Below are 49,853 nucleotides of genomic sequence, written 5' to 3' on the forward strand. Positions count from 1 at the left end.
GATTTATAAATTGTGTCAGCCTTGCTAAACTTCACGGCAAGCGGTCTCCGTTTTCGGTTATTGGTTTTGGTTTGCACCTCCAATTTTACCGGAAATGGCAGGCCGCTTTCTTGTCTTTGGGTAAATTTTCATGAAAAAATCAGCTTATTTTGCCTGTCGCAAGAGTTCACCGTCGGTGAAGTTCTCCGACAGCGCTTAAACTGCGTTAAACCCCTATATTTATAGTGTTATTGGTGCTAAATGCCGGAAATTTATGCAACATTGGGGTGGAGTATTGATGAATTTAGATGAATTGATTGTGCGGGAAGCAAGAGTTTACGACTATCATTCTCTCGCGGCATTGGAACAAAAAGTGATTAACGCTGAGCGTCCGTATAATGCGTCTCTGAAAAAAAAGACGCCTACTACTACGACATCGAAAAGCTGATTTCTGATCGTGATAGTAGGTTGGTCGTTGGAGAAGTTTCTGGTGACATTATCGCTACAGGGTACGTTCAGGTCCGTCACTCAAAGCCTGCCTTGAACCACGACAACCATGGATATTTAGGTTTCATGTATGTGGCAGAGGAGTACAGAGGGCTCGGGTTAAACAAGGTCATCTTGGAAGATCTGGTCAGTTGGGGCCAGCAACGAGGAGTCACCGACTTCTATCTTGACGTGTATGCGGAGAATAGTTCCGCTGTTCGAGCATATGAGAAGTTTGGCTTTCGAGGTTCTCTGCTAGAAATGAAGTTGAACCTGGAGAGTTGATTCAAAGCATAACCAAGCCAGGCACGGCGACGTCCACTACATTGCGGCGGCACCTCCATTCCGTAGCCGCGCGTGCTGAGCGGCGTTAGGTAATAGCTATGAGTCAGTATCGCTTCTATAGAGACGGGCTGGAATTTACGGTCACCAAAGACCTGAGTCCGTATTGTCACGGAAAAGTAGTCCAGTCGCTGAGCACCTACAGCTTTACCTTTGTAGACGCGGTAGGTAATGAATGCTCCATGGTGGCTAAAGGACTATTTTTCTGGCGAAGTATCAAATTCTATATAAATGGAACATTTACAGAAAGCTACGCCCTCTATGAGTCGAAAACTAGCCGAGTTCGGCTCGATAGCAGGATGTTCGTGAGGGTCCGCGATGAATATGTGCATCACGTTGACCTGTTACGAGAGCATGGGGAACACGGTATCTGTCTATGCTCATGGAAAGGAACCCCTCCTTCTTTTGAGCGGCAGGTTATCTGTTTGGTGGTGTTGCGGTTTATTAGTAGTATGCAAAAGTCTTACTCGAGTGCCATACCAGGTACTTAACGAGTTGCTACAGCAGATCAAAAAAAGCTGCGCTTTTTTCACCCGCTGAGCAAGACGTTGTTGCACTGGGCGAAGCCCGGCGTATCTTGCGGGGTGAAAGTCCCCGTCGGGTAAGGGTTAGCCACCCGCCCGTATCGAGTGTTGATCTCATTGCGGAGCAGGTAACTGCGAACAATAGATGAGGTAAGCGTACACAGAGAATCCAGTAGGCCGTAGGGGAAACCGCGTTCCCTGAAGTGCTGGCACAGCTTCGAAAGCTCGTTGTGGTCGCTGAGAGTTTTAACGTGCTCGAAAGCCACAGGAAGCATCTGCTAATGGCAAAGATGTGGAAGACCACCGGAGTCATCAGGCCGTGGCATGCGGGAAGAGTACGTCGAGGAACTCAGGAAGCCCCAAAGGCTCCTGGTACGAGGTGAAGTGACGATACTGTCAGTGTTGGGGCGCGGAAGGGTGAGGAGCCGGGAAACGGTGTGGGCTCGGATGAAGTCATGGAATATGGAGCGACCAGGTAGGCCTGCGAAGGCCGTATGCCGAGGGGTGTCTTATGGGGCATAGTAGTCGAAGGTCCGGAAAGCCGATCACATGGCAAAGGACCCCACGGGAGTACGTAGCCCCTAAAGGAAACTCATGCCGGACACTTCGGACTGGATCAACATGAGTTAACCTCACTGGGGGGAGTAGCCATTGGGCCTTGTAATGGGTAGCTGTGAAGGTCCGCGCGGAAACGAGTACAACCGAGGAACCGGATGCGGGAAAACCGCACGTCTCAGGTGCTCTATTTTAGAATTGGCTATCGCTCAGATAGCACATTTATATATGTTACTATGTGACATATATGTCAGCGTACTGAAATCGTAGTATTTATCACCGTACGCAGCATTGATCGCCAGGTAATGAAAACAGCCCCACTAATAACAGGGCAGGGCTAGAACAATCTTCTGAGGGATCACAAGCAAAAACAGTGTTTGGAAAAAAGACTGGGGGTTTGATAGAGACCCATTATAACTAGAATGCGCTGGAATCTGTCTATTGCTTTGTACGCCTTCCAAGCCAGCAATCGTTAAAGTTTTATTGCGGAGTCATGGAATTGAATAGTGGAGAATTGAAAGATTTGACAATTCAAAGTATGCAAACTCGATGCTTTAATTTTATTGGCCTATTTTTGATTTTATTGGTACAGACACCACTTGTAGAAGCGGATTGGTTTGAGAAAGCGAAAGAGGATGTGAAAACTCTAACGAAAAATGTTAAAGATTCTATACAGGGAAATGAAAATGAGACGACCAATGAAGTCTCAAAGCCTGGGCAAGCACTCGCAATAAAATCATATTTGTATCCAACAGAATGGAAGAAACATGTGATGGTGGAACCTGTGTTTGGTTCTGAGATCCATGTGGTTGAAACAGGTGTGAGCAATAAGGAAGTCGTATTGCTTATTCATGGGTTAGGGAAATTTGGTTCCAAAGATTGGCTCAAAGTCATTCCCGCATTAGAGAGTAACTATCACGTGATCGCCTTTGATTTGCCTGGTTTTGGTAACTCTGGTCGCCCTACTGGTCGCTATTCGCCTACGAATTATGCTGAGGTAGCCGCATGGTTGGTGGATAATTACATTCAAAAACAGGTTACCGTTGTTGGCCATTCAATGGGTGGTGCTGTCGCATTGCGCTATGCAGCCAAATATCCTGAGCAGGTTAATAAGTTGGTGCTGGTTGATGCAGCAGGTATTTTGGAGAGAACAGCATTTTTAAAGCATGTCGGAAAGATTCCACTGGATACCAATACTGACTCTATTGCGCTACAAAAGCTAAGTACACAGATAATTGATTTCGGTGGCAGCGTCGTGGAGTTGTCCACGTTAACACCTGATCCAACGCCGCTACTAAACAGAAGTGAAAAAATTTGGAACATAGCATTTTCCAATAATCCTAGCGGAAATGCAGCCTTGGCGTTAATCGTTGAGGATTTCAGCGTAGCCATTGAGTCGTTACCGATAAAGACCTATATCATTTGGGGGGAGAACGATCCGGTTGCCCCTTTGAGAACAGGGCTCTTGTTGAAGGGGCGTATGCAACATGCGGAGTTACAAGTTATCGAAGACGCAGCCCATGTTCCTATGAACACCCATCCTGAAGCATTCAATCGATTGTTAGTGTCGGCTTTGACTGATAGCTGGCCGGTGGAATCGAACGTGGTTGACACAAACAGTGTTGTTGGAAATTTAGTGTGTGAGAATGAGGTGGGCGAAACTTACACCGGGCGATACCAGTCTATCGACATTAGAAACTGTTCCGGTGTTAAACTCGAGAACATCACAGCAGTAGAACTACGAGTAACTGATTCTGTGATTGAAATTTTAAATACTAGCATTTCTTCAAGCGAAGTGGCGGTTGAGGCGAAAGAATCTGTTCTGAACGTTACCAATACTACATTCGCGGGGCGTACTGCGTTAAAAGCATCTGGCAGCAGGCTTGATTTAGCGGGTGTTACACTTACCGGAGTAAATAGGGCTGTGAAGGTTGAAGCTAGTTCTCGATTTATTTTCTCAGTGAGCGATATCCAGAGCAGCATTTATACTGGTAATGTTCATGGCGTGTTTACCACTGAGAATGCTTATTTAGACCGCATTATCAAGCGTAATTCAAGGTGACGTTAAATAAAGGACTGAAAAATAGTGGATAAACTGATTGTGGTTATATTGGTGTTGTCTTTAGGTGCCTGTGTAAAGTTAGAGGTAAAACCCCAGGAGCTAGTTAAAGACACGGTAAGTACAACAAAGGACGCCTACGATAATTATAAATTAAAAAAGAAGGGCTATGTAGAGCGGAATTTTGAACATAGTGTTCAATTAGAAGTTGATAAAGATGAGACCGATGCTGCATTGAAGTGCTTAGATATCGTGAGAAAGTTAGCCCAGGAATCGTCAGACAAGAAAATAAAAATAATTTCACAATCGACAAAAGTTAGCGGGGAGAATGGCAACCGTAGAATGCAGTGCAAGATAAAAGCATTTATATAAATCGTGCCGAGATAAATCCGAATTCTTGGGAGAAATTTTCATATAGTAGGTGGGGAACCTTTTGTCCGCGGGACCCACTGTAGGGAAGTGAAAACCGGAGAAGATGGCTTGATCGTGGAACCAGGAGAGAGACGTTAAGCTCGCAAGTTCTGTCACTGTGAATGTCATATAGACGAACATAACGTTTGTCGCGCGGCTTGGAGCACAGTTAGCGATGGGCGTTGCTGCAGGAACACAAACATCTTTTAACAGGGAACGTGCTGAAGAACCGGATGACTTAAAGGTCAAGTCCGGATCTGTGGGGGCGTCGCCCGAGGGGGCGGCTCCTACCCGGAAGAGGGATAGTTTACTTTATGCACATTTTGCGGTTCGCTGCGCTCACACTCTCGCAAAAATTTGCATAAAGTAAGCTGCCCCTGCACTCAGCGTTCAAGGTATGCGGCACATTAGCATCGGCTCCCAATAGTGCCGACCGAATATCTATGGTACTTTACTGCGAGCTCTGTGGGGGAAGTTCCCACCTATCTTATCGATGGTGGCCTTCGCGACAGGAAGGAAATTCCATTAGTAAAGAAGGGCGCCGGCAATATCGTACCGGTGTCCATGTACAACAAAACGATGAACAGCTCCTCGCGGATAGTTCATACGGTATGCCCTAAGCTCCTGGTAAGCATATTTTTCGTGCGGCGAGGACTGTTATCTCAACGTTATTGCGACTTGTTCTCCGAGAGATAAAGCGGCGGTTGTGGTGAAAAGATATAGTGCAGCTAGCTGGCAGCCCGGCATTAATCTTAGAGTAAAGTCGTAGTCTGTAGGCTTCGTTCCTGCTACTTCCGCTTAACTCTTCAGGGAGCGACAACCTCAAGCCGGTATTGTGGTTGCCTCTCAGAAAATTTGTCGGTAAGGAAGCGTCGGCTTCCTTATCACCAGGGACAGGCGGTGGCCCTTTACGAGAGCGAAACTATGTCGCTTCAAGCTCCCCGTTAGGGTAGACAATACTTAGAAACTGAGGTGAATTTTACTTTTTTACCAGGAGGTCACGAGAACCATCATGTCTCTTTCACTGAATGAACTAGCCTTGGCGGTGAAAAACGGTGAGGACAGAGCCCTCGCCGCAATTGAAGATCTGAACGACCCCTGTGTGGTGGTCGCTCCCGGCAAAACCCTGTTTGATCTGGCCATAGAGTGTGACAACCGCCTGGTAATCGACCGGCTGTCCCAAAACAAGCAGGCCCTCGCCTTTGCCGCGCCGATAGAGGATGACTTTCAAGCCGGCATCAATTTTCATGTCAGTGAGGACGGGGTGGAATACCCTATCGACACCATTGAGGGTTATCTCACCAAAACGTTCGGCCCCCAACTCAACTTCGCCCGAACGCCCTTGCTGAGCGCCTGCCGGCTCGGCAACCGCTATGCCATGGAAGTGCTGTTAAAAACCGGCGCCAAACCGGCCGATAAAGACCGGCTCAAACTCACTGCGCCCGAGCTGTGTTTTTACGCGCGCGGCGTAGATGGCGTGCGCGAGTTTCTGCAAGCCTTTGAAGCCTCCGGGCAAAAGCCCTTTGCCGCCAATGCCAACCTGGTGCGCGAGCTGTTGGCCTACCCGGATTTGCTGGAGCAGCTTAAAGTCTGCGCAAAACTGGGTGCGCCGGTGCAGAAGCTGTTGTTTTGTTACGACTGCGCCCGGCTGGATGTGGACGCGGTGCGCCGCACCCTGGCTGGCAAGTTCGATATCAACAAAGCCATCACCCGTTTTCTGAACCCGGTGCAGGAGGCGTGCACCTCCCACCTTTTCTGGAATGATCGCCTGCCCGGTCACGGTTATTATGCCTATCATCTGACCAAGTACATCGGCCCGGCCGGTTCCCACTCGATTCATGTGGATAATGATCTGATCGCTCCGGATGGCTCCAATCTGGACAAGCTTATGCGCGAGGCGGAGCAAAAGCGCAGAGCGCTGGAGGAAGAGGGCAAACGCCTGACCCTGTCCAACGAAGACGCGGCCGATCAATTGCAAAAGCGCTGTGCCATCATCGACGCGCTGATGGACGCCGGGCTGGATGTGGAGAAGGCCGAGGACAAATTGGACGAGGATTTTTTTGACGAGCTCAAGGGCATGGGTCTGCGCGAACTGGTCACCCATATGAAGCAGTTCGGCTTTGACGGAGCCCGGCCCGTTCAAAAGGCCGCCCCATCCAGTATCCAGACTTTCTGGGAGCTGCCGGTCGAGTCGCTGCTGGAAGCCGAGGTTGTGGACGAAGGTCCGCAGTGGTACCTGGAGCTGGTCCACTCCAACGTCTATGGGCCGGTGGACGGCGTGACCGTCGAAGTGCGCTTTGGCGATGAGGACGGCAATACCGGGCAGTGGCAGGCGCTCGATTGCTGGGCGCAGACGCTTGATCGCGATGGGCAGATTATCCCCCGGGCCAAGGTGCCCAACCCGATTGTGGAGGAAATGCCTTGGCAGGCCCGCTACCGCACCGAGCCTTGCTCCAGGCCGCTACCGGCGAGCATCTCGGTACGACTGAGCGGGCCGGAACATCTGGCGAATGTGGCGCTGGGGGACTGGGTGCTGGAGGACGAAGTCGCTCAGGATTAGCGTGCCGGCTAGTCAGAATAAAGCGACCACCAACCGTGGATGCTATGCCTATAGATCAGTTCATTGAGGAGAATGCTGATCCGGTCTGGCTCCATCAGAACGAGCTGTGGGAGCTGATGCCGATTGAAGTCGCTCATTTGGTCTGAACTAATCCACCTCAGCGCAGCAATCTGCGCTCCCTCCACCAAGCGAACCCCAGCAACAGTATCAGCGCCAGCGCAATCCAGTGTCGCGGCAGCGGATTGCGCGGGGCCTCTTTATCCGCGGCCGGGCCCAGGCGGGCGCTGGCCATCTGCCGGGTGTCGGTGCGCGCTATGGCCCGCTGCCATTGCGGCCAGGCCTCTCGGGGGAATACGTAGAAATCGAATTCGCCGTTACCGCCGTCGATGCGATGCCAGCCGGGCTGTTTGGGCCACCAGGAATAGCAGGCGCCGCCGCCATCGGCGGGAAGGGCCACGTTGGTTAGTGGATTCCCTGTTCCTTCGTTGTCCAATGCGACCAATTTCGGCGTCGCCCCGGAAAAAGCCGCGCTGCAAAGGGTCACTCGCTGCTGCTCGCGCGGTATTTGGCTCCGCAATTTTACCGGCGTGTGGTCGCCGCGGTGGGCCAGCTGGTGGTCGAACAGGGTTTTCCACAGGTGGGCGTAGTCGGCGACGAAGCCGGCGGTGATCCAGCGGTGACTGCGGTCGAAGAGCACAAAGCCCAGCGATTGGTCGGGGTTGCTGCGCGCCCAGTAAATCGGCTGGGCACCGAGTTGGATATCGCCGGGGTGTCTTCGCTGCGGTTGGTAGCCGGTGAGCGCCAGCAGAGGCATTTCCCCGCCGCCTGCCGCCTCGGCCATATTTGCGGGGGCGAGGGGCATACCCTGCGCGCGAGCGTAATCCAGGAAGTCGCGGGGACTGTCGGTGCCCGCAAGCCACAGCAGGGATTTCTTTTCGGCCAGGGCCGGCAGCCCTTGCCGCTGCGCGAGGCTCAGTTGCGGCCACAGGTGGCTGTCCAGAATCAGCAGGTCGAAGGGGCCATCGGGGTCGAGCAGCTGTGGGGTGCTTGCGTCCAGTCCGTTGAAGTATTCCCGGCGGACGATTCCCGGTGCCAGTTGGGTGACGACCCGGGCGGGCGTGCCGGATTGGCGCAGCCAGCGCGACAGGGCAGCGGTCTCAAACCCCGGGCGTGCCAGCCATAGCAAAACTCCCGGCGCCTTCGGCGCGTGCACCTGTATCGGTAGCGGCTCGCGGCGCACAGTGGTGCCGCCGTCGGTTTCGGTCTCGATACGCAGTTGATAGAGCCAGCGACCGGTAAGCTTAGGTGTGTCGCTGAGTATCGCTTCGCCGCTTTCTGCGGACAGCATGGCGCTCTCCGTTTCACCGCCAAACGGATCTTCAAGAATCAGGCGGCTCGCAATTCCGCTGCCGTGAGCGATGCGCAGCTGCAAAGGTTCGCCCAGCGACAGCTGTTGCGGCCAGTCCACCTGCCAGTCGGGAGCGTCGCTCTCTGTTTCCACTCGCAGTCGCGTCGGCGGCAGGTCGCGCAGTGCGTCCCGGCTTTGCGGCAGTTCGATAGGCAGGGCGGCGGTTTTCGCCGGCGGCAGTAGCGCGGGGGGATTCACCAGCACCCAGACAAGTCCCCAGATGGCGACCTGCAGCACCGCTCCACTTGTTTTTCGGCGGGCGATCAGCAGTAAGGAAGTTCCCAGGGCGCCGATGCAGACGGCGGCAATCCAGAAATTCATTCGCGCCCCCTGCTCTGTTCTCGTAACCAACTGTCAAAACTGTCTGCGGCTGCGCGTTCCCGCGGTAGCGACGGCTGCGCCTGCGGCGCCGGCAGCAGCTGGTACAGCAGCGCGGAAAGCTGTCGGCGGCAATCGGTGCAATCCTCTTGCTGTCGGTACAGGCGCAGGCTCTTCGACAATTCCACCCGCAATTGCGGTTGCTCGCGCAGCTGCGGCAGCGACAGCAGTTCCTTCACCGCGCCGTCATCCAGTGCGTCGTCCGCGCGCACCCGCTGCAGCAGTTTCAACAACTGTTCGCGCTCGTCGTCGCTGCGCGCGGCGTTTACGCGTGGTGGCTTTACGTCGTCCCGTTCTCCGCTGAGACGCCGGCTCTCGTCCAGGGCCGGCGGTTCGAAACCCACACGCTGCAGATAGATGCGCGAGGCCTGCTGCACCTGCTTGATGTTCCGCAGGGCAGTGTGCTGGTGGGGCAGGGAGGCGTGGGGTTCGATCACCGACAGCTCCCGCCAGGAACTCCACATGGCATTCAGCGCGCTGCGCAGCAGTTCCTTGGTCTGCGGATCGAACAGGGTTGCGTGTTCCGAAGTGTCGTGACTGTGGCCCGCAGCAGCGATCACACCGCTGGCGTCGCCGAACTGTTGTGGCGGGGCTTCGTGGTCGTGTCCGTGATTTCCATGATCTTCATGGTCTTCGTGATCGTCGTGTTCGTGTTCCTCCCCGTGCGCGTCTACGCTTTCGCCATGCGCTTCGTGGTCGTGTCCGGATTCGTCATCGTGTTCCAGCGCCGAGTCCTCCTCGCCGAGGAAACGGCCGTAGCGCATGCGCAGCAGGTTCTGCTCATAGGCCAGGGATTCCGAGCGTTTGCGGAAATCCCTCTCGCTGAGTTGCTCCCGTTCCGCCAGCAGCGCCTCGGTATCGATGATCAGCTGGCGCTGGCTGCGGAAATAGTCCGGTAGAACCTTGATTGCCATTCCCTCGGCATCGCTGAGCCCGAAAATCTCCTCCTGCGGCCAGCGGATAATAAAGTGCTGGCTCTTCTGCATGTTCGGCTCGGGTTCGCGGTTGTCGCGCGCCTGCAGGAACCAGTAGAGTTCGTCGCCGGGCTCGACCTGGTAGCGCTCTATCGGCACGTTGAAGCGATAACGCTTTGCGCCTTCCGCAGTGTCGGTCGGCTCCAGCTTTATTTTGTCATTCCGGAAGCGGACATTTTCGCCGTCGCCGCTTGCAAGGGTGATCAACAGATCGGTTTTCGTCACCTGAAAGTCGTCCGCCACCTCGACATCGACCTGCAGCAGCGGCGATGCCTCGCTGTAGGCATTGATCGTCGTCACGTTGTCCCGCGGCAGGCTGAAGGAGAATTCCGGTGCGCGATCGGCTTCGATCTCGATATTGTGAATCTGCGGCAGCAGTATTTCTTCCTCTCCGCTGTGCACGGACAGCTGGTAGAAATCCGTTTCCGCCAGCGTCCGCGTCAGCTGCCAGTGGCGGCTGGGCAGCGTTTCCGTAGTGGAAAAAGAAAAATTCTCGCGCGCAGCGAGCATCATCAGCGCGTTGGCGGGTGCATTCAGTGTGACCCGCCAGCTGATACGCGACTGCTCCGGTGCCTTCACCTGCAGCGACTGGGTCAGCGCGGGCAGGCCGGTGTAAGTGGGCGGTTGAATTTCGGTGACGGCCTCTGCCACTTCGATTGACGCTGCTGCAACAGCGGCCTGTGCGCCAGGCGCCTGGCCGGGCGCGTCGGATTGCGGCAGCGTATTGGCGATGACAAACACCAGCAGGCCGAGGCAGACGCCGATGGCATTGGCTACTGCGCTGCGGTGCCAGGGAGGCCTGAAATTCTTCAGTGCACCGCTGTCCAGCAACTGCTGCAGTGCGGCGGCCGTGCGTTGCCGCTGCACTTGCGCCAGTGGCCCGAGTGTATCCGGTGGATTGTTCAGTAGCTGGCTGCTGTCCTGCAGCGGCGCAAAGTGGCCGTCCAGCTTGCGGCAGATTTCGGTCGTTGAGAGGCGCCAGTTTCGATCCAGCAGCTGGGCCAGCGCGATCGCGGCGAGGCACGCGAAGAGAATCCAGCCCGACCACTGCAATTGCACAATGCCGATTGCACTGATCCCGGCAACGGCCGTTGCGAGCCAGCAATAGGGCCACAGACTGCCGCCGCGCCAGCGGCGGGCCGCACACCGCAATAATGGATGGGCGTGATCAGTCATGGCCGTCACTCCCCACCGCGGGTCGTGCAAGTGCGACTGTGCGCTCCAGCGCGAGCAGCAGCACAAACGCCAACAACAGCCATTGCTCTATCGGCATAAGGCGGAATCGATGCACTTCGGCATCCGCTATCGCAATGCCCGGCGGTGCATCGATGGACCAGAGCCCGCGGCCGCGCGCCTGCAGCGCCCAGTCCTGGGCGAACCACTGTTGCCACAGTTTTTCCGGGAGTTCCGGACGGTGGAAAAAATCCGCGTTGTGCCAGTCGCGCCCGTAGCGGAGCCAGCTGCCGCGGCCTAATGCGGCGGCTTGAAGCGGTTCGTCACCGGCGATTTCGACAAATTGTATTCCACCCGCTGGCTGCACGCGCTGGTCGGTGATTAGCAGGCCGCCATCGCGGATAAATTGCTGCAGCGCTGCGGGCAGCTCGCCGGCTGTGTCGTAGAGCAGCCAGTCCTGCTCGCTTGCGCTTGCCAGGCCGGCAGCGGCGAGCTTTTGCAGCTCCAGTTGCGGCGCGACGGTGTTCTGCAATTGCTGCAGCACCGCTTCAAGCCAGGTCGGACTTTGGCCCAGCAGCGTCAGCCTGGGCAGGGGTGAGGACTCTTCTTTACTCCCGTTCTCCAGTGCGTGCCACCGCCAGTGCGGACTGACCGCCAGGGCGCCGTGACCGCTCGGATTTTGCGCGTGGCGCAACAGGATATGGGCGCGGCGGAATTCTCCGGCATCGGCGAGACTGGAAAGCGTGCGCCAGAGATCCGGCGCCTGCGGCCGCGATTCACTGATGGGCAAGGGATCTGGCAGGAGCCACAGAACGGAGGCGAAGCGGGGGTTTTCCCCCAGGAATGTTTCCAGCTCGGCGCGTTCGATGCGCGGGTCCACCAGCAGCATCTTTTCGGATGCCTGGTTGTCCCTTTGCAACAGGGGCCCCGCGAGCAAAATTGCCAGAAGCGCGAGCAGCAGCATCCTCAACAGCAGCAGCCATTTTTCCCGCAACAGCAATCGTTTTTTGTGCTGGCGTTCCCTCTGCAACCAGTGCACGGCGGCGAAAGTGATTTCCCGTGTTGCATTGCGTCGCAACAGGTGAATCAGCAGCGGAATCGCCAGCGCGGCGAGCAGCCAGAGCCATTGGGAGGACTGCCAGAACATTTCAGCCGATCCTCGAATGCGCGCCGACAAAATGGCGCAGGGACTGCTCCAGCGGCCGCTCTATGGCGACGCTGGTGAGTGGACACTCCCAGTTGGCGAAGCGCGCGGCCAGCGCCTTTTGCGCGGCATTGAATGCGTGCAAATAATCGGCGCGCTGCCGGCGGGCGCTGACTTCGGTGATGGACGGCGATTCCGGATCACGGATTTTCAGTTCGCCGTCGAAGGGAAATGTCTCTTCTGCTTCTATCAATAGTTGCAGCGGCAGGCAGGGGCGCCCGGCGGCCTGCAGGCGGTTGGCGAAGGCGCTGATCTCGGTATTACGTTCGAAGAAATCGCTGACCAGCACCACCTGGCAGGGCTGCTCGAAGTGTTTCCAGAGAGGGGCCAGCTGCTTTTCTCCCGGCCAGTGGCCAACCGCCTGTAGCCGTTCCAGTTCCAGCGCGGCGCGCCGGTGGTGCTCCTCGCCCTGGCCTTCGGGAATAAAGCGCGTGCCGCCGTCGTTCAGCGCCAGCAGGGAGAAGCGGTCGCCCTGGCGGTGCAGCAGCCAGCACAGGGTGGCGATCCAGCATTTTGCGTATCGCAGTTTGTTCAGTTGCGGATGGGTGAAGCTGGGTTGTGCCATGGAGGCGCTGGTATCGAGCGCGATGCATACGTGCATCTGGCTCTCCCGTTCCGCCTCGCGCACAAAGTAGCGGTCCGAGCGCGCAAACAGTTTCCAGTCGATATGGCGGATGGAATCGCCGGGCTCGTAGCTGCGATATTGCTGGAACTCGATGCCGGCGCCGCGCCGCTGGCTGTGTTGCATTCCCAGCAGCATGCCCTCGGCGATATGCCGCGACAGCCAGGCGAGGTCGCGGGTGCTGGCCAGCGTCAGCGGGTCCGTCAATTTCACGGGATCAATCTCACGGTATCAGTCCCGCCCGGGTTCCGGCACGCTGTCGAGCAGTTCGTCCAGCAGTTGCGGAACCGTGATGCCTTCCGCCTGGGCGTGGAAGCTGAGCAGGATGCGGTGGCGCAGTACCGGCAGCAGCAGCGCCTGAATATCCGCGCGGGTGACCGCGAGGCGCTGTTGCAGAAACGCGCGTGCCTTGGCGGCCAGGATCAGCGCCTGGCCGGCCCGCGGCCCGGCGCCCCATTTGATCCATTGCGGTAATTTCGAATTGGTGCCCTCGCTGGTGCGGGTGGCGCGCACCAGGCGAGCGGCATAGTGATAGAGATCGTCGCTGATATGGATCTCGCGCACCAGCCGCTGCATTTCCAGCAGTTCGGCGGCGTCCAGGCAGGGCGCGGGTTTTTTTGTGGCACCGCCGGTGGTCGCGCGCAGGATTTCGATCTCGTCCCGCTCCGCCGGGTAGTCGATATGGATATTCAGCAGGAAGCGGTCCAGCTGTGCCTCCGGCAGCGGGTAGGTGCCGGCCTGTTCGATCGGGTTCTGGGTCGCCAGCACGAAGTAGGGTTCCGGCAGCGCTGTGGTTTCGCCGGCCACAGTCACCGCGTATTCCTGCATGGATTCCAGCAGTGCCGCCTGGGTTTTCGGCGGTGTGCGGTTGATTTCGTCCGCGAGCAGGATATTGGTGAAAATGGGACCGCGCTGGAATTTGAAGAAGCGTTTGCCAGTGGAGTGGTCCTCTTCGAGAATTTCGCTGCCGAGAATGTCTCCGGGCATCAGGTCCGGTGTGAACTGCACGCGCTTGAACGCCAGTTCGGTGCAATCCGCCAGGGTTTTTACCAGCAGCGTCTTGCCCAGCCCGGGCACGCCCTCGAGCAGCGCGTGGCCGCGGGCCAGCAGGCAGATCAGCAGTTGGTCCACCACTTCCCGTTGGCCGATGATGACCCTGTTGATCTCGCTTCTGAGTTTCTCCAGCGCGGTCAGGCGCTGCTCTATGGTTTCTTCGATAGTACTGTCAATGGTATTGGGCATGGGATTCAGCTTGTCAGTGCGTAGATAACGATATTCACGGCGAATTTGGTGTTGTCGGTGGCGAGCCAGCGCTTGTTGCGGTAATCGTAGTCCCACTCGCAGCCGAAGTCCTTGTTGCTGTAGAGCACCGCGATGCGCCCGTCGACGAGGATGGCTTTCAGGTAGTCGTGCACCAGGTCGTCGCCCCAGCCGTTCAGCTCGAAACTGGTCACCGGCAGTTCGTCGAACTGGAAGAAGCAGTGGTAGAGGTCGTGGTCGTGCGGCAGTTTCTGCAGGCAGTCCTCGCCGAACAGCTCCGCCATCTGCGCCTCGAAGGACTTGGCGAAGAGGCCGTCGATATCGTGATTGCAGTCATCCACGAACACGAAGCCGCCGCGATTGACGTAGTCGCGGAAATTGCGCGCCTCTGCGGTGGTGAATTCCACCAGCTTGTGGCCGGACAGGTAGCAGAAAGGCGCCAGCAGCATTTCCGGGTCCGCAAGCGGCACTATGTGCTCTGTGGGGTCGACTTTCAGGTTGGTGTATTCCACCAGGGAATTCAGCAGGTTTGAGGGCATGCGCTGGTCCACGTCCCAGTCGCCGGACTCGTACATCAGGCGGGTGAAGTGGAAGTCGTAGTGTTGCTCCGGCTGTGCGCGCGCGCCGATCGGCAGCAGGGCACCGCTGGTCAGCAACAGGTTTTGCAGGAAGTGTCTGCGGGTTAATGGCATGGTTTTACAGCATCGACAAATTTGTAGGATGGGCATAGCGATGTGCCCATCATTGGGGGTTGATGGGCACGCTGCGCTTTGCCCATCCTACGATATTACCCTGTAGGAGCCTGCAAGCAGGCTCCTACAAAAACGGTGCCAAAAAATCAGCCGAGTTTGCGTTTGGTATTGATTACGTTTACACCATCAAACCGCGCGGTCGAGCTGCCGTGAGACACGGCGCTGACTTGGCTCGGCTGGCCCTTGCCGTCGAAGAAGGAGCCGCCCAGGCGGTAGTCGCGTTTGTCGCAGATCTGCGAACAGGAATTCCAGAATTCCTGGGTGTTCGACTGATAGGCGACGTCCTCGACCATGCCGGTGATCTTGCCGTTCTCGATCTCGTAAAACAGCTGGCCGCCGAACTGGAAGTTGTAGCGCTGCTGATCAATGGAGAAGGAGCCGTCGCCGATAATGTAGATGCCTTTTTCCACATCCTTGATCATCTCGTCGACACTGAGTTTTTCCTCGCCCGGCTGCAGCGACACGTTGGGCATGCGCTGGAACTGCACGCTGGACCAGCTGTCGGCGTAGCAGCAGCCCTGGGACTCCTTTTGCCCGAGCATATGCACCTGGTCGCGGATCGCCTGGTAGTTCACCAGAATACCATCCTTGATCAGGTCCCAGCGTTTGGTCTTCACACCATCGTCGTCGTAGCCGACCGCACCGAGGGAGCCGGGCTGTACCTTGTCGGCAAACAGGTTGACCCTATCGCTGCCGTACTGGAATTTTCCGTCGCGCCATTTATCGATGGTGGCGAAGGAGGTGCCGGCGTAGTTGGCCTCGTAGCCCAATACGCGGTCCAGCTCCAGCGGGTGGCCGACGGATTCGTGAATGGTGAGCCACAGGTGGCTCGGGTCCAGCACCAGGTCGTACTTGCCGGGTTTGACGGACTTGGCCTTGAGCTTTTCCTGGGCCTGCTGCGCGGCCAGGCGCGCATCCTCGACCATATCGTAGGAATCGCGATACAACACCGTCTGCGACTGTACCTTGTCTTCGCCGCGACCGTCGAGATATTCGAAACCGCGGCCCACCGGCTGGCCCAGGCCCTGGCGAGTGCGGAAGCCGCCGTCCTCCTTGTCCACCGCGGTGACCCTGAACGGTGCCCACAGGCGGTGCACGTCCTGGTCGACATAGGAGCCGTCGGTGGAGGCGAAATACTTCTGCTCGTTGACCAGGTACAGCATGGAATTGATGAAGCTGGCACCGGCGTCCAGTGCGGATTTATTCACTTCCATCAGCAGGTCGACTTTCTCCGCCAGCGGGATTTCCATGGCGTTCTTTTGTAGCGGGGTTTTCCAGCTGACTTCACCGTAGCCCTTCTGCTTGGCCAGCTGCACCGGCTCCTTCTGGTATTTGGCGTTGGCCTTGGCGGTGGCGACAGCCTGTGCGGTGGCGCGGGCGATGCCGTCCGTGGTCATATCGTTGGTGGCGGCGAAGCCCCAGGTGCCGTTGGCGATTACGCGCACGCCCATACCGATGGACTCGGTATTGACCACGTTCTGCACTTTCATTTCGCGGGTAATCACATACTGGTTCAGGTAGCGGCCGATGCGCACGTCGGCGTAGCTGGCGCCCAGTTTGGTGGCGGTGTTCAGCGCCGCATCCGCCAGTTCTTTCTTGACGGCGACGTCCATCCCGCTGTGGACCAGCTTGCTTTCCGCCACTAGGTTGCCGGACAGCGGCAGCATGGAAAAGCCCAGGCCGGCGCCGCTCAGCTGGAGAAATTTTCTTCTGTCCATTTCTGAATCCTCGATTCGCTGTGGCCGTTACACGGCGTCGGAAAGGCTGCTGAAAGTGAAGTCGCGCACTTTCAGTGCGGGGATCATCGCCGATCCACCGAACATGCCCACGCGCTCGGCGCGGCCCATGTCCTCGATGTTGTTCAGCATGATCACCGGGCTCTCATTGAAGCGGAAATTCTTGATGGGGTATTTGATCTTGCCGTTTTCGATATAGAAGGTGCCGTCGCGGGTCAGGCCGGTGAGCAGCAGGGATTGGGGGTCCACCATGCGGATATACCAGGTGCGGGTCACCAGCACGCCGCGGCGGGTGTTTTTGATCAGTTCCGCGGTGGACTTGTCGCCGCCGATCATGATCAGGTTGTTCGGCTGCGGAATCGCCTTTTCCTTTTCCTTGGATTGACTGGCCCAGTATCGGCTGCGCGGAAGGTTTTTCACCACGCCCTCCCTGATCCAGTCGACGCGTTCCTGGGCCATGAAATCGTCCTCCGCCCAGGGCATCGCCGGCACATCCGGGTCCGCCGGGTCCGAGTAGATGTGCACGCGCTTGTCGAACATCTTCTCGCCGATGCGGTTGCCGCCGCCCTTTTTGCTCATAAAGCTGCGGCCCTCGTCAGCGCTGCGCGCGTCGTAGTTCCACATCATAAAGCCGACCAGCCCGGATACCGCGCTGGGCTCCAGGATCACCGTGTATTTGCCCGGTTCCAGTGCGCGCGCTTCCTGGGACTGCACCGCCTTGTCGATGGCGATATTGGAGATGGCGGCGGTGTTCATGGCGGAGAAATCGGTAACGTCGCTCTGCGCCCAGCCGGAACCCAGGCCGTTTTCAGTGCGCATGGTCACGGTGAAATTCGCCGAGGTGGAAACGTGGTAGCCGAACAGGCCCTTGGTGTTGGCCACGGCGGCGAAGGAGCGCGCGTCCTCCAGGTAGCCGGCGGCGATCACCTTTCTCTCCCTGGCCGCCATGATGGAGTCGGCCGCCGCCTTGGCGCGCTGGTCCGGAGCGATGTCCGCGGTGGATTTGGCGAAGCCGTTTACACTCGGGTATTTCTGCTCGCCCAGCAGCGGCATGGCCTCCGGGTTGTCCGGCGACAGCCTGGCCAGCTCCTCGGCGCGGCGCATGACTTTTTCCAGCGCCGCATCGCTGAATTCGTTGATGGTGGCCATGCCGGACTTCCTGCCGAAACGCGCCTCCACCGCCAGTTCGATATCGTTGACGATACCGCTGGTGGACACACTGTTGCGCGCGTAGCGGATATTGCCGGTCTCGGCGCCGGTGAGCTGGGCGCTGGCCGCTTCGGCTTTGCTGTATTTCAGCACCTTGTCGAGAATCTGTTTCGCTTCACTTCTGGATAAAATTGCCATTTCTTTTTCTCCATTGAACTTATTGTTCTCTACTTGCCTGTCGGGTTAGTCGTAGGATGGGCAAAGGAGCGCAGCGACGTGCCAATCACTGCGGTATTGATGGGCACGCTTCGCTTTGCCCATCCTACATCGGCCCCGAGGGCTAGCTGATATTGCGCTTGGTGTTGATAACGTTGATCTTGTCGAAACGGCTGGTGGAACAGCCGTGGGACACGGCGCTCACCTGGCTCGGCTGGCCCTTGCCATCGAAGAAGGTGCCGCCCAGGCGGTAGTCGCTGCTGTCGCAGATGGCGGTGCAGGAATTCCAGAACTCCTGGGTGTTCGACTGGTAGGCGACGTCCTCCACCTGGCCGACGATCTCGCCATCTTTTATCTCGTAGAACAGCTGGCCGCCGAACTGGAAGTTGTAGCGCTGCTGGTCGATGGAGTAGGAGCCGCGGCCGAGGATGTAGATGCCTTTCTCCACGTCGCGGATCATGTCCTTGGCCGAGTATTTTTCTTTGCCGGGCGTCAGGGACACGTTGGGCATGCGCTGGAACTGCACACTGGACCAGCTGTCCGCATAGCAGCAGCCGTGGGATTCCTTCTGGTCGATCATATGGACCTGGTCGCGGGTGGCCTGGTAGTTCACCAGGATGCCGTCCTTCACCAGGTCCCAGCGTTTGGTCTTTACGCCCTCGTCGTCGTAGCCGACCGCGCCCAGTGAACCCGGTTGCACCTTGTCGGCGAACAGGTTGACCTTGTCGCTGCCGTACTGGAATTTGCCACTGCGCCACTTGTCCAGGGTGGCGAAGGAAGTGCCGGCGTAGTTGGCCTCGTAGCCGAGTACACGGTCCAGTTCCAGCGGATGGCCGACGGATTCGTGGATGGTGAGCATCAGGTGGGAGGGCTCCAGCACCAGGTCGTACTTGCCCGGTTGGATCGATTTGGCGGACAGCTTGGCTCTCGCCTGCTCCGCGGCGAGGCGCGCGTCCTCGGCCATATCGTAGGAGTTTGTGTACAGGGTGGTCTGGCCGTGGATCTTGTCCTCCGTGCGGCCGTCCAGGTACTCGTAGCCGCGGCCGACCGGATCGCTGAGGCCGTTGCGCGTTTTGAAGACACCGGTCTTCTTGTCCACTACGGTCACTTCCATCGGCGCCCACAGGCGATGCACGTCCTGGTCGATATAGGAGCCGTCGCTGGAGGCGAAATACTTCTGCTCGTTGACCAGGTACAGGGACGATTTGATAAAGCTGGCCCCGGCCTCGAGCGCGCCGTTGTTCACTTCCATCAGGAAGTCGACCTTCTCGCCGATGGGTACCTCAATGGCGTTTTTCTGGATCGGTGTCTGCCAGGAGACCTCGCCGACGCCTTTCACCGGCGCCAGCTGCACCGGCTCCGTCTGGTATTTGGCATTGGCCTTGGCCACGGCCACCGCCTGGCGCGCCGCGCGGGCGATGCCGTCCGGGGTCAGGTCGTTGGTGGCGGAGAAGCCCCAGGTGCCCCCCGCGATTACGCGGATGCCGGCGCCGAAGGATTCGGTGTTGACGATATTCTCGACATTGGTCTCGCGGGTCAGCACGAACTGGTTCAGGTAGCGGCCGATGCGGACATCGGTGTAGCTGGCCCCGGCCTTGCGGGCGGTATTGAGCACGACGTCGGCGAGGGCTTTCTTCTGCCGCACATCCAGGCCGTTGCCGGCCAGCTGCTCCGCGGAGACCGGAATGCCGCAGACCGGCAGCAGGATGCCGCCAGCACCGACACCGGCGAGTTTGAGGAATTTTCTTCTTTGCATGGCACCTCCTTGATGTTCCCGATCGGGCCCTGGGGAGGGGCTGTGCGAGCGCGGAATCGGGACTGCTGTTTATTGTTATTGCCGGCCGCGGGCAAAATTATCCGGCAGGAATATGCGAGATTCGCACCAGTGTAAAGTGGCTGGTCGTTGAGGCGACAGGGTTTGGGGGCGAGTCGAAGTCACAGGGGCCGGGGCCGGACCGGACACTGCGCTGTAGCGCCATGGATGACAGCTCGGCTTTCAATGCTCGCTCTATTCGCCAGCAGGGCTGGCTTCCACCCCCCGGGGTTAGATTTCCGCGCGCCGGCGCACCTCGTCAAAAGTGGTTTCGATCAACAGCTCCCCGTCGCGAAACACCGGCCGCAGCAGGTTCTCGCGGTCGCCCAGTTCCTCCAGTCGGATGGTCTCCATTTCGTCCCCATTTCCACACACCAGAGCCAGGCGCCCGCGCTTGGATTTCTTCTCCGGCCCGGTTACCGGATTCTTGTACACGTCGTGCCAGTGGCCGTCGATGCGGATGGCGCTGGCCTTCATCGCAAAGCTGAGGATGTCCCGGTGCAACTTCTGCAGCAGTTCGCCGCCCATGCCGAAGGTGACGTTGTCGGCGCTCTGCTTGCGCTCCTTCATCGCCTGCAGAATCTTGGGAATGGAACGCCGGGAGATACCATCGCCCTGGATGACGCGGACAAAGTCCGGCAGTATCCGGTAGCCCTTGCTGTTCACCCGGCAGCCGAAGATACGCATCAGCCGCTCCAGGCTTTCGGTGACGATCTTTACTGGCTCGCCGGAATTCGGCCGGATTACCACGGTGCCGCCGTTGTCGATCACCCGCTGCTTGAGCACACCGCCCCAGATATTCTCGATCGCGTTCCAGATGTCGTAGCTGTCGCTGACCACCGCCAGCAGTTTGTCCGGCCCGGCAAACTGGTCGAGCATATTGGCGTAGGCGTCCGCCTCCCGCTCCCTGCCCCAGGCGGTCATGGTGCTGTGCTCGGCGGCGGGGATCGAGTAGCCGGCCATATCCGCGCGGTAGTATTTTCGCGCCGCCACCAGCCCGGACACCGTATCCGTGCCGCGGAAATTCACCAGGTGCGCCATGCCGCCGAGCATTGCCGTCTCCAAGCTGCTGGCGCCGCGGGCGCCGAAGTCGTGCAGCTTGAACGGCAGGTCATCCAGGGAATCCGCGGTCTCCTCCAGGTAGGAGGCGATGACCTTTTTGATCTCACGGCTCTGGGTGGCCACGGTCACCGGGTACCAGATGGCGCGCACCAGGGCGGTCTCGATATAGGTGGTGAGCCAGAAGCAGGCGGGGCAGGTGTTCGCCACCTGCAGCATCACATTGTGCAGCGGCACCGCCGTACCCTCGGGTACCGCGGATATCTCCAGCGGCAGCAGGCCGCCGTGCTCCTCGACGATGTGCTCCCAGCCGGCGCGGTGGCAGGGCAGGCCGTGGGCGTGCAGCATGGCCTCCGCCTCGTCGATATCCGCGGCGGAAACCGGTTGCTGCAGGTACTGCCTGATAAATGCCTGCAGTCCGAAAAACACCGCCTCGGGAAATTCGCCGCCGCGGCACTCCATGTAACTGCTCACATACTCGGAACCCGGCGGGTACTGCAGGTAGTGGCTGGCCTTGTAGCTGTCGACGTTGAGGATCAGGTTGTGTTCGGTCATCATCGGATTGTAGTTCCGCCGCCGCTCAACTTTTGCTCAAGCAGTGTCGCGGAGCCAAGAAAGGCGCGCGGCTTTGCCTTCATCTCCCCCGCCCGTTTGGCGTGTATTTCTTCATAAAAAGAATTTCATCAATTATTTATTGACCCTGTGCATACGGGTGTGTACTTTTGTATACATCACGATGAAAGGGAATTGCCATGCTCAATAAGAGCCAATCCATATCGGCGCGCCTGTCAGCGGAAGATTACGCCTACCTGATGTCCATTGACCGCAACGGCGCTGTTACCCAGAGCGAAAAGGTGCGCGAGCTGATCGCCATGGCGCGGGAATCCGTGGGCATGCAGAGCTTTGCCCGCGCCTACATCACCTCAGCCGAAGCCGTACTGCCGATCAAGGCCCGCTGCGCCGACGAGCACAAAAGAAGCCTGCCGGTGGAAGCGCTGCTGGAGCTGCTCGCCGAGAGTGCGGCTGGCGTGCAGGCCTGCGTGGATGAAGAGGAATTGACCCCCGCTCTGGAGCGGAAAACCCTGCCGGCGATAGAGGCCTTCCTGGAGAAAATTTTGCTGGTGGCGGCGCAGGAAAATCCGCGCGTCGCCAACCCGGATTCCGCACTGCGAATTAAAAAACAGATCGATAATCTACTGGAAAAGTAATTCAATCAATCAACCGGAAGGAGATAACAATGAAAGAAGGATTGGTAAAGCGCATTTCGCGCATTATTTCCGCCTCGGCCAACGCCCTGGTGGACTCGGTGGAAAACGCAACCCCGCAGCTGGTCATGGAGCAGGCGATCCGCGAGATCGACGACGCCATCGCGGAAGTGCGCGACCAGCTGGGCAAGGCGGAGGCGGCCAAATACCTGAGCAGCAAAACCCTCAACGATGAAAACAGCCGTCACGTTGAACTCAGCGGACAGATTGAAATAGCCGTGCGTGAAGACCGCGACGATCTGGCGGAAGTGGCAATCGCCAAACAGATGGATATCGAGGCGCAGATTCCCGTACTGGAAAAGGCGGTCAGCGAAGCAGACCAGGAAATCGCCGAACTGAACGCCTGTATCGGCGCGCTCCAGGGCAAGAAGCGCGAGATGCGCGAACAGCTGCGCGAATACGCCAAGGCTACGGATCATATCGCCAACGGTGCCACCGGTCAGGAGCAGGGCGGCAGCCGCGCCACCTCGGACAAGGTGGACCAGGCCACCGATGCCTTCAACCGGGTTATGGAGCGCGCCGGTGTCCCCGTCTCCGAATCCAGCGCCGATGCCGGTAAGCTGGCCGAACTGGAGGAGCTGTCGCGCAATAACCGTATTAAAGAGAGGTTGGCCAAGCTCAAGTCCCAGGCGGAGGTCTGATGACATTCCTGCTTCAAGACGGCAACCTGCTGTTTACCGGCGCCCTGGTGCTGATGCTGATGATCGCCGTGCTCGAGGGGGTCATGACCCTGATCGGTGTCGGCATTTCCGACCTGCTCGACAACCTGCTGCCGGATACGGATATCGATCTGGATGCGCCGGACACAGAGGCCGGCGGTGTCCTCACCAAGCTGCTCGGCTGGTTGCGCTTCGGCGAGGTGCCGGCGCTGATATTGCTGGTGGCTTTCCTGGTGGGCTTCGGCATTACCGGCCTGGTGATCCAGCTGTTTGTAGACGCGCTGCTGGGTTTCGTGCTGCCGGCCTGGCTGCTGGCGGTGCCGGTATTCCTGCTGGCGCTGCCGCAGGTGCGCTTCGTCGGCAATCTGCTGCGCCGTTTCGCGGTCGGCGACGAGACCGAAGCGGTGGGGCGCAAATCCTTTATTGGCCGCGTGGCGGTCATCACTATCGGCGAGGCCGCCGCCGGCTCACCGGCAGAGGCGCGCTTCAGCGACGAGTTCGGCACCACCCATTATGTGATGGTGGAGCCGGACGGAGACGAAACCTTCAAACAGGGGGAGAAGGTGCTTTTGGTGGAGGAGTCCGGAGCCAACTTCCGTGTGATCAGACCCACCAACAAACACCTGACGGAACCTTTAACCCGGTAGTCAGGCAGGCCATCCTTGACCTGTTTGACTGTCGCCCGCGAAAGGCTGGCGGTTGGCCGCCCCACGCAGATACGCGGATCTGCTGGCATTTCGCGGGCTCGCGCTGGCCCGCGGCCAGCGGCGGCACATCCCTGTGCCGCATTACTAAGGATCTAAAAAATGGAGATAACAGAAGTGATTGATAACTTTTCCACCGTGATGTTCATGGCCGGTGCCGTACTGGTGGCCCTGATCGTCATCGGCATGATATTCGCGCGCCTTTATACCCGCGCCTCCAAGGAGCGCTCCTTCGTGCGCACTGGCATGGGCGGGCAAAAGGTGATTATGAACGGCGGGGCCCTGGTGCTGCCGGTGCTGCACGAAATTATTCCGGTCAATATGAATACCCTGCGCCTTGCGGTATCGCGCAAGGAGCACCAGGCGCTGATCACCAAGGACCGGATGCGCGTGGATGTGCTCGCGGAATTCTACCTGCGGGTCAAGCCGGATAACGACGCCATCGCCAACGCCGCGCAGACTTTGGGGGTGCGCACCCTGGACCCGGAAGCGCTGAAGGACATGATCGAGGGCAAGTTCGTCGACGCCCTGCGCTCGGTGGCCGCGGAAATGCAAATGGCCGAACTACACGAAAAACGCAGCGATTTTGTGCAGAAAGTGCAGCAGGTGGTATCCGAGGATCTGCTCAAGAACGGTCTGGAACTGGAGTCCGTATCCCTGACCGGCCTGGACCAGACCCACAAGGAATTCTTCAATCAGGACAATGTGTTCGATGCCGAGGGTCTGGCCAGCATGACCCGTTCCATCGAAGCGCGCCGCAAGGAAGTGAACGATGTAGAACAGGACACCATGGTGCAGATCGAGCAGAAAAATCTCGAGACGGAGCGCCAGAAGCTGGAGATCGACCGGGAAAAGCGCTACGCCTACCTGGAACAGCAGCGCGAGCTGGAAAACCGCGAAGCGGCACAGAAGTCCGATATCGCCAAGGAGCAGGCGGCGCAGGAGCGGGCCGCGCGCCAGGCCGCGATCGAAGCGGAGCGCGAAGTCGATCAGTCGCGCATCAGCGCGGAACAGGCCACCAAGCTGCTGGAAATCGAGAAAGAAAAACGCCTGCAGGAACAGGAAATCGAACGCGAGCGCTTCCTGGAAGAGCAGCGTATCTCCAAGCAGAAGTCCGTGGAGATCGCCGAGCAGGAACGCGCCATCGCCGTGGCCGAGAAATCCAAGGAACAGTCCGTAGCCGACCAGCAGGCCAACGTGGCCCTGGCGGAAGCGGTGAAGGCCGAGGAGCAGGTGCGCACCGCCAAGGATGTGGAAGTCGCCGAGCGCGACAAGCGCATTGAGATTATCGAGGCGCAGAAAGAGGCCGAGCGCCAGGCCACCGCCATCACCGTGGCCGCGGAAGCGGAAAAAGCCGCGGCGGACGACAAGGCCGAGGCCCTTCGCCTGCAGGCCTCAGCCGAGGCGGAAGCCATTCGCATCAAGGTCGAGGCGGACCGCGAGAAGTACGCGGTGGACGCCGAGGGCCAGCGCCTGATGAACGAGGCCTTCAACAGCCTGAATGAGGCGCAGGTTGCACTGAAGAAAGTGCTCAGCCTGCACGAAAACCTGCCGCATATCATTCGCGAGAGCGTCAAGCCGCTGGAGAGCATCGAGGGTATGAAGATCATCTCCGTGGAAGGCCTGAACGGCATCGAAGGCCGCGCCAGTGGCGGAGTTCTCGACAGGGACGGCGAAGCGAAAGGCCAGAGCCTGCCGGAAGCCCTGGTCGGCAGCGCCCTCAAGCACCGCGCCATGGCGCCGCTGGTGGATTCCTTGCTGAAGGAGGCCGGTGTTGGCGATTTCACCAAGGTGCCGGAAACCGAAAACTAATCGACGATTCGCTTCGTTACGCAGGGGGGAATGGTAGGGATTCTACCGTCGGGTTCTCCCCTGTGCAGGTTCGGGATGTAGTGCAGTTGAAAAGCCATCATGGAGGAAATACTGTGAAAAAAATACTTTTTGCCTTTGCAATACTGGTTGCGTCGGTCGCTGTCAAAGCCGACGAATCCGGCGCTGTGACGCAGGTAGTCGCTTGGCTGGAAGGCGTGGATGCCGGACACTACGGTGAGAGCTGGAATCAGACATCGCAGTTGTTTCAGCAGCAGATCCCGCAGGATAAGTGGCAGGAAATGCTGGACCAAGTGAGAAAGCCGCTCGGCCCCAAACTGAAGCGCGAAGTCGACAGCGTCAGCCGCCACAAAACCCTGCCGGGTGCGCCGGATGGAGACTACGTGGTGGTGACTTTTGCCACCAGTTTCGAAAACAAGGCGCAGGCGACGGAAACCGTCACCGTCGAAAAAGTGGCAAGCGAGTGGCGCACGCTGGGCTATTTCATTAAATAAGCCACTGGGGCTTCCTGTCCCCGGCGCCGGGACAGGAGTCGAATTCAAATAGGCGACACGGCACTATTCTGCCGTTGTCCCCTTATGCAAACCTTTCCCTTCGATATTAACCCGGCAACCAGATAGGGTGTCGGGTTAATAGCACCGGGCGGCGATCCTGCCCGCCAACCGCGAATGCAATACCCAAAGGCAATTTCGATGCCTGTGTAGCGATCATGGTGATGGCGAAGCCGGCGTTCTTCGGCTTTTATAAAACCATGGAGTACAAGGACTACTACAAAATCCTCGGCCTCGAGCGCGACGCCAGCCAGGATGAGATCAAGCGCGCCTACCGCAAGCTGGCGCGCAAATATCATCCGGACGTGAGCGCGGAGACGGGGGCCGAGGACCGCTTCAAGGAGGTCAGCGAGGCCTACGAGGTGCTCAAGGACCCGGAGAAGCGCGCCGCCTACGACCAGTTGGGCGGCGGCTGGCAGGCGGGGCAGGAGTTCCGCCCGCCGCCGGACTGGGATCAGGGCTTCGAGTTTCACGGCGGCGGCTATACCGAGGCGGACCCGGACGCATTCAGCGACTTCTTCGAGAGCCTGTTCGGCCGCGGCGGATTTTCCCCGGGATTCGGGGGCGGCTTCCGGCGCGCTTGGTCCCAAAACAGGCGCACCCGGGGCGAGAACACCTACGCCAGGATCGCCATCGACCTGGAGGACAGCTACCACGGCGCCACCCGCCAGATCACCCTGAAGCACTCCGAGCTGGGCCCGGACGGCCGCCCGCAGCTGCGCGAGCGCACCCTCAATGTGAAGATTCCCAAGGGCGTCACCGAGGGCCAGCAGATACGTCTGGCGGGTCAGGGAGAACCGGGGTCCGGCGGTGGCGGCACCGGGGATCTGTACCTGGAAATCCACTTCAATCCCCACCCGTTCTATTCGGTGGAGGGCAAGACGGTGTACCTGGACCTGCCGGTGACCCCCTGGGAGGCGGCACTGGGGGCGAAGGTGCGGGTGCCCACGCCGGAGGGCGCGGTCAATCTCACCGTGCCCGCCAACAGCGCCACCGGCGGCAAGCTGCGGCTCAGGGGCCGCGGCATACCGGCCGCGGAGCCCGGGGACTTCTACGTGGTGCTGAAGGTGGTCCCGCCGCCGGCCAACACCGAGGCGGAGAGGGAGGCCTACCGCCGTTTCGGCGACGCCTTCGACTTCAATCCGCGCAGCGGCATGGGAGGCTGACGCAATGAAAACCCAACTCGCGGAGGAGATCAGCGGCGCCCTGCTCGACGAGCGCTACGAGCTCACCCTCAGCGAACTCTGTCGCGCCTGCGAACTGCCGGCGGAGGAGGTTCTCGCGCTGGTGGAGGAGGGAGTTATCGAACCCCTGGGCCAGGGGCGGACTCAGTGGCGTTTCAGCGGTATCTGCGTGCGGCGGGTGCGCAAGGTCTACACCCTTGAGAGAGACCTGGGCATCAACCTCGCCGGCGCGGCCCTGGCGGTGGAACTGCTGGAGGAGATCGAGCGGCTGCAGGCGCAGCTGCGGCGCTTCGGGGAACAACCGTAGGAGCGGTCGTTGGCCGCGATTGATACCGGCCGGTTGGCACAGGACTTGACGCGGGCCGGTTCGGAACCAGGGCTTCGATCGCGGCCAACGGCCGCTCCTACAGAATCCGTTTCTATTTCCGGGATTGGAGATGGGGCCCGATCACCTCGATCTTTTCCACCCACAGCGCACCGCTGTAACCTTCCGGCACGAAGTCCAGGTCCTCCGGTTTGTACACGCCGTGCATCGGCTTTGGCACATCGGAAAAATCCATCGCCATCACCAAGCTGCCGGCTTTTTCCATGCGCCGGGAAAGGCGGTTGGGCCAGCCCCAGGCGGCCCACTGCCAGGTGTCGGGCACAATCACCACGGAATTGTGGCAGTCCTGCGGCACATAGCCGCTCCAGCCCAGCAGCAGATATCGGATCGCGCAGCGCTTGACGCCCGGCTTGCTGAACAGCAGGGCATCCGGCCGCAACTGGCGCAGCCGCGCTATGGGTTTCTCGCCGCCGTAGGCCATCAGGCGCGGGCCGATTTCCAGCTCGCGATCGCGCAGATAGGCATCGAGCTTGTCCCCATCTCTGGGGCTATTGCTCTTGATATTGATCAGGAAATCCCGACCGGGAAATCTGCGGTACACCTCCTCCAGTGTCGGTATCAGCCCCACGCCCTGGCCGCGAAACGGGAATGTCTCGCCGCCATCGAAGGTGTAGCCGTAGCCGATATCCAGGGTTTTTAGGTAAGCCATCGACTGCTTGTGGGTGACGCCTTTGCCATCGGTGCGGCAGTCCACCGTCCAGTCGTGGAAGACGGCGATTTCGCCGTCGGTGGTGGGGTGAATATCGATCTCCACGATATCCGCGCCGTGTGCAAAGGCCGCTTCAATGGAGGCGAGGGTGTTTTCCTGGTAGTCGTGCTCTGGCGGGTAGATGCGAGTCGCCGTGCAGTCGTCGCGGCCCAGGTTCTCGCGATTGTAGGTCTGGTGCACGCCGCGGTGGGCGATCAGCGTCGGCTCACCCTGCGGTTTCGGCGCCAGCCAGGAGGCGTTTAGCAGATAGATCAAGCCGGTAAGCAGAAAAACTGTGGCGCTGACTTTGGCCGCGCGTGAATTGCGTTTCATCCGAAGGCCCTCCAGAAAATCTTCTCGATATTAAAGGAGAGGGCCGCGGCAATCCCGGTGTGAATAAGGTGAATTGTGGCGAAATGTGGCGAAATGTGGCGCTAAGCGATGGTGCGCGTAATCGTCATCACCAGATAAGCGTTGTAAACGATATAGGCCAGCAGCAGCGCGCCGCCCTCCCAGCGGTTGATCCGTCCCTGGCCGCGGAGGCCGTAGCCGAAAACGAACAGCGCCACCGTCAGCCCCACCACCATCGGCCAGTCCCGGGTCAGGACTTCCGGCGGTACGTTGGACATGGGCGCGATAGCGCCGGCGATGCCCACCACCGCCAGCAGGTTGAACATATTCGAACCCACCACGTTGCCGACGGCGATATCGTGCTCGCCCTTGCGCGCGGCGATCACCGTGGCCGCCAGCTCCGGCAGCGAGGTGCCCAGGGCGACGATGGTGAGACCGATAATCAGGTCGCTGACCCCCAGCGCCTCGGCAATGGTCACCGCGCCCCACACCAGGATGCGCGAGCTGACGATCAGCAGCGCCAGGCCCGCCGCCAGCCAGAAGAGCGCGCGCGGCAGCGTCATTGTGTGGGCTTCCAGCTCACTCTCCATTTCCTCGCCGAGGTCGTCCCCCTCGCCGCGCAGGGCGGAGAAAATGGACCAGCCGACCAGGCAGAAGAAGCCCAGCAGCAGCACCAGCGCCTCCCAGCGCTCCAGGCTGTCGTTCCACAGGAAAGCGCCAGTCAGGCAACTGATCGCCAGCAGCAACGGCAGCTCCTTGCGCACGATTTTGGAGTGCACCGTCAGCGGTATCAGCAGCGCGGTGAACCCCAGGATCAGCCCGGTGTTGGCGATATTGGAGCCGTAGGCATTGCCCAGCGCCAGGCCCGGGCTGCCGTCCAGGGCCGCCATCGCCGACACCACCATCTCCGGCGCCGAAGTGCCGAAACCGACGATCACCATGCCGATCAGCAGAGGCGGCATTCCCGCGTGGCGGGCGGTGGCCGCGGCGCCGTCCACGAAGCGGTCGGCGCTCCAGATCAACAGGGCGAAACCGGCGGCGATGGCGAGGGCGGCGAGGATCATGGGGCGTCCTGTTATCAGAGAGCTCGGGGTGGGGCGGCTCCGCAACGCGGGCCCGGCAAACGGGGGCCGATTGTAACGGCTCAGCGGAATTCAGAAAGGGCGTATTCGCGATTCAGGGCAAATCTGCAGTTCGCCGTTGCGTAAGCGGCGACATCCCAGCCCTCTTGACTGTAGTTGCAGTTGTAACTAAATTGGTTGCACCTGAAACCAATGAGTCTGCTGCCGCGCCCCGACGGCGGTGCAATGAGAGAAAATAAGGGAGGGCCGAATGTCCGATTTGTTTGAAAACCCGATGGGCCTCGACGGATTTGAATTCGTGGAGTTTACCGCTCCCGAGAAGGGCATTCTCGAGACCGTATTCGAGGCCATGGGCTTCGAGAAGGTGGCCCGGCACCGGTCCAAAGACGTGGCGCTGTGGCGCCAGGGCGATATCAACTTTATCACCAACTACGAGCCCAACAGCCACGCCTACTACTATGCGCAGGAGCACGGCCCCTCCGCCTGCGGCCTGGCCTTCCGGGTAAAAGACGCCAAGTTCGCCTACGGCGAAGCGCTCAAAAAAGGCGCCCAGCCGGTCGACGTAGCCACCGGCCCCATGGAACTGCGCCTGCCGGCGATCAAGGGCATCGGTGGCGCCACCCTGTACCTGATCGACCGCTACCGGGAAGGCGAGGCCATCTACGATATCGACTTCCAGTGGCTCGAAGGCGTCGACCGCCACCCGCAGGGCTGCGGCTTCCACACCCTGGACCACCTGACCCACAACGTCTACCGCGGCCGCATGGAGTACTGGGCCAACTACTACACCGAGCTGTTCAACTTCCGCGAAATCCGCTACTTCGACATCAAGGGCGAGTACACCGGCCTGCTGTCCAAGGCCATGACCGCGCCGGACGGCAAGATCCGCATCCCCCTGAACGAAGAAGCCGCCGGTGGCGGCGGCCAGATCGAAGAGTTCCTGATGAAATACAACGGCGAGGGCATCCAGCACATCGCCTTCGCCTGTGACGACCTGCTCGCCTGCTGGGACAAGCTCAAGGCCCGCGGCATGGAGTTTATGACCCCGCCGCCGGAGACCTACTACGAAATGCTGGAAGAGCGCCTGCCCGGCCACGGAGAGCCCACTGAGGAACTGAAATCCCGCGGCATCCTGCTGGATGGCACCACCGGGGACGGCCAGCCGCGCCTGCTGCTGCAGATCTTCTCCGCCAACATGCTCGGCCCGGTGTTCTTCGAATTTATCCAGCGCAAGGAGGACGAGGGCTTCGGCGAGGGCAACTTCAAGGCCCTGTTCGAGTCCATCGAGCGCGACCAGCTGCAGCGAGGCGCAATCAAGAAAGAAGAGAAGGCGAGGGCCTGATGGCGATCAAACGCATTCACCACGTGGCCTATCGCTGCAGGGATGCCAGGGAGACGGTGGAGTTCTACCGCGACCTTCTCGGCATGGACTTCCAACTGGCCATCGCCGAAGACAAGGTGCCCTCCACCGGCGAGCCGGACCCCTACATGCACGTGTTTCTCGACGCGGGCATGGGCAATGTGCTGGCCTTCTTCGAGCTGCCCAACTCCCCGGAGATGGGCCGTGACGAAAGCACACCCAAATGGGTGCAGCACATCGCCCTGGAGGTGGAGAGCATGGACGAACTGCTGGCGGCCAGGGACAAACTGGAAGCCGCCGGCATCGACGTGCTCGGCCCGACGGATCACACCATTTTCAAATCGATCTATTTCTTCGACCCCAACGGCCACCGCATCGAGCTGGCCGCCAACACCGCCAGGCCGGGGATGCACAAAGAGCTGAAGCGGGTGGCGGAAGATATGCTCGAGGAGTGGTCCAGAACCAAAAAAGCACCCAGACACGCCGCGTGGATGCACGGCGAGGAAGAATTTGTACCGACTGAAGGGGAGGCACAGTGAAGTTAGCCAGTCTTAAATCCGGCCGCGACGGCCAGCTCGTGGTGGTCAGCAACGACCTGACCCGCATGGCGTCCGCCGCCGATATCGCGCCCACACTGCAAAGCGCGCTGGACAACTGGTCCGCGGCGTCCGCAGACCTGGAAGCGCTGCACGGGAAGCTCGACAGCGGCGAAATCCGGGGCGAAGCCTTCGACCAGGCCCGCTGCCACTCGCCCCTGCCGCGGGCCTACCACTGGGCCGACGGCAGCGCCTACGTCAACCACGTCGAACTGGTGCGCAAGGCCCGGGGCGCGGAAATGCCGGAGAGCTTCTGGACCGATCCGCTGATGTACCAGGGCGGCTCCGACACCTTCCTGGCCCCGCGCGAACCGATCCTGATGCCGCGCAGCGAGGGCTTCGGCATCGACTTCGAAGCGGAAATCGCCGTGATCACCGACGACGTGCCCATGGGCGTCTCCGCCGGAGATGCGCTCGCGCATATCAAACTGGTGATGCTGGTCAACGACGTCTCCCTGCGCGGCCTGATCCCGGACGAACTCGCCAAAGGCTTCGGCTTCTACCAGTCCAAACCCTCCAGCGCCTTCTCCCCGGTATGCGTCACCCCGCAGCAGCTCGGCGACAAATGGCGGGACGGCAAGCTGCACCTGCCGCTAGTCTCCCACCTGAACGGCAAAAAATTCGGCGAGCCCAACGCCGGCGTGGACATGACCTTTCACTTCGGCCAACTGATCGCCCACGCCGCCAGAACCCGCAGGCTCGCCGCCGGCACCATCATCGGCTCCGGCACCGTGTCCAACAAACTGGACGGCGGCCCCGGCAAGCCGGTTGCGGAGGGCGGCGTCGGCTACAGCTGCATCGCCGAGGTCCGCATGATCGAGACGATCGAGAAAGGTGAGCCGACTACGCCTTTCATGCAGTTTGGCGATCAGGTTGCCATCGAGATGCTGGACGAAAAAGGCCGGTCCATTTTCGGGCGCATTGAGCAGACGGTTCAGCAGGCCTAAATTTGTTCTGTGGGGGTTGCCCCACGGGCCAATCAGCGCGGGCATGTTTGTGTAGGTTGGGCTGAGCACAACGACCAATTTGCCGGGAGTGGTCCATATCCCGCGCTACGGAATGAATCGGATCACTTTAGTGATTTCTCGACCGCGGCCTGTTCCAAAAGAAAACTCTTGTTTTAGTCCCAAATTGGGACTAACCTTCACTCCATGAGAATAATCGCCCTATCCACCTTGAAGGCATTTTGGGAAGGCAATCCCGCCTACGCCGATGCGATCGAGCCCACCCTGGCGTGGTATCGGCATACGCTGAAGGCCGACTGGGCCTCCCCGGCCGAGGTCAAACAGGACTTCAGGAATGCTAGCATCCTCAAGGATGGGCGGGTGGTGTTCAACATAGCCGGTAACAAGTATCGGCTGGTGGTGTGGATCAACTATGCCTATCGGGTGGTGTCTATCCGCTTCCTGGGTACCCACGCCCAGTACGATCAAATAGATGTGCAAACCATTTAGTGGTGGAGGTAATAACTATGGACATCAAGCCGATCAAAACTGATGCCGATTACCGCGCGGCATTAAAAGAGATTGAAAGCCTGATGACGGCGGAGCCGGATACCCCGGAGGGTGAACAGCTGGATGTGCTGGTGACCCTGGTGGAAGCTTATGAAACCAAGCACTACCCGCTGGATTTCCCCGATCCGGTGGAGGCCATCAAGTTTGAAATGGAGCAGAAGGGGCTCACCGTCAAAGACCTGGAACCCATGATAGGCAAGAGCAACCGTGTATACGAGATCCTGAACCACAAGCGCGCGCTGACCCTGAAGATGATCTGGAAACTGAATCAGGAGCTGGGCATCCCAGCGGAATCCCTGATTAAACCATCGAAGATCCGCGCCTGAGCACCAACGCCATAGGGTGCGCCGCGCGCACCATCCCGAAACCAATTCAATCCACCGATATTCCTGTGCAGGCATACCCTACGCAACAAACAATAGAAATGCCCGAACAATAAAATGGAGTACAAAACGATGGCATTGCGGCCACTCAATTTTCTGTCCGTTCTCTTTCTATTCATCTGCCTGCTAGCCTCCACCACCTGGGCCGCCACCGCCACTGAACAACTGCAAAGCATCATCGACGACCACTGGCAATACAGCCTCAAAGAAGACCCGATCATGGCGGGCCGCATGGGGGTGCCCGACTACAACGACCGCCTGCCGGCCGTCGCCCCCGAAGACCGCGCACGGCGCCTGAAGAAAGAGAAACAGTTTCTCGCCCGCCTCGAAGCAATCGACGCGGCCCAGCTGAGCGAGCCAGATCGGGTGAATCGGGATCTGCTCACCTGGGTGCTGCGCAATTCCACTGAGTCCAACGAACTCTTCCTGGGGCGCATCCCCCTCAACACCTTCTACAGCTTTTACACATCGGCGCTGGACGCCAGCGACGGCCTGGCCATGAACCGGACGGCTGATTACCAGGATTACATTGCGCGGATTCGGGATTTCGACCGCTACTTCAACGAAAACATAGCCAATATGCGCGAGGGGATCAAAAGCGGTTTCGTACTACCCAAAATCGTCGTCGAGGGCATAGCGCCCACGGTGCGTGCCCAGGTCTACGACGACCCGAAACAAAGCAGTCTCTACGAGCCGTTTGAGAATATGCCCGCGTCCATTCCGCAAAAGGAACAACAGCGGTTGCGCAAAGCCGGCGAGCGGGCGATTAAAGAAACCGCCATCCCCGCCTTCGCCCGCGTGGCGGACTTCCTCGAAGGCGACTACATGCGGGCCGCCACCGAAACCCTCGGCGCGGAGCAACTGCCCGGTGGCAAGGCCTACTACCGCCACACCATCCGCACCTACGTCACCCTGGATATGGACCCGGCGGAAATCCACAAAATCGGCCTCGCCGAAGTGCAGCGCATCCGCGCGGAAATGGATGAATTGATTGAAGCATCCGGCTTCGATGGGGACTTCAAGGCATTCACCAAGTTCCTGCGCACCGACCCGCAGTTCTACGCCAAAACCCCGGAGGAACTGCTCAAAGAGGCCTCCTTTATCGCCAAGCGCATCGACTACCGCCTGCCGGGGTTCTTCGGCAAACTCCCGCGCCTGCCCTACGGCATAGTGCCGGTGCCGGACGAAATCGCCCCCAACTACACCACCGCCTCCTACAACCCTGCGGCCATCGGCGGCGTCCGCGGCGGCGCCTACTGGCTCAACACCCACGCCCTGGACCAGCGCCCTCTGTACGAACTGCCGGCCCTGACCCTGCACGAAGCCGTCCCCGGCCACCACCTGCAGAACGCCCTGTCTCAGGAACTGGAAAACGTCCCCGACTTTCGCCGCAACCTCTACCTCAGCGCCTTCGGCGAGGGCTGGGGCCTTTATTCGGAACGCCTGGGCAAAGAGATGGGCATCTACACCACCCCCTACGAACACTTCGGCCGCCTGAGCTACGAAATGTGGCGCGCCGCCCGGCTGGTGATCGACACCGGCATCCACTCCCAGGGCTGGACCCGCCAGCAGGCCCTGGACTTCCTTGCCGACAACACCTCCCTGTCCAAAGCCAACGTGCGCGCGGAAGTGGACCGCTATATCTCCTGGCCGGGGCAGGCGCTGTCTTACAAGATGGGGGAGATCGAGATCCGCGAGCTGCGGGCCAGGGCCGAGAAGGCGCTGGGGGATCAGTTTGATCTGCGGGAGTTCCACGATGCGGTGCTCGCCAATGGCGCCCTGCCGCTGTCGATACTGGAAGCGCAGATGGAGCGGTTTATCGCTCAATCGAAAAAATAACGAACATCGAGAATTTTTGGGGTCGCCCATATGGCGGCGGCCCCTTTATTTATCGTTCAAGTCTCCCCCGATATTCGCGCACTGCCTCTCCATCTGGCCACATCCTGATGCGTAAGCTCGCTACGAAGCCGAGCGAGCAACGGTTCCCGATACACTGGTTGATATAGATGACTTGGTCGAGTCTGATGGTCGCGCACTACGAGGTCTTCGATCTTGAAGGTCGCTGCTTTGCAGCCTCTGGTTCGCGTCTACTGGCCGTCGGGGTAATATAGATATCGAACACCGGCGCATTTTGATAATCTGGCGGCCACCAATGGGGAGTCTTGAGTCGCTGCGCACCCGCCCTCCGGACCAGGATTGGCCTCGCAAATCAATGAAGTGAAAGACGTGAAAATGAATTCGGGAGACAGGGGATGAGCGAGATTTCCAAGGTTCTGGTGAATGAACAGGATGTCTGCCTGGATGGTGCTGACACCAGCAATGACGAAACCGGCATCACCACCCCGTTCGATAGCAGCAGAATCCGGGTGGAGACAAAAAATACCCAGATGGACACGCTGATCAAGCGTATCAAAAACGATGAAATCGATCTCAAGACGGGCTTTCAGCGTCGCTCGGGTATCTGGAGTAACAAGGCTCAGAGTCGCCTGATCGAGTCCATGCTGATCAACATTCCCCTGCCGGCATTTTATATGGACGCCACGGATGACAGCCGCTGGTTGGTGGTGGATGGCCTGCAGCGCCTGACCACCATCCGCAGGTTTGCCATTGACGAGGAGTTCGCCCTCACCGGCCTGGAATTTCTGAGTGATTACGAAGGCAAGAAGTTCAGCGGCCTGCCCAGGAGCTTCAGGCGCAGAATCGAAGAGACGGATATCATCCTCCATCTGATTCAGCCGGGAACTCCGCTGGACGTGAAGTTCGATATTTTCCGCAGAATCAATACCGGCGGCGAGCCACTGAGCGCCCAGGAAATTCGCCACGCTCTCAACCAGGGCGCCGTTACCCAGTGGCTGGAAACACTTGCCGAATCGGATTATTTCAAAATGGCCACGGACAATGGTGTTGCCTCCAGGAGAATGGACGACCGGGAGTGTGTGCTGCGATTCCTGGCGTTCAACCTGTTTTCCCCGAAGAAATACAGCGCAGACAATTTTGACCAGTTCCTCCACGCCGCCATGAGTGCCGCCAATGAGGCAGAGGGCGGGGTGCTGGAGGAAAATGCAGAGCGATTCAGGCGGGCAATGACAACCGCCACGGAGATATTCGCCAATGACGCCTTCAGAAAGCGTTACCGCGAAAATGAGACCCGTTACCCGATCAACAAAGCCCTATTTGAGACCTGGTCGCTAACACTCGGCGCGCTAAATGAAGAAGATAGTGACAGGCTGATAGCGGAGGGTGAATTGGTGCGGGAAAGATTCCGGTCCCTCATGAATGAGGATAAAGCGTTTGAAGCATCCATATCGCAGGGCACCGGTTCGGTGAAAAAAATACAATATCGCTTTGCCAAAATTGAAGAATTGGTCCAGGGGTGCTTGTCGTGATCGAGCAAATTGCAATCAGGAATTTCAAATGCTTTGAGGATGTCAAGGTTCCAATCAGGCCGCTGACCGTACTCGCCGGCGTCAACGGCATGGGAAAAAGCTCGTGCATGCAGTCCATGTTGCTGTTGCGGCAATCCTTGAAGGCCGCGAATGGGGATCAATCCGCGCAACTCAACGGCCCACTGGTAGAGCTGGGCTATGCGGATGATGTCTTCTACGAAGGCGCTGATGATGAAGAGCCGATTGTTTTATCGATGACCGAGAACGGCAAAAATCTGGATTGGTCCTTCCGCTACAAGAACGGCGCGCAACAGCTCGATGGCGCTGTGGAAGGCAAAATAAAAGGGCCGAGCCGGCTAATCGACAATGACGATTTTTTCTACCTGAAGGCCGAACGCATCGGGCCCAGAACCGTGTTCAGCGCCAACCTGGACACACGCGACAAGCTGAACACCATCGGCAACGCGGGCGAGTACTGCGCCCACCTGTTGGCCACCCAGGAGCGTGAACCCCTCAACCTGAGAAGCCTCCTGCATGAGGATCTGCCGGAAATCAATGAAGTCAGGGCCCAGGTGGAGATGTGGCTGTCGGAAATCGGCCAGACCCCGAGGATTCACCTGGACCAGCATCCACGCATGGACCTGGTAAGCCTGCAATTTTCCTTTGTGCGTTCGGGAATTCCCAGTGATAAATATCGGCCCACCAACGTCGGCTTTGGCCTGACCTACGGCCTGCCGATTTTTGTCGCCTGCCTGACCGCAAGCCCGCGCAGCCTGATACTGATTGAAAACCCGGAGGCGCATCTGCATCCCAAGGGACAGGTGGCCATTGGCAAATTTCTGGGCAAAGTGGCTGCGGCGGGGGTGCAAATCATTATCGAGACGCACAGCGATCATGTGCTCAACGGCATCCGCATCTCAGTGAAAAACGGCATAATCAAGGGGGATGAAGTCGCCCTGAACTTTTTCCAGCGGGAAACAGGCCAACAATCCACATCGCTGACGTCACCGAAAATCAATCCCGATGGACGCCTGGATTTCTGGCCGGACGGCTTCTTTGACGAGTGGGAGAAAGGCCTGGCGGAACTGCTTTAAAGGGCTGGTGAATTTCATGAAGGATCAATTATTTAATGAGGTTTCCGCAGGCACCTGTTACACCTCAAGGCAGGACGCCGCGTCTGCAATGGAAAGGATGTCGCTGCTGATTCAGAAATTGAGTGAAATTGGCTTTTCCAACCAGTTACGGGTAACGCGGGATTTTGCCACGCGCACGATATCGACAGGCTACACGATAAAAAACTGGGCCATTGACAGAAGCATAGATACGGATCGTGATCTGCAAAGAAATCTCCTGTTAGCCGCGTCAAAAGGACCTTACATCGAGGACCTGCTGGAGGATGCGCAGGACGATTTTCTGGTCGAGTATAAGTTTCAGGGCACCGAGGTTTTTGGATTGGGCCTCGCTTCCCTGTGGAATACCTGCACGGTTTCCCTGGACGCCGACCCAGCGTTTTCCGACGATAGTTTGGTGGTCAGCTTCTATAAGGCCGATGATGTCGGAGAAGAAGAAAGCCAGATCAATGTAGTCAACCTCGCCTCGTTGGAGCACCTTGAAACACACCGGAACAGTCTCAGGGAAAGCCTGTTTCTGGATATATCCAGCGGTCCCGCGTTGCTGGAGAAGGCGCCCCTGTTCTTCCCGAGCCTGTCCTTCGGAAAATCCGCGCAAAGTCAGTTGACGGCGATGACCGGCTCCGAACCCTTTTTCCCGGAAATCGTCCGGCACCTTGATGTCTTGAATGCAACCATGAAAGACCTGGAGAGCGGCGCATTCGCCCCGCGGGGAATAAGCTGGTCCACGGAGTCTCAGCCAACCCTGGAAATGTACGGGCAGCGCAGGGAATTCGGGTGCCTGGACGGAGAAGTTCGCCGCTTCTCACTGCATTCAAAGTTGATGGCGGCAAACAAGCGAATTTATTTCTTTCCGATTGTGAATGAACAAACGGTTCATATTGGCTATGTGGGCGATCATTTGCCAACGGTCAGGTTCAAGAGTTGAGGTTTTACCCGTGGGGTTCCTGGTTGAATAGACCACTAAGCGCCGCTTTATAGGCATGCAAACTGATTGATGTCGATGGGTGCAGCTGCCTCCCACCAGAGCGCAAGCCCAGCCCGTTTGACTCCCGATTCCCCGAATCATCTCCCCAATCCGCCCGGAATCGCGCCTACCCAGTTCATGTAATATTCTAGGTTACATGAAGAGAGACAGCAGACTATCCGGCGTACTCCACGTACTCCTGCATATGGCCGAAGCCGAAGGCCCCGTCACGTCCAATGCCCTCGCGGGCATGATGCACACCAATCCCATGGTGATCCGGCGCATTCTGGGCGGCCTGCGCAAGCAGGGCCTGGTGCAATCTGAAAAGGGCCACGGCGGCGGCTGGCCCGCGACCTGGAATCCGTCACCCTCTACGACATCCACCTCGCCCTCGGCGCGCCCGGTGTACTCGCCCTCGGCCATCGTAGCGAGGCGCCCGGCTGCCTGGTGGAGCAGGCGGTGAATGCGGCTATGAATGACGCCTTTGCCGAGGCCGAGGCGCTGCTGCTGAACCGTTTCCGCACCATCACCCTGGCGGTCCTGAGTCGGGATTTCCAGCAGCGAAAGAAGTGCGGGGACCGGCAGTGTTCCGTCCACAAGCGGAGCCCATCGAAAGAAAACCCTTGATGTAGTAATCGGCAGTGACAGCTGTGTCGTCGCGCCGTCACATGGATTGACTGTCGGAGAGCCAAAATGCAGCGCGATTCAATACGGAAAATTTAAACATCGCCTCCGGGTTTCAACCGCGGCCCCCAGGGAGCGGAGAAACCCAACGCTGAGCGGAAACGCCCGGATTTCACCCGTGTGAGGAGATAACAGAATGGCGATCCATTGATGCAATGATTGTCGGCATGACCGCCGACAGGCTCTGGTGTCGGGCACCGGTCAGCGCCGCAACCGATTCGCCGAGTATGCTCACGGCATACTGGACCAGGACGGCCACCCGCTGGATTCTCGATATCATGGCTCTCGAAGTAGGGCTACCCTACACTGTCAGATCTTCGAATTTTATACCGTACTTACCGAGCAACTGCTTGACCCTGTGGGAATCATTGTTCGACTTTTTCGCCTTCCGGCTTACGTTGAACAGCCTTCTTCCGGCCTCTGCCATCGACTTAGAGTTTTTGCAGATCCCGATCAATGCGGCCAGTTTTAACTGGTCGTAGTAATCCATTTCCTCGCCGCTACCAGCCCCTAACACGCGTTCGATTTCGGGTTTCGGACTGTGTTCAATATCGGCGGCGGTCTGCCATTTGCGTTTTAACCGGCTGATCTCTTCATTGACAACTTCCACGGTAATTCGCCCACCGTCGGCGAGTGTCCCCATACGGGTAATACTGGCGTTGAGGTCGCGGAAATTCGCGGACCAGGTGGCTTCGGGCGAGCGACTGAAAGAGAGGTATTTTTCCCGCGCGGCTTTGTTAAAGCTCACCAGGTGCCCCGCTTTATTGGAGAAGGATTCGATCTCGTAATCGATATTGGGCTCCAGGTCTTCGATCCTGTCCTTGAGGGACGGCAGTTCGTAGGTCCACAGATCTATTCGGGCCAATAAATCGGCGCGAAAGGTCCCCTCTCTGGCTTTCCGGGCCAGATCCTTATTGGTGCCGGCAATCAACTGGAAATCGCTGCTGGTTTCTCTGTCGGATCCGAACGGAATAAAGCGTTTGTCCTCAATCGCCCGCAACAGCATCGCCTGTTCGTCCAGCCCCAGCTCGCCGATCTCATCCAGAAACAGCAACCCCTTGTGGGCCTCCTTCAACAGGCCGGCGCGATCGGCGGTGGCGCCGGTAAAGGCGCCCTTCTTGTGGCCGAACAGCGCGGACATGGTGTTTTCACCCTTGAGGGTCGCGCAGTTGATCGCCACCAGCCGTCCCTCGAGTTTGCCGCGCTGTTTGCGCAACTCGTACACCCGCTGCGCCAGCTGTGTCTTGCCTGCGCCGGTGGGGCCGGTAATCAGGATGGGGGCATTGGAGCGGATGGAAACCTTTTCCAGCTGCTCAATCATCCGGTTGAAAGCGGCATTGTTGGTCTCTATGCCGCCCTTCAGATAGACGGTGCCTTCCTGGTGCTCCTTCTGGAAGCGCGAGGCGATCTGGTCGTACCTGGAAAGGTCCAGGTCAATGATTTGGTACTGCCCGGGCAGGTTGCTGTCGCGTTTGGCCGGAGCCGTCTGCAACAGCTGCCCGGGAAGGTAGCCCGCCTCGGTGAGCAGATAGAGGCAGATCTGCGCCACGTGCGTGCCGGTGGTGATATGGACCAGATACTTTTCCCGGTTGGGTTTGAAGTGATAACCGCGGGCAAAATCCAGCAGTTGGCTGTAAACCGTCTCGAAATCCCACGGGTCCGGAAAGTTCACCCGGTGGTGGACCACCTTCGTCTCCGGGGAAACGCGGGCAATATCCTCCGTCACCTGGTCGGCCAGGCCCTGGGAATGGTTATCGAACAACAACTCCAGCCGGTCGACCAGCAGATCGTCGTGCTGACACATGGAAACCGTCGGCCGCCACTTGTCCCAGCGCTTGTCGCCCTTGCCGCGCCGATCCATGGTGGTTCCGAGAATACTGATGGCAACTGTTTTCATGGTTATCGAATATATTAGTTAGCTATTCAAAAAGATAGGTAAGAGGGGCCGGAACTCTGCCGGTCCTCGCCGCCTGATCCGCCGAAATTAAAAATAAATACATATAAATCAATAAGTTAAAAACTTTCTCAGCCCATTCTGAAAAGTTGGCACTCTCCTCGCAATACTCTCACCGCGATACAGGACAACAAACAAGCGAACAAGACCGCAAAGCATTTGAGAAAGGGAGAGAGCGATGACTCAGCAAACATATGAAGTGATGCAGGATGGCGGTGTACCCATCAAGTCCTGGACTGTCGGGGTGCCTTTCGAGCCCGAGGCCAGAGAGCAGCTGAAAAACATCTCCCGACTGCCGTTTATCCACCAGTGGGTGGCGGCGATGCCGGATGTCCACCTGGGTAAGGGCGCCACCATCGGCAGTGTTGTGCCGACCCTCGGCGCGGTGATACCGGCGGCGGTCGGGGTGGATATCGGCTGCGGAATGATGGCGGTGCGCACCAGCATCAAGGCTTCGCAACTGCCGGACAACCTGGCGGGCGTGCGCTCGGCCATTGAACGCGCGGTGCCCCACGGGCGCTCGGCGCGACACCGGGGAAGCCGGGACAAGGGCGCCTGGAGCAATGCGCCGGACGACGTGATGAACGCATGGGCGCCCCTGGCTGCACAGTTTGATGTATTGCAGGAAAAGCACCCGGTGCTGAAGAACACCAACAATCTCAACCACCTGGGAACGCTGGGAACGGGCAACCATTTTATCGAGCTGTGCCTGGACGAACACGGCAGCGTCTGGCTGATGCTGCACAGTGGTTCCCGCGGCGTGGGCAACCGCATCGGTACCCATTTCATCGAGATGGCCAAAAGGGATATGGAGCGCTGGCATATACACCTGCCGGATTCCGACCTGGCCTACCTCCCGGAAGGTACGGACCACTTCGACCAGTATGTCGAGGCGGTGGAGTGGGCGCAGAACTTCGCGCGTATCAACCGCGAAGTGATGATGGCCCGCGTCATCGACGCGGTGAAAGCCGCACTGGGAATGGACTTTGACGCGCGTACGGAAGCGGTCAATTGCCACCACAACTATGTGTCCCGGGAGAATCACTTCGGCACAAACGTGCTGGTAACCCGCAAGGGCGCGGTGCGCGCCCGCGAAGGGGAAATGGGCATTATCCCGGGCAGCATGGGTGCGCGCTCCTTTATCGTCCGCGGGCTTGGCAACGCGGAGAGCTTCTGTAGCTGCAGCCACGGCGCGGGGCGGGTCATGTCGCGCACCAAAGCGAAGAAAATGGTCTCGCTGGAGGAGCACCTGCAAGCGACGGCCGATGTGGAATGCCGAAAAGACGCCGGCGTGATCGATGAAACGCCGTCCGCCTACAAGCCCATCGAAAAGGTGATGGCGGCGCAGAAAGACCTGGTGGAAATTGTGTACACCCTGAAACAGGTGGTGTGCGTAAAAGGGTAACCACTCACTCCAACAGTCCCCTCTCCCCCTTGGGGGAGAGGGTTAGGGAGAGGGGGCCTCTGCTGCGGAAGCGGAAAGACGGCTAAGCAGTTACAGGATAAATGGGATAGGAAGATGTTGGTTATCGACGGATCACAGGGAGAAGGCGGCGGACAGATTTTCCGTTCATCACTCACGCTGTCCATGTGCCTGCAGAAGCCGGTGCGCATAAAAAATATCCGCGCCGGCCGCAGCAGGCCGGGCCTGCTGCGCCAGCACCTCGCCTGCCTGCGCGCCAGTCAGGCCACCTGCTCAGCGGAGGTTTCCGGTGATGAACTGGGATCGACTGAGGTGGTTTTCAAACCGGGCGAAGTAAAATCCGGGGAATACCGCTTCGCCATAGGCTCCGCCGGCAGCACCAGTCTCGTATTCCAGACGATCCTGTTGCCGCTGCTGTTGGCCGATGGTGTTAGCGAAGTCTGCCTGGAAGGTGGAACCCATAACCACCATGCGCCCAGTTTCGACTTCATCGAAAAGTCCTTTCTGCCCCTGATGGAGAAGATGGGATATCGGGCAGAAGCAGAACTGGAGCGGTTTGGCTTCTACCCGGCGGGCGGCGGCCAATGGAGGGCGCGTATCCAGCCCGTACGGGAGCTGGAAGCACTGGAGCTGACCGACCGCGGTGCGATTTTGAAAAACGAAGCCGTGGCCACCTCCTCGCAGATACCGGGGCATATCGCCGAACGGGAACTGCGGCAGATCCGCAAAAAATGCCACTGGCCCGAGGAGAACCTGCACCAGCGTGAAGTGAACTCCGCCGGTCCGGGAAACATCGTCTCCCTGCGGGTTGCGTCGGAGCACACCACCGAAGTTATCGAAGTGGTGGGTGAAAAGCGGCTCAGTTCAGAGCGGGTTGCGGGCCGCGCCGTCAAGGCGCTGAACCGCTACCTGGAGGCCGATGTACCGGTCGGTGAACACCTGGCCGACCAGATACTACTGCCGATGGTACTGGGAAAGGGCGGAATATTCAGGACACAGGAACCCACCCTGCACCTGATGACAAATATCGAAGTGATACGCCAGCTAACCGGTGCCCAGGTAAAAGTTCAAAAGGAAAGTGACCATGCGTGGACCATCAGTGTGTAGAGCCACGCAACCTTTCCTGAATAGGAATTAAGGAAGATCAGTCGCACAGGGGAAGTGCCAGGGTAAGAATACGGATCATTTACAGAACAGGCAGCTACTCCCCCAAACAGTCCCCTCTCCCCCTTGGGGGAGAGGGCTAGGGAGAGGGGGAGCCCAGTCATGCCAAGTACAAATGACCCTAAAAGAGTTTAGGGAAAATACCCGATCAGCGGAGCTGGTTCTGTAAACCAGCCTGGCACAAGAGCCCCTGGCTTGTTGTGTACCGATCGGGGAAATAACCTGAACACTACTTTGTAGCTCAGTAGGGTAGAGCAGCCGATAACCATCGGCCGGGCACAGGTTCGACTCCTGTCAAAGTAACCTCGTCGTAAACACGAGCATTCTGGAAAAGGCGAAAGCCTGGGGTTCGAGTCCCCACAGGGTTAACAGCCCTTCAAGTTAGAGGCCCATGGCCTTGTTACGCCGCTGGATTGCCTCCTCTCGGGGAAGCGGGATGGCGGAGTTTCAAGGCACCGGAAATATCGACGCCGACGGTGGGCAACATTGCATGTTGATCAGTTAAGCGGAATTCGCCGGAGAACGGGAGAGCACCCATACAGGCTTCCCCCGATACCGGCCGGTTCAGCCAATGACCGCCCGCCCTGCCTTGTTCAAACCGTCGCCCTCGGTGTTTCCGGGTGGGCCTCACCCTCGATTGCCACAAAGCGTTGTAGGGTGCGCCGTGCGCACCAAATATGGCTAAAGGTAATCAGTATAAGGAGAAGTAAAATGATCATTTGGAAATGCGTAGATATCGCCGATAACGAGCGGGCATTTCTATTTCGCAGAAACCGGTTTATACGGGTCCTCGAACCGGGCCGCCATCGCGTAATGCAACTGGCCGGCAAAACCCGCGTTGAGACCTACGATATCAGCGATGTACTGTTCGAACGCAGCAATACCCAGCTTAGTGCCAAGTTCCTGCTCAACACACACGCCGAAAAGCTCGAACCCTATCTGGAAGCCTACGAGCTGAACGACACCCAGGTCGGCCTGCTCTACCGCGACGGGCACCTGGTGGAAGTCCTCAACCCGGGCACCTTTCTGCCTGTGTGGAAAGGAGTCGAGAAGGTTCGCGTCGATATCATCGATATCAGCGAGGACTACATCCTGGACGAGAAGCTCGTCAGCCTGCTCGGCCGCGGTTCGAAAGCGAGTAAAAGCGCAGCAGCGACGTCCGCAATTCACTATGTCGAAGTGCCGGACGAACACCTGGGCCTGTTGACGGTAAACGGCAAGCTGGAACAACAGCTGCGTCCCGGCAGTTACGGCTTCTGGAAGTGCAACCGCTCAATCGGCGTACAGCTGGTGGACTTGCGCCTGCAGACAGTGGAAGTCAGCGGCCAGGAAATTCTGACCAAAGACCGTGTCAGCCTGCGCATCAACCTGAGCGCCAGCTACAGGGTACTGGACCCCGAGAAGGCCGTGCTGCAGCTGGGAAACTATGCCGCGTTCATCTACAGGGAACTCCAGCTGCGCCTGCGCGAAGCCGTGGGCACCCAGAGCCTCGACGAGCTGCTGGAAGACAAAGACAGCCTGAACCTCGGCATTGCCAGGGATGCGCGCGAAAAACTGGCGCAGTACGGCATCGAAATCGTGACCGTTGGCGTGAAAGACATCATTCTGCCGGGTGATATGAAGCAGATCCTCAATCAGGTGGTGGAGGCCCAAAAGGAGTCCGAAGCCAACCTGATCAAGCGCCGGGAGGAAACCCAGGCGATGCGATCACTGCATAACACCGCCAAGATGATGGAAAACAACCCGGTTCTGATGCGCTTGAAGGAGCTCGAGGCGCTGGAGCGGGTGACTGCGCGGATCGACAAGATATCCGTTTATGGGGGGCTGGAGGGTGTGTTGAACAACCTGGTCAAATTGAAACCTTCTGGTTCTTGATAAGTGGCCTACTCGCAGGGGGGCTGCTTGGCAAGCCAAATTGCCCGTTGACAGCCCAATTTGGGTTGGGCTCATGATGTGGAAGCAGGCGGAGGGACGCGCCCTCCGCCTGCTTTTTAGCGCCGCCGCTTAGGCACCCGGATCGGGAAGACCTTGCCCTTCTTGGGGCGAATGATCTTTCCGTTTTTCCGGATGTAAGGGCGGAAAATGATTTCATAGTCAGCGTTTTTGCGTGCCATGAGCTCAATCTCCGCAGCATGGCCTTGGCAACTCCAGCTTGATTAATTGCGGGGCGGAGTCTAGAGTTCGCCCTGCAATGGCAAGAGTGCAGGCGTTAGAGAGAGGCGGGCCGCCATGGTGAGTCCGCTTCTTTTGCGCACCTCCCGGCTTGGGCTGCACCCCGGGCCGGGAATCCTTCAGGCCTCCAGCCCACTACCCCTCCCTAATTTTGTTAGCTAGATCACATAGTCGTGCCAGCTATGGGCTTAGCTTATTTTTAAAGTTGACAAATGTCAACTTTTTCGTAAGGTTGTCAACCCAAGGTTGATTATAACTATAATGAAATGACAGTTGTCGTGTCTGGAGGCAGATATGTTGCATAAACGCATCAAGCGCGCGCGCATCCTCAAAGGGCTCTCTCTCCAGCAGGTGGCGGACGCGCTGGGGGATATCACCAAGCAGGCGCTTTCCAAGTATGAAAAAGGGAAAGATGCGCCAAACTCCACCCGTTTGATCAAGCTGGCGGATGTTCTGGGGGTAAAGCCTGAGTACTTTTTCCGCCAGAGTGAAGTGGTACTCGGGAGTGTGGACTTCAGGAAGCACTCCACTTTTGGCAAGCGCCAGCAGGATTCGGTCAAGGAACGGGTGCGGGAGCACCTGGAGCGCTACTTGGCTGCGGAGTCACTGTTTGAGCTGGAGCCGGAGGGGTTAGGGGCCCGCGTGTGGCTGCATTCTATAGATGTGGAAACCCCGGAAGAGGCGGAAAAAGCCGCCGAAACCATACGCCAGCAGTGGAAGTTGGGTACCAACCCGATTGCCAACCTGACCGAAACCCTCGAGGAACACGGGGTCAAGGTCATTGGTTTGAAGGCGCACGAGCGGTTCGATGGTCTCTGCACCGAGATCAACAACGGTAGGGATGCTGCCATCGTATCCAACCTGGAAAGGCCGGGAGAGCGGCAGCGGTTCAATCTGGCCCACGAGCTCGGCCACCTGGTCATGCGCTTTCCAGAAGAAATCCACGGTACCGATATAGAAGAGAAGCTGTGCCACCGCTTCGCCAGCGCATTCCTGTTTCCACGGGATCAGGTGATAGAGGCGTTCGGGGAGCACCGCGGCCGGATATTTATTGAAGAGTTCCTGTTGGCCAAGCGGGAATGGGGTATTTCCATTCAGGCCATTCTGCGCCGACTTTATGATCTGAGCATCGTCACCCAGGCCGTTTATCAGTCCACTTTCCGATTCTGGTCGAGTCGTGGCTGGCGAAAAAGAGAGCCGCGGCCCCTTGCTAGTGAGGAATCATTTAGATTGCGACAGTTGGTTTACCGCGCATTGGCGGAGGAGCTGGTAACCCCATCCCGGGCCGCGGAGCTGTTGAATACCGATTTGGAAGCAATAGAAAAAGTAATTGCCAATGTAGGGCCAGATGACGGAGACCAGGATGTCGACGAAGGTTCTGGTCTCTGATACCAACATCTGGATTGATTTACACTACGGCGGCCTGTTGGAGCTGGTGTTTCAGTTGCCTTTTGAATTTGTGACGACTGACTTCGTTCACCACGAGCTGCGCCAACCGCCGGGGGCGGACCTTGTCAACCTGGGACTTCAAGTTGTGGAATTGAGCGGCCAGGAAGTCGCCGGGCTTTATGCCTTGAGGGGAAAGTTAGGTAACTCGTCGCTAGCCGATGTGTCTTGTTATTACGTCGCCGATAAGCAGTGTTGGACGCTACTGACCGGCGATGGCGCGCTGCGTAAATCCGGAAAAACGGCAAATCTGGATGTACGGGGTACGCTCTGGTTGATAGATCAGATTTTTGAGCTCAAATTGCTGGACGGCCGGCACCTCGCCGAATCATTACAGGCGATACTCGATTGCGGAGCGCGCTTGCCTGACGCCGAATGTGAAACCCGAATCGAAGCCTGGGCCGGGGAAAATTGACTATCCGGGGCGCCGTAATTTTCGGCACCCCGGAAAGCCTTAATGCGCAAAGCCAGGCTGGATACCGAGAAAGGTCAGCCGGATGAGTCAGGCAATTTTCTGCACCATCTGCCTGATCGCCGCCTCTTCATCCTGCTCAAACAGAATATTCCAGTCTTCCAGCTGCTGTTCGCTGACCGGATTTCCCTTCTCATCACGCCAGTCCCCAAGCAGTGTGGCCTTGGGGGTGTTGGAGATCAAAAAGGCATCCAACTGGATATTGCTGATGGCCGGATTATTCTGAATAAGTCCCGCTTCGATATCCTTGATGGTTTTGTGGAATTTAACTTTCGGGCTCGACGGGGTATGGTTGCGGAGCCCTTTGGGGTCCACAAATATCACGTGTTGCTTTCCATCGCGTACCAGCCAGAGAATAAAGTCCGGGTAAAACCCGCCATCGATAAACGCGCCGACGGCGCCCTGGCCGCTTTGATTGCGCAGCAGGTACAACTCGAAGCCCTTGAAGACATCCTGCTCCCAGGCCTTCTGCAGGTCCCTGACGAATTGCGCTTCGCCCTTGTTCAGGGAGACCGGACTCACCTGAAAATCCAGTCCCTGCGTGGCGGCAACCAGTGGCTGATAGAAATGCCGCTCACACCAGAGAAACTCCAGGCCGTCCAGCACCTTGTCTTTCCATTGCGCCACATCTTCGTTGAGGATATGAATGCGCAGGTTGTCCAGCTGCTTGATCAGCGATTCGTGACGCAGTGAGTCTAGAGTGAGCGTATAACTGCCGTTGGGTGACTGCTCAGTGATACCAAACAGGTATTTATTATTTTCGGTAACCGGCCGGTATTCGAGTTTGTCGGCTTCCCACTGTTTGCGGCGATAGCCGTAGAACATCTCGCAATATTTACGCAGCAACGCGCCGGCCATCTCGTGCCACAGGGGCAACTTGCCGAGATCGCCAAGGGCCATTGCCGAATCCGGTGCTTGCAGCTGGTACCAGCCGTCGTCCGAGAGTAGCTCGACGATGCGGTCCTGAGAGAGCGTTAGGTTGGACCAGCGGCGGTCGCGCTTGAACGCGAGCAAATCGAAATAAAGCGCCTCAATATCCAGTACCGCCAGGTGTGCGCTGGTAAAGCGCTGCGCTTTCCGCTTTACTTGGCGCTCACCCTGAATATCTGTAGAAAAGGCACCGACACGGGGGTAAAAATCCAGCTCCACACGAGGAGGGTTACAGAAATAGTTAAAAGCGCCCTGTTCGCCGCGCGAAAGAAATTCCGCCGGCGGCAACAGTTCCACCTGTTCGGCCAACTCCACAAAGGCACTGCCGGCGCCGCCGATGGCCTTGCCTGCTATGGCCGGTTTCAGCCGGATAATCGGCAAGTTGCCCGGAAGATCTTTCATGGGCACCAGAGGCAGTTCGTATTCGATCAGGCCGTGGTTGACCGGGATTTCCTCGTCTTCCAGCTCCTTGCGGAACTGAGCGATGTAATCCGCTTTTACCCCAAACAGGTTCAGGGTTTCCAGAATGCCGATATGCCGCGGGCGCTCCAGCCCCGCCTGTTTGAGTTCATTGATGAGTTCCGCAGAGCGCTTCAGGGTGGTCTGGAAGCCCTTGAGGCGTACGCCGCGGCCGAACAGCTGGATAATCTGTGCGCCTTCGTTTTTGCCGACGTTCATCAGCGTCATATTCGAAACGCGCCAGCTGCTCCAGCCCTCGGTGAATTTCTTTGAGCCCAGCAATAGATTGATCCGGGAGTCGTCGCTGTTAATGGTGTTATCGCGCTGGGCGAAGCCCGGCGTATCTTGCGGGGTGAAAGTCCCCGTCGGGTAAGGGTTAGCCGCCCGCCCGTATCGAGTGTTGATCTCATTGCGGAGCAGGTAACTGCGAACAATATATGAGGTAAGCGTACAC

At 58.5% G+C, this 49,853-nt stretch carries 40 protein-coding genes, 1 tRNA gene and 1 pseudogene; 27 read left to right on the forward strand and 15 right to left on the reverse strand.

The genetic code is table 11. The features are described 5' to 3' along the window. Positions 1-447: 447 nt before the first annotated feature. The 4 genes from ACRC0P_RS13980 to ACRC0P_RS13995 all read left to right on the forward strand — a co-directional run bounded on the left by ACRC0P_RS13980 (position 448) and on the right by ACRC0P_RS13995 (position 6,916). Positions 448-750 carry a GNAT family N-acetyltransferase gene (locus tag ACRC0P_RS13980; RefSeq protein ID WP_438631917.1) on the forward strand — a complete coding sequence of 101 codons (303 nt, stop codon included), beginning with the start codon at positions 448-450 and terminating at the stop codon, positions 748-750. Between the two features lie 1,635 nt (positions 751-2,385). Beyond that, entirely contained in the window at positions 2,386-3,948 is a 1,563-nt protein-coding gene (locus ACRC0P_RS13985) for an alpha/beta fold hydrolase (protein WP_438631918.1), read from the forward strand. Between the two features lie 24 nt (positions 3,949-3,972). After that, positions 3,973-4,317, forward strand: coding sequence for a hypothetical protein (locus tag ACRC0P_RS13990; protein WP_438631919.1), 345 nt, complete (start codon positions 3,973-3,975; stop codon positions 4,315-4,317). 1,051 nt (positions 4,318-5,368) lie between these two features. Continuing rightward, complete coding sequence (locus ACRC0P_RS13995; RefSeq protein ID WP_438631920.1) at positions 5,369-6,916, forward strand: hypothetical protein; 1,548 nt, start codon at positions 5,369-5,371, stop codon at positions 6,914-6,916. A gap of 157 nt (positions 6,917-7,073) precedes the next feature. Here the strand turns inward: ACRC0P_RS13995 and ACRC0P_RS14000 are convergent, their stop codons facing one another. The 10 genes from ACRC0P_RS14000 to ACRC0P_RS14045 form a co-directional block, all read right to left on the reverse strand. Then, positions 7,074-8,645: a hypothetical protein gene (locus ACRC0P_RS14000; protein ID WP_438631921.1), complete on the reverse strand. Its 1,572-nt coding sequence runs from the start codon at positions 8,643-8,645 to the stop codon at positions 7,074-7,076. After that, positions 8,642-10,852, reverse strand: coding sequence for a hypothetical protein (locus ACRC0P_RS14005; RefSeq protein WP_438631922.1), 2,211 nt, complete (start codon positions 10,850-10,852; stop codon positions 8,642-8,644). The genes ACRC0P_RS14000 and ACRC0P_RS14005 overlap by 4 nt, the downstream gene beginning before the upstream one ends. Continuing rightward, positions 10,845-11,996 carry a BatA domain-containing protein gene (locus ACRC0P_RS14010; protein ID WP_438631923.1) on the reverse strand — a complete coding sequence of 384 codons (1,152 nt, stop codon included), beginning with the start codon at positions 11,994-11,996 and terminating at the stop codon, positions 10,845-10,847. Before ACRC0P_RS14010 ends, ACRC0P_RS14005 begins: the two co-directional genes overlap by 8 nt. A 1-nt stretch (position 11,997) precedes the next feature. Then, positions 11,998-12,888, reverse strand: coding sequence for a DUF58 domain-containing protein (locus tag ACRC0P_RS14015; protein ID WP_438631924.1), 891 nt, complete (start codon positions 12,886-12,888; stop codon positions 11,998-12,000). Positions 12,889-12,906: 18 nt separating this feature from the next. Beyond that, on the reverse strand, positions 12,907-13,917 hold the full coding sequence (locus ACRC0P_RS14020) for an AAA family ATPase (RefSeq protein ID WP_438631925.1): 1,011 nt from the start codon (positions 13,915-13,917) through the stop codon (positions 12,907-12,909). A gap of 5 nt (positions 13,918-13,922) precedes the next feature. After that, positions 13,923-14,627 (reverse strand): DUF4159 domain-containing protein, encoded by a 705-nt coding sequence (locus ACRC0P_RS14025; RefSeq protein ID WP_438631926.1) that lies wholly within the window; start codon positions 14,625-14,627, stop codon positions 13,923-13,925. 146 nt (positions 14,628-14,773) lie between these two features. Then, entirely contained in the window at positions 14,774-16,405 is a 1,632-nt protein-coding gene (locus tag ACRC0P_RS14030) for a TldD/PmbA family protein (RefSeq protein ID WP_438631927.1), read from the reverse strand. Between the two features lie 27 nt (positions 16,406-16,432). Further along, entirely contained in the window at positions 16,433-17,770 is a 1,338-nt protein-coding gene (locus ACRC0P_RS14035) for a TldD/PmbA family protein (protein WP_438631928.1), read from the reverse strand. A 142-nt stretch (positions 17,771-17,912) separates the two neighbouring features. Then, complete coding sequence (locus ACRC0P_RS14040; protein ID WP_438631929.1) at positions 17,913-19,544, reverse strand: TldD/PmbA family protein; 1,632 nt, start codon at positions 19,542-19,544, stop codon at positions 17,913-17,915. Between the two features lie 288 nt (positions 19,545-19,832). Further along, the gene (locus tag ACRC0P_RS14045) at positions 19,833-21,218 is read right to left on the reverse strand and encodes a nicotinate phosphoribosyltransferase (RefSeq protein WP_438631930.1); all 1,386 of its coding nucleotides are present in this window, start codon (positions 21,216-21,218) and stop codon (positions 19,833-19,835) included. A 194-nt stretch (positions 21,219-21,412) separates the two neighbouring features. Here ACRC0P_RS14045 and ACRC0P_RS14050 point away from each other — a divergent pair, with 194 nt between their 5' ends. The 7 genes from ACRC0P_RS14050 (at position 21,413) to ACRC0P_RS14080 (ending at position 27,160) form a co-directional block, all read left to right on the forward strand. After that, on the forward strand, positions 21,413-21,868 hold the full coding sequence (locus tag ACRC0P_RS14050; RefSeq protein ID WP_438631931.1) for a hypothetical protein: 456 nt from the start codon (positions 21,413-21,415) through the stop codon (positions 21,866-21,868). Between the two features lie 29 nt (positions 21,869-21,897). Next, positions 21,898-22,566, forward strand: coding sequence for a PspA/IM30 family protein (locus ACRC0P_RS14055; RefSeq protein ID WP_438631932.1), 669 nt, complete (start codon positions 21,898-21,900; stop codon positions 22,564-22,566). Further along, a complete protein-coding gene (locus ACRC0P_RS14060) occupies positions 22,566-23,231 on the forward strand; it encodes a YqiJ family protein (protein WP_438631933.1) in 666 nt (221 codons plus the stop codon). Before ACRC0P_RS14055 ends, ACRC0P_RS14060 begins: the two co-directional genes overlap by 1 nt. 159 nt (positions 23,232-23,390) lie before the next feature. Further along, a complete protein-coding gene (locus ACRC0P_RS14065) occupies positions 23,391-25,100 on the forward strand; it encodes a flotillin family protein (RefSeq protein WP_438631934.1) in 1,710 nt (569 codons plus the stop codon). A gap of 113 nt (positions 25,101-25,213) precedes the next feature. Next, positions 25,214-25,612 carry a DUF4019 domain-containing protein gene (locus tag ACRC0P_RS14070; protein WP_438631935.1) on the forward strand — a complete coding sequence of 133 codons (399 nt, stop codon included), beginning with the start codon at positions 25,214-25,216 and terminating at the stop codon, positions 25,610-25,612. A gap of 215 nt (positions 25,613-25,827) precedes the next feature. After that, positions 25,828-26,835 carry a DnaJ C-terminal domain-containing protein gene (locus ACRC0P_RS14075; RefSeq protein WP_438631936.1) on the forward strand — a complete coding sequence of 336 codons (1,008 nt, stop codon included), beginning with the start codon at positions 25,828-25,830 and terminating at the stop codon, positions 26,833-26,835. A gap of 4 nt (positions 26,836-26,839) precedes the next feature. Next, positions 26,840-27,160, forward strand: a complete 321-nt coding sequence (locus tag ACRC0P_RS14080; RefSeq protein ID WP_438631937.1) for a chaperone modulator CbpM — start codon at positions 26,840-26,842, stop codon at positions 27,158-27,160. A 112-nt stretch (positions 27,161-27,272) separates the two neighbouring features. On the opposite strand, the gene ACRC0P_RS14085 is transcribed toward ACRC0P_RS14080, so the two are convergent. Together ACRC0P_RS14085 and ACRC0P_RS14090 are read right to left on the reverse strand one after the other, a co-directional pair. Continuing rightward, entirely contained in the window at positions 27,273-28,259 is a 987-nt protein-coding gene (locus tag ACRC0P_RS14085; RefSeq protein WP_438631938.1) for a glycerophosphodiester phosphodiesterase family protein, read from the reverse strand. 101 nt (positions 28,260-28,360) lie between these two features. Next, a complete protein-coding gene (locus ACRC0P_RS14090; RefSeq protein WP_438631939.1) occupies positions 28,361-29,341 on the reverse strand; it encodes a calcium/sodium antiporter in 981 nt (326 codons plus the stop codon). Between the two features lie 268 nt (positions 29,342-29,609). Here ACRC0P_RS14090 and hppD point away from each other — a divergent pair, with 268 nt between their 5' ends. The 10 genes and pseudogenes from hppD to ACRC0P_RS14140 all read left to right on the forward strand — a co-directional run bounded on the left by hppD (position 29,610) and on the right by ACRC0P_RS14140 (position 39,322). Then, positions 29,610-30,701: a 4-hydroxyphenylpyruvate dioxygenase gene (gene hppD / locus ACRC0P_RS14095; RefSeq protein ID WP_438631940.1), complete on the forward strand. Its 1,092-nt coding sequence runs from the start codon at positions 29,610-29,612 to the stop codon at positions 30,699-30,701. Beyond that, positions 30,701-31,258, forward strand: a complete 558-nt coding sequence (locus ACRC0P_RS14100; RefSeq protein WP_438631941.1) for a VOC family protein — start codon at positions 30,701-30,703, stop codon at positions 31,256-31,258. The genes hppD and ACRC0P_RS14100 overlap by 1 nt, the downstream gene beginning before the upstream one ends. Continuing rightward, positions 31,255-32,262, forward strand: a complete 1,008-nt coding sequence (locus ACRC0P_RS14105) for a fumarylacetoacetate hydrolase family protein (protein WP_438631942.1) — start codon at positions 31,255-31,257, stop codon at positions 32,260-32,262. Before ACRC0P_RS14100 ends, ACRC0P_RS14105 begins: the two co-directional genes overlap by 4 nt. Positions 32,263-32,466: 204 nt before the next feature. Beyond that, a complete protein-coding gene (locus ACRC0P_RS14110; protein WP_438631943.1) occupies positions 32,467-32,769 on the forward strand; it encodes a type II toxin-antitoxin system HigB family toxin in 303 nt (100 codons plus the stop codon). Between the two features lie 17 nt (positions 32,770-32,786). Then, a complete protein-coding gene (locus ACRC0P_RS14115; protein ID WP_183459163.1) occupies positions 32,787-33,155 on the forward strand; it encodes a helix-turn-helix domain-containing protein in 369 nt (122 codons plus the stop codon). Between the two features lie 129 nt (positions 33,156-33,284). Further along, complete coding sequence (locus ACRC0P_RS14120; RefSeq protein ID WP_438631944.1) at positions 33,285-35,051, forward strand: DUF885 domain-containing protein; 1,767 nt, start codon at positions 33,285-33,287, stop codon at positions 35,049-35,051. A gap of 548 nt (positions 35,052-35,599) precedes the next feature. Then, positions 35,600-36,598, forward strand: coding sequence for a DUF262 domain-containing protein (locus ACRC0P_RS14125; protein WP_438631945.1), 999 nt, complete (start codon positions 35,600-35,602; stop codon positions 36,596-36,598). Beyond that, the gene (locus ACRC0P_RS14130; RefSeq protein ID WP_438631946.1) at positions 36,595-37,692 is read left to right on the forward strand and encodes an AAA family ATPase; all 1,098 of its coding nucleotides are present in this window, start codon (positions 36,595-36,597) and stop codon (positions 37,690-37,692) included. The genes ACRC0P_RS14125 and ACRC0P_RS14130 overlap by 4 nt, the downstream gene beginning before the upstream one ends. Before the next feature lie 16 nt (positions 37,693-37,708). Continuing rightward, complete coding sequence (locus tag ACRC0P_RS14135; RefSeq protein WP_438631947.1) at positions 37,709-38,656, forward strand: hypothetical protein; 948 nt, start codon at positions 37,709-37,711, stop codon at positions 38,654-38,656. Positions 38,657-38,900: 244 nt separating this feature from the next. Further along, positions 38,901-39,322, forward strand: a pseudogene (locus ACRC0P_RS14140) (Rrf2 family transcriptional regulator). Positions 39,323-39,680: 358 nt separating this feature from the next. Here ACRC0P_RS14140 and rtcR read toward each other — a convergent pair. Then, the gene (rtcR, locus tag ACRC0P_RS14145; protein ID WP_438631948.1) at positions 39,681-41,276 is read right to left on the reverse strand and encodes an RNA repair transcriptional activator RtcR; all 1,596 of its coding nucleotides are present in this window, start codon (positions 41,274-41,276) and stop codon (positions 39,681-39,683) included. A gap of 235 nt (positions 41,277-41,511) precedes the next feature. Here rtcR and ACRC0P_RS14150 point away from each other — a divergent pair, with 235 nt between their 5' ends. The 4 genes from ACRC0P_RS14150 (at position 41,512) to ACRC0P_RS14165 (ending at position 45,795) form a co-directional block, all read left to right on the forward strand. Further along, positions 41,512-42,738: an RtcB family protein gene (locus tag ACRC0P_RS14150; protein WP_438631949.1), complete on the forward strand. Its 1,227-nt coding sequence runs from the start codon at positions 41,512-41,514 to the stop codon at positions 42,736-42,738. A 114-nt stretch (positions 42,739-42,852) separates the two neighbouring features. Beyond that, a complete protein-coding gene (rtcA, locus tag ACRC0P_RS14155; protein ID WP_438631950.1) occupies positions 42,853-43,863 on the forward strand; it encodes an RNA 3'-terminal phosphate cyclase in 1,011 nt (336 codons plus the stop codon). Positions 43,864-44,150: 287 nt separating this feature from the next. Then, positions 44,151-44,223, forward strand: a tRNA-OTHER gene (locus ACRC0P_RS14160). A 408-nt stretch (positions 44,224-44,631) separates the two neighbouring features. After that, entirely contained in the window at positions 44,632-45,795 is a 1,164-nt protein-coding gene (locus ACRC0P_RS14165) for a slipin family protein (RefSeq protein WP_438631951.1), read from the forward strand. Positions 45,796-45,911: 116 nt separating this feature from the next. Here the strand turns inward: ACRC0P_RS14165 and ACRC0P_RS14170 are convergent, their stop codons facing one another. After that, positions 45,912-46,034 (reverse strand): hypothetical protein, encoded by a 123-nt coding sequence (locus tag ACRC0P_RS14170; RefSeq protein ID WP_438631952.1) that lies wholly within the window; start codon positions 46,032-46,034, stop codon positions 45,912-45,914. Positions 46,035-46,386: 352 nt separating this feature from the next. Between ACRC0P_RS14170 and ACRC0P_RS14175 the strand changes: the two genes are divergently transcribed. After that, positions 46,387-47,481 (forward strand): helix-turn-helix domain-containing protein, encoded by a 1,095-nt coding sequence (locus ACRC0P_RS14175; protein ID WP_438631953.1) that lies wholly within the window; start codon positions 46,387-46,389, stop codon positions 47,479-47,481. Beyond that, complete coding sequence (locus ACRC0P_RS14180; protein ID WP_438631954.1) at positions 47,456-47,953, forward strand: hypothetical protein; 498 nt, start codon at positions 47,456-47,458, stop codon at positions 47,951-47,953. The genes ACRC0P_RS14175 and ACRC0P_RS14180 overlap by 26 nt, the downstream gene beginning before the upstream one ends. Before the next feature lie 87 nt (positions 47,954-48,040). Here ACRC0P_RS14180 and ACRC0P_RS14185 read toward each other — a convergent pair. Continuing rightward, the coding region (locus ACRC0P_RS14185; protein WP_438631955.1) for a hypothetical protein at positions 48,041-49,853 on the reverse strand (1,813 nt) is incomplete at its 5' end.

It is taken from the genome of Microbulbifer sp. (assembly GCF_051659245.1).
GTDB lineage: Bacteria > Pseudomonadota > Gammaproteobacteria > Pseudomonadales > Cellvibrionaceae > Microbulbifer.

Coding starts and splice junctions, on each gene's coding strand:
- ACRC0P_RS13995 (WP_438631920.1), top strand. CDS start 5,369: ATGTCTCTTTCACTGAATGAACTAGCCTTGGCGGTGAAAAACGGTGAG.
- ACRC0P_RS14000 (WP_438631921.1), bottom strand. CDS start 8,645: ATGAATTTCTGGATTGCCGCCGTCTGCATCGGCGCCCTGGGAACTTCC.
- ACRC0P_RS14005 (WP_438631922.1), bottom strand. CDS start 10,852: ATGACTGATCACGCCCATCCATTATTGCGGTGTGCGGCCCGCCGCTGG.
- ACRC0P_RS14010 (WP_438631923.1), bottom strand. CDS start 11,996: ATGTTCTGGCAGTCCTCCCAATGGCTCTGGCTGCTCGCCGCGCTGGCG.
- ACRC0P_RS14020 (WP_438631925.1), bottom strand. CDS start 13,917: ATGCCCAATACCATTGACAGTACTATCGAAGAAACCATAGAGCAGCGC.
- ACRC0P_RS14025 (WP_438631926.1), bottom strand. CDS start 14,627: ATGCCATTAACCCGCAGACACTTCCTGCAAAACCTGTTGCTGACCAGC.
- ACRC0P_RS14030 (WP_438631927.1), bottom strand. CDS start 16,405: ATGGACAGAAGAAAATTTCTCCAGCTGAGCGGCGCCGGCCTGGGCTTT.
- ACRC0P_RS14035 (WP_438631928.1), bottom strand. CDS start 17,770: ATGGCAATTTTATCCAGAAGTGAAGCGAAACAGATTCTCGACAAGGTG.
- ACRC0P_RS14040 (WP_438631929.1), bottom strand. CDS start 19,544: ATGCAAAGAAGAAAATTCCTCAAACTCGCCGGTGTCGGTGCTGGCGGC.
- ACRC0P_RS14045 (WP_438631930.1), bottom strand. CDS start 21,218: ATGATGACCGAACACAACCTGATCCTCAACGTCGACAGCTACAAGGCC.
- ACRC0P_RS14050 (WP_438631931.1), top strand. CDS start 21,413: ATGCTCAATAAGAGCCAATCCATATCGGCGCGCCTGTCAGCGGAAGAT.
- ACRC0P_RS14055 (WP_438631932.1), top strand. CDS start 21,898: ATGAAAGAAGGATTGGTAAAGCGCATTTCGCGCATTATTTCCGCCTCG.
- ACRC0P_RS14060 (WP_438631933.1), top strand. CDS start 22,566: ATGACATTCCTGCTTCAAGACGGCAACCTGCTGTTTACCGGCGCCCTG.
- ACRC0P_RS14065 (WP_438631934.1), top strand. CDS start 23,391: ATGGAGATAACAGAAGTGATTGATAACTTTTCCACCGTGATGTTCATG.
- ACRC0P_RS14075 (WP_438631936.1), top strand. CDS start 25,828: ATGGTGATGGCGAAGCCGGCGTTCTTCGGCTTTTATAAAACCATGGAG.
- ACRC0P_RS14080 (WP_438631937.1), top strand. CDS start 26,840: ATGAAAACCCAACTCGCGGAGGAGATCAGCGGCGCCCTGCTCGACGAG.
- ACRC0P_RS14085 (WP_438631938.1), bottom strand. CDS start 28,259: ATGAAACGCAATTCACGCGCGGCCAAAGTCAGCGCCACAGTTTTTCTG.
- ACRC0P_RS14090 (WP_438631939.1), bottom strand. CDS start 29,341: ATGATCCTCGCCGCCCTCGCCATCGCCGCCGGTTTCGCCCTGTTGATC.
- hppD (WP_438631940.1), top strand. CDS start 29,610: ATGTCCGATTTGTTTGAAAACCCGATGGGCCTCGACGGATTTGAATTC.
- ACRC0P_RS14100 (WP_438631941.1), top strand. CDS start 30,701: ATGGCGATCAAACGCATTCACCACGTGGCCTATCGCTGCAGGGATGCC.
- ACRC0P_RS14110 (WP_438631943.1), top strand. CDS start 32,467: ATGAGAATAATCGCCCTATCCACCTTGAAGGCATTTTGGGAAGGCAAT.
- ACRC0P_RS14115 (WP_183459163.1), top strand. CDS start 32,787: ATGGACATCAAGCCGATCAAAACTGATGCCGATTACCGCGCGGCATTA.
- ACRC0P_RS14120 (WP_438631944.1), top strand. CDS start 33,285: ATGGCATTGCGGCCACTCAATTTTCTGTCCGTTCTCTTTCTATTCATC.
- ACRC0P_RS14125 (WP_438631945.1), top strand. CDS start 35,600: ATGGACACGCTGATCAAGCGTATCAAAAACGATGAAATCGATCTCAAG.
- ACRC0P_RS14135 (WP_438631947.1), top strand. CDS start 37,709: ATGAAGGATCAATTATTTAATGAGGTTTCCGCAGGCACCTGTTACACC.
- rtcR (WP_438631948.1), bottom strand. CDS start 41,276: ATGAAAACAGTTGCCATCAGTATTCTCGGAACCACCATGGATCGGCGC.
- ACRC0P_RS14150 (WP_438631949.1), top strand. CDS start 41,512: ATGACTCAGCAAACATATGAAGTGATGCAGGATGGCGGTGTACCCATC.
- rtcA (WP_438631950.1), top strand. CDS start 42,853: ATGTTGGTTATCGACGGATCACAGGGAGAAGGCGGCGGACAGATTTTC.
- ACRC0P_RS14165 (WP_438631951.1), top strand. CDS start 44,632: ATGATCATTTGGAAATGCGTAGATATCGCCGATAACGAGCGGGCATTT.
- ACRC0P_RS14170 (WP_438631952.1), bottom strand. CDS start 46,034: ATGGCACGCAAAAACGCTGACTATGAAATCATTTTCCGCCCTTACATC.
- ACRC0P_RS14175 (WP_438631953.1), top strand. CDS start 46,387: ATGTTGCATAAACGCATCAAGCGCGCGCGCATCCTCAAAGGGCTCTCT.
- ACRC0P_RS14180 (WP_438631954.1), top strand. CDS start 47,456: ATGTCGACGAAGGTTCTGGTCTCTGATACCAACATCTGGATTGATTTA.